This window comes from Pseudomonas sp. S1(2024), assembly GCF_046557535.1.
Genome location: NZ_JBKGFP010000079.1, coordinates 1 through 56,180, shown reverse-complemented (window position 1 = coordinate 56,180; position 56,180 = coordinate 1). Strand labels below are relative to the sequence as shown.

At 62.1% G+C, this 56,180-nt stretch carries 53 protein-coding genes and 2 pseudogenes (1 of these 55 running past the window's edge); 23 read left to right on the top strand and 32 right to left on the bottom strand.

Features of this window, described 5'->3' with window-relative positions; genetic code table 11:
- On the bottom strand, nt 1-17 hold the 5' portion of the coding sequence (locus ACLCGK_RS21895; RefSeq protein WP_013971007.1) for a LysR family transcriptional regulator. Its footprint begins 889 nt before the window's first position; only the first 17 of its 906 coding nucleotides appear in the window; its start codon is at nt 15-17; the stop codon falls past the left edge of the window.
- Nucleotides 18-124: 107 nt separating this feature from the next.
- Between ACLCGK_RS21895 and ACLCGK_RS21890 the strand changes: the two genes are divergently transcribed.
- Genes ACLCGK_RS21890 through ACLCGK_RS21880 form a run of 3 tightly spaced genes read left to right on the top strand, consistent with a single transcriptional unit; the run spans nt 125 to nt 2,673 of the window.
- A complete protein-coding gene (locus ACLCGK_RS21890; protein ID WP_013971006.1) occupies nt 125-1,366 on the top strand; it encodes a D-amino acid dehydrogenase in 1,242 nt (413 codons plus the stop codon).
- Between the two features lie 27 nt (nt 1,367-1,393).
- Nucleotides 1,394-1,744: a RidA family protein gene (locus ACLCGK_RS21885; protein WP_410952902.1), complete on the top strand. Its 351-nt coding sequence runs from the start codon at nt 1,394-1,396 to the stop codon at nt 1,742-1,744.
- 26 nt (nt 1,745-1,770) lie between these two features.
- Entirely contained in the window at nt 1,771-2,673 is a 903-nt protein-coding gene (locus ACLCGK_RS21880) for a transporter substrate-binding domain-containing protein (protein WP_013971004.1), read from the top strand.
- A gap of 121 nt (nt 2,674-2,794) precedes the next feature.
- Here ACLCGK_RS21880 and ACLCGK_RS21875 read toward each other — a convergent pair.
- The 6 genes and pseudogenes from ACLCGK_RS21875 to ACLCGK_RS21850 all read right to left on the bottom strand — a co-directional run.
- Nucleotides 2,795-3,262: pseudogene (locus ACLCGK_RS21875) on the bottom strand (alanine racemase C-terminal domain-containing protein); the annotation flags it as partial.
- A 470-nt stretch (nt 3,263-3,732) separates the two neighbouring features.
- The gene (locus tag ACLCGK_RS21870; protein ID WP_123084941.1) at nt 3,733-5,160 is read right to left on the bottom strand and encodes an amidase; all 1,428 of its coding nucleotides are present in this window, start codon (nt 5,158-5,160) and stop codon (nt 3,733-3,735) included.
- 4 nt (nt 5,161-5,164) lie between these two features.
- The gene (locus ACLCGK_RS21865) at nt 5,165-5,848 is read right to left on the bottom strand and encodes an amino acid ABC transporter permease (protein ID WP_013971002.1); all 684 of its coding nucleotides are present in this window, start codon (nt 5,846-5,848) and stop codon (nt 5,165-5,167) included.
- The gene (locus ACLCGK_RS21860) at nt 5,845-6,501 is read right to left on the bottom strand and encodes an amino acid ABC transporter permease (protein ID WP_013971001.1); all 657 of its coding nucleotides are present in this window, start codon (nt 6,499-6,501) and stop codon (nt 5,845-5,847) included. The genes ACLCGK_RS21865 and ACLCGK_RS21860 overlap by 4 nt, the downstream gene beginning before the upstream one ends.
- Nucleotides 6,501-7,289: an amino acid ABC transporter ATP-binding protein gene (locus tag ACLCGK_RS21855; RefSeq protein WP_410952901.1), complete on the bottom strand. Its 789-nt coding sequence runs from the start codon at nt 7,287-7,289 to the stop codon at nt 6,501-6,503. Before ACLCGK_RS21855 ends, ACLCGK_RS21860 begins: the two co-directional genes overlap by 1 nt.
- A gap of 77 nt (nt 7,290-7,366) precedes the next feature.
- Nucleotides 7,367-8,350, bottom strand: a complete 984-nt coding sequence (locus ACLCGK_RS21850; protein ID WP_410952900.1) for a substrate-binding periplasmic protein — start codon at nt 8,348-8,350, stop codon at nt 7,367-7,369.
- On the opposite strand from ACLCGK_RS21850, the gene ACLCGK_RS21845 reads away from it, so the two are divergent.
- The 3 genes from ACLCGK_RS21845 (at nt 8,339) to ACLCGK_RS21835 (ending at nt 11,060) form a co-directional block, all read left to right on the top strand.
- Nucleotides 8,339-9,448 carry a GlxA family transcriptional regulator gene (locus tag ACLCGK_RS21845; protein WP_410952899.1) on the top strand — a complete coding sequence of 370 codons (1,110 nt, stop codon included), beginning with the start codon at nt 8,339-8,341 and terminating at the stop codon, nt 9,446-9,448. The genes ACLCGK_RS21850 and ACLCGK_RS21845 overlap by 12 nt on opposite strands.
- A gap of 106 nt (nt 9,449-9,554) precedes the next feature.
- Complete coding sequence (locus ACLCGK_RS21840; RefSeq protein WP_023662836.1) at nt 9,555-10,043, top strand: GNAT family N-acetyltransferase; 489 nt, start codon at nt 9,555-9,557, stop codon at nt 10,041-10,043.
- Nucleotides 10,044-10,166: 123 nt separating this feature from the next.
- A complete protein-coding gene (locus ACLCGK_RS21835; protein WP_410952898.1) occupies nt 10,167-11,060 on the top strand; it encodes a bestrophin family protein in 894 nt (297 codons plus the stop codon).
- 139 nt (nt 11,061-11,199) lie between these two features.
- Here the strand turns inward: ACLCGK_RS21835 and phnE are convergent, their stop codons facing one another.
- From phnE to ACLCGK_RS21815, 4 genes are read right to left on the bottom strand one after another with little or no spacing between them, the layout of a single operon-like run.
- Complete coding sequence (phnE, locus tag ACLCGK_RS21830; RefSeq protein WP_410952897.1) at nt 11,200-11,967, bottom strand: phosphonate ABC transporter, permease protein PhnE; 768 nt, start codon at nt 11,965-11,967, stop codon at nt 11,200-11,202.
- On the bottom strand, nt 11,964-12,791 hold the full coding sequence (locus ACLCGK_RS21825) for a PhnE/PtxC family ABC transporter permease (protein ID WP_410952896.1): 828 nt from the start codon (nt 12,789-12,791) through the stop codon (nt 11,964-11,966). The genes phnE and ACLCGK_RS21825 overlap by 4 nt, the downstream gene beginning before the upstream one ends.
- A complete protein-coding gene (locus tag ACLCGK_RS21820; RefSeq protein WP_410952906.1) occupies nt 12,785-13,579 on the bottom strand; it encodes a phosphonate ABC transporter ATP-binding protein in 795 nt (264 codons plus the stop codon). Before ACLCGK_RS21820 ends, ACLCGK_RS21825 begins: the two co-directional genes overlap by 7 nt.
- A 20-nt stretch (nt 13,580-13,599) precedes the next feature.
- Nucleotides 13,600-14,454: a putative selenate ABC transporter substrate-binding protein gene (locus tag ACLCGK_RS21815; protein WP_025337756.1), complete on the bottom strand. Its 855-nt coding sequence runs from the start codon at nt 14,452-14,454 to the stop codon at nt 13,600-13,602.
- Between the two features lie 127 nt (nt 14,455-14,581).
- On the opposite strand from ACLCGK_RS21815, the gene selD reads away from it, so the two are divergent.
- Together selD and mnmH are read left to right on the top strand one after the other, a co-directional pair.
- Nucleotides 14,582-15,616: a selenide, water dikinase SelD gene (gene selD, locus ACLCGK_RS21810; RefSeq protein ID WP_410952895.1), complete on the top strand. Its 1,035-nt coding sequence runs from the start codon at nt 14,582-14,584 to the stop codon at nt 15,614-15,616.
- Complete coding sequence (gene mnmH / locus ACLCGK_RS21805; RefSeq protein WP_410952894.1) at nt 15,616-16,728, top strand: tRNA 2-selenouridine(34) synthase MnmH; 1,113 nt, start codon at nt 15,616-15,618, stop codon at nt 16,726-16,728. Before selD ends, mnmH begins: the two co-directional genes overlap by 1 nt.
- Before the next feature lie 122 nt (nt 16,729-16,850).
- Here the strand turns inward: mnmH and ACLCGK_RS21800 are convergent, their stop codons facing one another.
- The 3 genes from ACLCGK_RS21800 to ACLCGK_RS21790 are packed head-to-tail and all read right to left on the bottom strand — an operon-like array spanning nt 16,851 to nt 18,371.
- Entirely contained in the window at nt 16,851-17,237 is a 387-nt protein-coding gene (locus ACLCGK_RS21800; protein ID WP_023661248.1) for a lysozyme inhibitor LprI family protein, read from the bottom strand.
- A gap of 18 nt (nt 17,238-17,255) precedes the next feature.
- Nucleotides 17,256-17,795, bottom strand: coding sequence for a hypothetical protein (locus ACLCGK_RS21795; RefSeq protein ID WP_371034838.1), 540 nt, complete (start codon nt 17,793-17,795; stop codon nt 17,256-17,258).
- Nucleotides 17,796-17,807: 12 nt separating this feature from the next.
- Nucleotides 17,808-18,371: a GNAT family N-acetyltransferase gene (locus ACLCGK_RS21790; protein WP_410952893.1), complete on the bottom strand. Its 564-nt coding sequence runs from the start codon at nt 18,369-18,371 to the stop codon at nt 17,808-17,810.
- Nucleotides 18,372-18,574: 203 nt separating this feature from the next.
- Here ACLCGK_RS21790 and ACLCGK_RS21785 point away from each other — a divergent pair, with 203 nt between their 5' ends.
- Nucleotides 18,575-19,507: an RHS repeat-associated core domain-containing protein gene (locus ACLCGK_RS21785; protein WP_410952905.1), complete on the top strand. Its 933-nt coding sequence runs from the start codon at nt 18,575-18,577 to the stop codon at nt 19,505-19,507.
- Nucleotides 19,508-19,602: 95 nt separating this feature from the next.
- On the opposite strand, the gene ACLCGK_RS21780 is transcribed toward ACLCGK_RS21785, so the two are convergent.
- The 12 genes from ACLCGK_RS21780 to hmpA form a co-directional block, all read right to left on the bottom strand.
- Nucleotides 19,603-19,854 (bottom strand): DUF3077 domain-containing protein, encoded by a 252-nt coding sequence (locus ACLCGK_RS21780; protein ID WP_410952892.1) that lies wholly within the window; start codon nt 19,852-19,854, stop codon nt 19,603-19,605.
- The gene (locus ACLCGK_RS21775) at nt 19,851-20,105 is read right to left on the bottom strand and encodes a hypothetical protein (protein ID WP_013970985.1); all 255 of its coding nucleotides are present in this window, start codon (nt 20,103-20,105) and stop codon (nt 19,851-19,853) included. The genes ACLCGK_RS21780 and ACLCGK_RS21775 overlap by 4 nt, the downstream gene beginning before the upstream one ends.
- 385 nt (nt 20,106-20,490) lie before the next feature.
- A complete protein-coding gene (locus tag ACLCGK_RS21770; protein ID WP_003259127.1) occupies nt 20,491-20,874 on the bottom strand; it encodes a YkgJ family cysteine cluster protein in 384 nt (127 codons plus the stop codon).
- 159 nt (nt 20,875-21,033) lie between these two features.
- Complete coding sequence (locus ACLCGK_RS21765) at nt 21,034-22,161, bottom strand: hypothetical protein (RefSeq protein ID WP_410952891.1); 1,128 nt, start codon at nt 22,159-22,161, stop codon at nt 21,034-21,036.
- A gap of 132 nt (nt 22,162-22,293) precedes the next feature.
- Nucleotides 22,294-23,502: an alanine transaminase gene (gene alaC, locus ACLCGK_RS21760; protein WP_013970982.1), complete on the bottom strand. Its 1,209-nt coding sequence runs from the start codon at nt 23,500-23,502 to the stop codon at nt 22,294-22,296.
- A gap of 339 nt (nt 23,503-23,841) precedes the next feature.
- On the bottom strand, nt 23,842-24,729 hold the full coding sequence (gene cyoE, locus ACLCGK_RS21755; protein ID WP_013970981.1) for a heme o synthase: 888 nt from the start codon (nt 24,727-24,729) through the stop codon (nt 23,842-23,844).
- Nucleotides 24,730-24,740: 11 nt separating this feature from the next.
- Complete coding sequence (cyoD, locus tag ACLCGK_RS21750) at nt 24,741-25,073, bottom strand: cytochrome o ubiquinol oxidase subunit IV (RefSeq protein WP_003259128.1); 333 nt, start codon at nt 25,071-25,073, stop codon at nt 24,741-24,743.
- Nucleotides 25,073-25,696 carry a cytochrome o ubiquinol oxidase subunit III gene (cyoC, locus tag ACLCGK_RS21745; RefSeq protein WP_023661242.1) on the bottom strand — a complete coding sequence of 208 codons (624 nt, stop codon included), beginning with the start codon at nt 25,694-25,696 and terminating at the stop codon, nt 25,073-25,075. The genes cyoD and cyoC overlap by 1 nt, the downstream gene beginning before the upstream one ends.
- Before the next feature lie 3 nt (nt 25,697-25,699).
- A complete protein-coding gene (cyoB, locus tag ACLCGK_RS21740; protein WP_013970980.1) occupies nt 25,700-27,718 on the bottom strand; it encodes a cytochrome o ubiquinol oxidase subunit I in 2,019 nt (672 codons plus the stop codon).
- Nucleotides 27,719-27,721: 3 nt separating this feature from the next.
- Entirely contained in the window at nt 27,722-28,666 is a 945-nt protein-coding gene (cyoA, locus tag ACLCGK_RS21735) for a ubiquinol oxidase subunit II (RefSeq protein ID WP_015268993.1), read from the bottom strand.
- Between the two features lie 559 nt (nt 28,667-29,225).
- Complete coding sequence (locus ACLCGK_RS21730; protein ID WP_039613829.1) at nt 29,226-29,732, bottom strand: disulfide bond formation protein B; 507 nt, start codon at nt 29,730-29,732, stop codon at nt 29,226-29,228.
- A 632-nt stretch (nt 29,733-30,364) separates the two neighbouring features.
- Nucleotides 30,365-31,543 carry an NO-inducible flavohemoprotein gene (gene hmpA, locus ACLCGK_RS21725; RefSeq protein WP_410952890.1) on the bottom strand — a complete coding sequence of 393 codons (1,179 nt, stop codon included), beginning with the start codon at nt 31,541-31,543 and terminating at the stop codon, nt 30,365-30,367.
- Nucleotides 31,544-31,697: 154 nt separating this feature from the next.
- Between hmpA and norR the strand changes: the two genes are divergently transcribed.
- The 11 genes from norR (at nt 31,698) to ACLCGK_RS21670 (ending at nt 45,870) form a co-directional block, all read left to right on the top strand.
- Complete coding sequence (gene norR, locus ACLCGK_RS21720) at nt 31,698-33,251, top strand: nitric oxide reductase transcriptional regulator NorR (protein WP_410952889.1); 1,554 nt, start codon at nt 31,698-31,700, stop codon at nt 33,249-33,251.
- A gap of 191 nt (nt 33,252-33,442) precedes the next feature.
- A complete protein-coding gene (locus tag ACLCGK_RS21715; RefSeq protein ID WP_410952888.1) occupies nt 33,443-34,342 on the top strand; it encodes a chemotaxis protein in 900 nt (299 codons plus the stop codon).
- Between the two features lie 87 nt (nt 34,343-34,429).
- A complete protein-coding gene (locus ACLCGK_RS21710) occupies nt 34,430-34,741 on the top strand; it encodes a hypothetical protein (protein ID WP_013970974.1) in 312 nt (103 codons plus the stop codon).
- Nucleotides 34,738-35,472 (top strand): YkgJ family cysteine cluster protein, encoded by a 735-nt coding sequence (locus ACLCGK_RS21705; protein ID WP_410952887.1) that lies wholly within the window; start codon nt 34,738-34,740, stop codon nt 35,470-35,472. The genes ACLCGK_RS21710 and ACLCGK_RS21705 overlap by 4 nt, the downstream gene beginning before the upstream one ends.
- Nucleotides 35,473-35,765: 293 nt before the next feature.
- Nucleotides 35,766-36,929: an efflux RND transporter periplasmic adaptor subunit gene (locus ACLCGK_RS21700; RefSeq protein WP_410952886.1), complete on the top strand. Its 1,164-nt coding sequence runs from the start codon at nt 35,766-35,768 to the stop codon at nt 36,927-36,929.
- Nucleotides 36,926-40,018 (top strand): multidrug efflux RND transporter permease subunit, encoded by a 3,093-nt coding sequence (locus ACLCGK_RS21695; RefSeq protein ID WP_410952885.1) that lies wholly within the window; start codon nt 36,926-36,928, stop codon nt 40,016-40,018. Before ACLCGK_RS21700 ends, ACLCGK_RS21695 begins: the two co-directional genes overlap by 4 nt.
- 9 nt (nt 40,019-40,027) lie before the next feature.
- Nucleotides 40,028-40,702, top strand: coding sequence for a heavy metal response regulator transcription factor (locus ACLCGK_RS21690; protein ID WP_015268985.1), 675 nt, complete (start codon nt 40,028-40,030; stop codon nt 40,700-40,702).
- Nucleotides 40,677-42,065 carry a heavy metal sensor histidine kinase gene (locus ACLCGK_RS21685; protein ID WP_410952884.1) on the top strand — a complete coding sequence of 463 codons (1,389 nt, stop codon included), beginning with the start codon at nt 40,677-40,679 and terminating at the stop codon, nt 42,063-42,065. The genes ACLCGK_RS21690 and ACLCGK_RS21685 overlap by 26 nt, the downstream gene beginning before the upstream one ends.
- A gap of 326 nt (nt 42,066-42,391) precedes the next feature.
- Nucleotides 42,392-42,616: a hypothetical protein gene (locus ACLCGK_RS21680; protein WP_023661166.1), complete on the top strand. Its 225-nt coding sequence runs from the start codon at nt 42,392-42,394 to the stop codon at nt 42,614-42,616.
- Between the two features lie 205 nt (nt 42,617-42,821).
- Complete coding sequence (locus tag ACLCGK_RS21675) at nt 42,822-44,156, top strand: OprD family porin (RefSeq protein WP_054572342.1); 1,335 nt, start codon at nt 42,822-42,824, stop codon at nt 44,154-44,156.
- A 223-nt stretch (nt 44,157-44,379) separates the two neighbouring features.
- Nucleotides 44,380-45,870 carry a GGDEF domain-containing protein gene (locus ACLCGK_RS21670; protein ID WP_015268981.1) on the top strand — a complete coding sequence of 497 codons (1,491 nt, stop codon included), beginning with the start codon at nt 44,380-44,382 and terminating at the stop codon, nt 45,868-45,870.
- Here the strand turns inward: ACLCGK_RS21670 and ACLCGK_RS21665 are convergent.
- The gene (locus ACLCGK_RS21665) at nt 45,867-46,343 is read right to left on the bottom strand and encodes a ferritin-like domain-containing protein (protein ID WP_013970965.1); all 477 of its coding nucleotides are present in this window, start codon (nt 46,341-46,343) and stop codon (nt 45,867-45,869) included. The genes ACLCGK_RS21670 and ACLCGK_RS21665 overlap by 4 nt on opposite strands.
- 203 nt (nt 46,344-46,546) lie before the next feature.
- Here ACLCGK_RS21665 and ACLCGK_RS21660 point away from each other — a divergent pair, with 203 nt between their 5' ends.
- A complete protein-coding gene (locus ACLCGK_RS21660) occupies nt 46,547-46,768 on the top strand; it encodes a DUF3820 family protein (RefSeq protein ID WP_015268980.1) in 222 nt (73 codons plus the stop codon).
- A 121-nt stretch (nt 46,769-46,889) separates the two neighbouring features.
- On the opposite strand, the gene ACLCGK_RS21655 is transcribed toward ACLCGK_RS21660, so the two are convergent.
- From ACLCGK_RS21655 to ptsP, 3 genes are read right to left on the bottom strand one after another with little or no spacing between them, the layout of a single operon-like run.
- Complete coding sequence (locus tag ACLCGK_RS21655; RefSeq protein WP_410952883.1) at nt 46,890-48,629, bottom strand: PTS fructose-like transporter subunit IIB; 1,740 nt, start codon at nt 48,627-48,629, stop codon at nt 46,890-46,892.
- Nucleotides 48,626-49,573 (bottom strand): 1-phosphofructokinase, encoded by a 948-nt coding sequence (gene pfkB / locus ACLCGK_RS21650; RefSeq protein ID WP_410952882.1) that lies wholly within the window; start codon nt 49,571-49,573, stop codon nt 48,626-48,628. Before pfkB ends, ACLCGK_RS21655 begins: the two co-directional genes overlap by 4 nt.
- On the bottom strand, nt 49,574-52,426 hold the full coding sequence (ptsP, locus tag ACLCGK_RS21645) for a phosphoenolpyruvate--protein phosphotransferase (protein ID WP_410952881.1): 2,853 nt from the start codon (nt 52,424-52,426) through the stop codon (nt 49,574-49,576).
- 284 nt (nt 52,427-52,710) lie between these two features.
- On the opposite strand from ptsP, the gene cra reads away from it, so the two are divergent.
- Nucleotides 52,711-53,706 (top strand): catabolite repressor/activator, encoded by a 996-nt coding sequence (gene cra, locus ACLCGK_RS21640; protein WP_004376064.1) that lies wholly within the window; start codon nt 52,711-52,713, stop codon nt 53,704-53,706.
- Between the two features lie 2 nt (nt 53,707-53,708).
- Nucleotides 53,709-54,479 (top strand): annotated as a pseudogene (locus ACLCGK_RS21635) (TatD family hydrolase); the annotation flags it as partial.
- A 132-nt stretch (nt 54,480-54,611) separates the two neighbouring features.
- Here ACLCGK_RS21635 and ampE read toward each other — a convergent pair.
- Both ampE and ampD read right to left on the bottom strand, forming a co-directional pair.
- Complete coding sequence (ampE, locus tag ACLCGK_RS21630) at nt 54,612-55,442, bottom strand: regulatory signaling modulator protein AmpE (protein ID WP_096009898.1); 831 nt, start codon at nt 55,440-55,442, stop codon at nt 54,612-54,614.
- Nucleotides 55,439-56,011, bottom strand: coding sequence for a 1,6-anhydro-N-acetylmuramyl-L-alanine amidase AmpD (gene ampD, locus ACLCGK_RS21625; protein WP_096009897.1), 573 nt, complete (start codon nt 56,009-56,011; stop codon nt 55,439-55,441). Before ampD ends, ampE begins: the two co-directional genes overlap by 4 nt.
- Nucleotides 56,012-56,180 lie beyond the last annotated feature (169 nt).

Genomic DNA, 56,180 nt, shown 5'->3' with positions numbered 1-56,180 from the left:
ATATGGCGAAGGCGCATGGCAAGTCCATAACCTTTGTTTATGGCTCAGCGATCTTTATTCATTTTTCGCCACCTGTCACCTGGCCCTAACCTCAGCCTCGTTCCAACCACGACCAAGGACTGACATGGCTCAGCATGTATGCATCATCGGCGGTGGCGTCATTGGCCTGTCAACCGCTTACGCACTGGTACGCGACGGCTTTGACGTGACGCTGATCGAGGCTCGCGATTCGTTGGGCAGTGAAACCAGCTTCGCCAACGGCGGCCAGCTGTCCTATCGGTACGTGGCGCCCCTGGCCGACGCAGGTGTGCCATTGCAGGCCCTTGGCTGGATGCTGCGCGGTGAATCGCCGCTGCGATTGCGCCCGCGCTTCGATCGTGCCCAATGGCGCTGGATGGCAGCATTCCTTGGTGCTTGCCGCTCCTCGGTCAACCGCGCCAACGCAGGCCACCTGTTGCGCCTCGCGCTGTTGAGCCAATCGACCTTGCAAACCTGGCGAGAAGAGGATGGCCTGGACGGTTTCAACTGGCGGCGCAACGGCAAGCTGGTCACCTTCCGCCAGGCCAGCAGCTTCGAACATGCGCGCAAGAACCTTGCCGCGCCCCAGCAACAACAGGTGCTGTCGCACGCCGACTGCACCCGTCTGGACCCGGCACTGGCAGAGGCGCCCTTTGTCGGCGCCATCTATACCCCGGATGAAGAAGTCGGCGATTGCCACAGCTTTTGCCAGCAACTGGCGGCGCGCCTGCAGGCGTCGGGACGCTGCAAGTTCCGCCTGGGCCAGGCGGTGTCCGCAATTCGCCATGCGCATGGCGTGGTGAATGCGATTGAACTGGACGACGAAGTGCTGCCGGTGGAGCACCTGGTGGTTGCGGCCGGCCATCGCAGTGCGTTGCTGGCACTGCCGGGCATCGACCTGCCGCTGTATCCACTCAAGGGCTATAGCCTGACATTACCGATCGGCGCACAGCACAAGGCGCCGGACCTGAGCATCACCGACTACGATCGCAAGATCGTCTACGCCCGGATTGGCGAACAGCTGCGGGTGGCGGCGATGGTCGACATTGTCGGTTTCGATCCGTCGCTGGACCCCAAGCGCCTGGCCCTGCTAAAACGCCAGGCCCGCGAAACCTTCGCCAATGCTGGTGACTACGACTACGCCATCGAATGGGCCGGCATGCGGCCGGCGACCCCCAGCGGCGTACCACTGCTGGGCGCAACGGCGTATAGCAATCTGTGGCTGAACCTCGGCCATGGTGCGCTGGGCTTCACCCTGGCCTGCGCCAGTGCACGATTGCTCAGTGAACTGATCGGCCAGCGCCGCCCCTCCATCGACCTGCAGGGTTTTACGCCCCGCGCAGCTTGAACGCTAACTCCTTAGAAGGACCACCCGATGACCATTAACCGTATCCAGCCCAATCCACGCTTGTCCGGCGCCGTGACCTTCGGCGACCTGGTGTTTCTCTCTGGCCAGGTGCCGGACGACGCCACCGATGCCGGCGGCCAGACTCGCCAAGTGCTGGAAAAGATCGACGCATTATTGGCCGAGGCGGGCAGCGACAAGGATCACTTGCTCAGCGCGACCATCTACCTGAAGGACATCGGTAAAGATTTCGCTGCGATGAATGAAGTGTGGTACGCCTGGTTGTCGCCCGGCCAGGCACCAAGTCGCACCACCTTGCAGGCCGAACTGGCGCGTCCGCAGGTGTTGGTGGAAATAACCGTTATTGCAGCACGTCGCTAACCCCTCACCTACAACGGAGAATAACAATGCGAAAAATCACGTTGATCGGCTGCACCCTTGGCCTGTTGCTAGGCACCCAGGCCCATGCTGACGAAGCAGCGCTGGGGCCTACCCTGAGCAAGATTGCCAGAGCCAACAGCATTACCCTGGGCTATCGCGATGCTTCGGTGCCGTTCTCCTACGTGGGAGATCATTCGGGACAACCCATGGGCTACTCAGTAGACCTGGCGAAAAAGATCGTCGAGCGGGTACAGCAAAAGCTGGCATTGCCCCAGCTCAAGGTGAAGTACAACCTGGTGACATCGCAAACCCGCATTCCGCTGGTACAGAACGGTACCGTTGACCTGGAGTGCGGCTCGACCGGCGTCACCGCAGAGCGCCAGAAGCAGGTGGCGTTTTCCTACGGGTTCATCTATGTCAAAGGTCAATTACTGACAGCCAAAGACAGCGGAATCAAGAGTTTCACCGACCTGCGCGGCAAGAATGTGGTAACCACTGCAGGCACCACGAACGAACGCTATCTGAAAAGCTACAACGTCGATAACAAGATGGACATGTACGTGATCAGTGCCAAGGACCATGGTGAAGCCTTCCAGATGTTGCAGTCCGGCCGGGCGGCGGCGTTCTACATGGACGATGCGCTGCTCTACGGCGAACGCGCCAAGGCTCGCGATCCGCACAACTGGGTGGTGGTCGGGGAAGAGCAGTCGCGGGAAATCTACAGCTGCATGGTGCGCAAGGATGACCCGCAGTTCCTCGCGCTGGTGAACGCGTCGCTGGGCGAACTGTACAGCTCAGGGGAAATCAACGGGATCTACCAGCGCTGGTTCGAACAGCCGATTCCGCCTAAAGGCCTGAACCTGGAGTTCCCGATGACCAGCGAACTCAAGGCCATCTTTGCCAAACCGGTGAGTGATCCGGTGCAGTAGCTTCTGCTCCCCGCTCATACCCATGAAGATTACGGGCCGGCAGTGACCTGCGAGCGCGTTACTGCCAAAAGTCGCTACTGCGTGAGCGTTACCACCACAGTAGCGACCAACCCCTCACTGGTTAGTCGGAAGTTTTATCCGTCACCAAGGTTTGAGGATTGCTACTCCCCCATACGGTAGCAAGGTCCACCAGCAAAGTTCCGCTGAGTTCTTCAAGTTCACTCTGGGTAATTTCGCTGTCTCCTTGTTTACCAAAGAGCACCACTTGATCGCCAGCGCGCATAGCAGGGATATCTGTCTCGTCCACCATGACTGTATTCATGGATACTTTCCCTACCACTGGAGCACGCTGCCCATCGCTTCTGTCAATGCCGGCAGCCATTATCAGCCAAGCCGTTTGTTCATTGAAAGCGCTGAGCCCTTGCCGAACATCATCCTTATCCTGCACTGCGAAATGCGTCATGATGCCGACCAGCTCAAGAGGCGCCAAACGCGTGATTGCCAAGGCTTCTTGCCGACCTTGCTCAGTGCCCATTTCAAGGCCATTACGGCTCATGCCACCTGCGCTCAAGGCCAGGTGGACCTTCAGTCGCTGCCCATGTTTTTCAGCAACAGCGGCCATTTGTCGAGCATCGTCAAACTGCCCTGGAGCATACGAACATTGTTTCAAATACCGCCTGGTTAACTTCAACCCATCCGTTAGTGGTTGTCACGGCCCGTTCAGACCGCGCATTATCCAAAGAAAGCACCGGTGCAGCCTGAACATACCCTTGCCCTATAATCATCGCTAAGGAAAGAGCAATAACAGTCCGTGTTAAAGTCATACAATACAAGTCCTGGCACACTATACAGCTGATGAGGGCGGCGAAGCTTACAGTCATGTATTTCCTGCGCAAGCTACTAACCAAGCAAGAAAATGGCTTGACTTGACGTGCAGCAAGAAGCACTACTGAAAACGACAAAATAAAACTAAGCACAAGGCAAAAGCGTTATTGAAACGCCCCCAACTTGCAATGCTGCCAGGGTGATACCCAGGGATATGTCAAACCGTCACATGGATCACGCAACCGCTTTGTCTGCCAGCGCCCAGCCCTCAGGCCGTAGCGTGTGCCAGTCACTGACCTGTTGATAAGCATGGCCAATGCGCAGAATCAGCGGTTCGGCGAATGCCCGCCCCACAATCTGCATCGAGACCGGCATGCCTTTCTCATCGAACCCGATGGGCACCGCCACCGAACACAGGTTCAGCAAGTTGGCGAACCGTCCCAACAAGGCCAGCGGTGTGCCATATTCATCGACCTCATCCAGCGGCACACTGCCAATAGCGTTGGTCGGGAAAACGCAGGCGTCTATGTTGGTCATGGCCTCCTGCATGGCATGCCGAGCGGCACGGCGCTGATTATGCAACTGGATGTACGACGCTGCGTCGATGTCGCGACCACTGAGTATGCGACGTTGAACATGGGGATCGAAACGCAGATCGTCGCGCTCGAACAAGCTACCCAGGCTGGCATAACCTTCGGCGCTCATCAGTCCACCAGCGATGCGCATGCACTGTTCCAACGTGGTGGGTAGGGGTTGCTCTATCAGTTGCACGCCCAACGCGGCCAGCTGCTCGAGCCCCAAATCGTAAGCCTTCAGCACCCCAGGCGCGACATGCGCTCGTTCGGCCTGTGGCAACACCCAGATGCGCAAACCGGCTACCGGCTTATTGAGACCGTTAGCGGCGCTGAATACAGGCGCCTGGGCCGAAACCGGATCCAGCGGGTCTGGCCCCAGCAATGCATCCAGCATCCACGCCGCATCCTCAACGGTATGAGTGATAGGCCCTACCGAATCCAGCGAAGGACACAGTTCGATCAAGCCATGGCGACTGATAAGCCCACGCGTGGTTTTCAGCCCGACCAGGCCGCACATGCCCGCTGGAATTCGTACCGAACCACCGGTATCGGTGCCCAACGCAGCGCTCGCCAATCCACTGGCCACGGCCACTGCCGAACCGCTGCTTGAGCCCCCCGGAGCGTGATGCACGTTACGGTCCCATGGGTTCCATGGCGTGCCCATCACCGCATTGGTGCCCCAGCCGCCGAAGGCGAATTCGACGGTATGGGTCTTGCCAAGAATTATTGCACCAGCACGTTCCAGGCGTTGCACTGCAGTGGCGGTCACCCTCGAAACACGCGGTTGCTGTGCCACTGACCCGCCCGTGATGGCCTGGCCATCGATCTCGAACAAGTCCTTGATAGCCAGAGGAATGCCATGCAGCGGTCCCAGGTGTATACCGGACGCACGCTGGCGATCAGCGGCGATGGCTGCGCTCAAAGCGCGCGAGGGATAGGTCTCGACATAGGCATTGAGCTGCTCGTCAAAGTGCTCGATGCGCGCCAGTTGCGCACGAACCAGCGCTTCGCTAGTCAGCGATCCCGCCTGCAGTGCCTGCTGCAACTGGGCAATGCTGTGGGAAGTAACTCGATCCATGATGCTCATATGTTCAACCTCGCACGGTTTTGCGCCCGCGTGAAAAGTGCTTTTCAAGCACGCGCGACAGCATTGAAAGAGGGAAGGCGATAACAAAATAGAAGAGTCCTACCAGCAGGAAGACATGCATTGGCAGGAAGGTTTCCGAAGCGATGGCCCGCGCGGCCAGCATCAACTCATCGGTGGCGATCAGAGCGCACAATGAGCTGTCCTTGAGGATCGACACGTAGGCGTTAAGCAGTGGTGGCAGTATGACGCGAATCACTTGCGGCAGGATGACGGTAGTAAACGCTCTGAGCGGCGTCAGTCCGATGGCGATAGCGGCTTCGCGCTGGCCGCGATGCAGCGAATCCAGGCCGCCACGAAGGATTTCCGCAACGTAAGCGGCACCCTGCAACCCCAGACCGATGGCCCCGGCCCAGTAGCCGGACAACGTCAACCCCAGGCTGGGCAATGCGAAATACAGGGCCAGCAGCAACGCCAGAAGAGGCACAGCGCGCATGCTCTGAATAAAGAACGCTGCCAGCCGTTTCAGGATGACACTCGGACTTCTCATCGCCCAGACCAACAACGCCCCCAGCACGACTGCCAGGGCGAACCCCACCAGGGACAATTCGGCAGTGATCCGTGCCCCGAGTAACAGGCGAGCACTCCAGTCGCTCCAGTACTCTGGGTACTGTTGAAAAAAGCTGATCATCGCGCGCTCCCAAAATGACGTTCGAGGCGAATGAATCCCACACCGATCGGTAGAATCATCGCGGCGTAGATGCACATCACAGCCAAATAGATCAGTGAAGTCTGGAAGGTGGATGTCACCAGATTGCGCGCAAGGAACATGATTTCCGGCACGGCGATGGCCGAGGCGATGGACGTGTCCTTGATCAATTGCGTGACGTAGTTGGCGAACGCTGGCAACGTCACGCGCAGGGCCTGGGGCAAGAGAATGCAGCGCAAAATCTGCATCCGGCTCAGCCCCACAGCCAACCCGGCTTCATGCTGACCGACATGCAGCGACTGCAAGCCGCTACGGAAAATATCGGCCAACACCGCGCTGCCCACCAGACTCAATCCAACGATGGCGGCCAGCCACGCGGGCAAGTTGATGCCAAGGTAGGAGAGACCGAAATAGATCAGGAACAAATGAGCCAGCGCAGGAACATTGCGCATCCACTCAATGAAACAGCCGATCACCCCATGCAACACCCGTGATCGACTGAACGTCAGCAACACCGCCAGCACTACCCCTCCGACACTCGCCAGCAGCAAGGTACATAGCGCGATTTCCAGGGCGGTGAGCGCGCCTTTGAACAACAGAGGCAGTAGCCCGACAAAGACCTCGAAGTTCGCCATCAAGCGCCCTCCATGACCATGCGCCCAAGAAAACTGCGGGTGCGCTCATGGCTTGGGTTGTCGATTACATGCGCCGAAGGCCCTTGCTCGATTATGTGTCCGCCATCCATGAAGATCACCCGATCCGCCACATCCCGAGCGAAGCGCACTTCATGGGTCACCATGATCATGGTGCGGCCCTCTTGCGCCAGCTCACGAATCACGGCCAGTACTTCCCCCACCAGTTCGGGGTCCAGTGCCGAGGTCGGCTCGTCGAACAGGATGACCTTCGGTTGTTGGGCCAACGCGCGGGCGATAGCGACTCGCTGTTGTTGTCCACCGGACAACTGCTCGGGGTAGACCTCGGCCTTATGCCGCAGATGGACTTTTTCCAGCATGGCATCGGCCAGCTCATAGGCCAGCTTTCGCGGCATACCCTGTGCCTTGATCGGCCCCAGCGCAACGTTGTCGCGTACGCTCAAATGTGGCCAGAGGTAAAAGAGCTGGAACACCATCGCGATCTCGCGACGCTGCGGAGCCATTTCCCGATCACTCATCAGACGTGTGCGTTTACCGTCCTTGACCTGGCCGATCAACTCATCCCCCAGCCAGATATCACCTCGAGTGGGTTTTTCCAGGTAATTGATGCAACGCAGGCACGTGGACTTTCCCGACCCGCTGGGGCCGATCAACGACAGGGTTTCCCCGGCTTTCAACTCCAGGTTGATCCCTTTGAGTACTTCCAGATCACCATAACTTTTGTGCAGGTCATGCACTCGCAGCAACGCAGGTTCGGACGGGGTCGACATCTTGGTTAACCTCTTTTTTTTATAGACATGGCGATGAACCGGCACCGGCTACCAGGCCGATTGATCCGCTCAAGCGCTTACTTGCAGCCGGGCAGTTTCCAATCCGCCGGACGGTCGACCCCCTGCCTCAGGTCCTTGCCTTCCGGCACATACCAGACATCCTGAGTCAGGCCGTAGCGGGCACCGATCTTGCGCATTTCACAGCTTTTCCAGAGGGTCTGGATCTGTTCGTTCACGGCAGCCACCAGCTGCGGGCTGGCCTCTTTGTTGAAGCCGTAAACCACCTGACCTAGCCCCGTCAGCAGTGGGAAATTCGGATCGTTGTCGGTGAAGGCGTTGAAACGCAGGTGCCACTGCTCGTTGCGAAAAATGGCGTATTGCATGACTGGAGGATCACCGATCACTGCATCGATGCGTCCGGCGAGAAGATCGCGCACCGCAGCATCGGAGGTGTCGTACAACGCAACTTGCAACCCTTCGATCTTGCGCATCTCTGGGATGAACGAGAAACCGGTGATGGTGCCGACCTTCTTGCCCTGCAAATCTTTGAGGCTGCTCCAGTTGGTCTTGTCGGTCTGGGTGATGCCGTTCTTGAAATAGTGAATCGGGTCACTCACGGTCATGATCTTCGCGCGCTGCTCGGTCCAGCCCATGGTGCCGGCCATGACATCCACGCGGTTAGCTTGTACCGAAGCGATGGTGCTGGCCCAGTCCATCAAGGCAGGCTTGACCTTCAAGCCCAGCTTCTCAGATATTTGTTGAAGGATTTCACCGTCATAGCCGACCATCCGGCTGTCTTGATAGCCGGTCCCCGGCATATCGCCAGTGAACGCGATAGTAAGGCTTCCAGGCTCTACCGTTTCCAGTGCGAATGCCGGCACCGAGGCCAGCATGGATACCAGCAAACCCGCGTAGATACCGGCAAAACGTCGAACGTTGGGCTTCTTCATCACGTGCTCCCAGATTGCTTTTTTTATGAACAGCATGGTGTTAGGCAGAAGCTCATCGTATGGTGATGATCGGGATAACTGGTTGGATGCTTTGCAGGAATGATTGAACATTTGCGACATTTCGGAGATGCACTGCCCAACGCCTCCAGCGCAAGCCTCGTGGAAGCGCTTGACAAGGGTCAGGCACGACATCCGCCAAGCCGACGCGGCGCCACCGAGTTGTCTATAGGTATCGTGCTATGGCCGCGCTTCCCCTTGCTGTCACTCTCGGGGCTGACCGATGCGTTGCGACATGCTGCCGATACCGGCGATCAGAGCCGCCCGATACGATGCCAATGGAAAGTCCTCGGTACCCCTGGGCAAAGAGTCATTTCCAGTTGCGGGCTGGATGTACCCATCGACAGTGAACTCACCGACCCTCATCAATTCGATTACATCGTGGTGATTGGTGGGCTACTGGACTACCTGGAGGCAGCGCCGAAGACTTATCCGGCATTCCTGCATCAGGCAGCCGCCGCTGACGTACCTTTGATCGGCCTATGCACAGGCAGCTTCGTGCTCGCGCGACATAACCTGATGGAGGGACGTACTGCCTGTGTGCATGCCTACCATTGCGATGACTGGAAACGTCTGTTCCCACGATTGCGCTTTGTCAGCAACAGTGACTTCCTCATCGACAAGGATCGGATCACCTGCGCAGGTGGTATCTCGGTGATCGAGTTGGCCATCCATCTTATCGGGATGCATTGCGGCCCGGATCGGGCCGGCAAGGTCGTTCACCAGATGACAGTTGCGAAAAGCAGTTCTGGCAGTTTCGTCGATCGGCGCAAGGCACTCGGCTACGCCAGCTCTTCGAACAGGCGCCTGCACGAAGCCGTGATGCTGATGGAAAAGCACATGACCGAGCCTTTGGATATCGACGCGATCGCGAACCTTGTCGGTACCAGTAAACGGCAACTGGAGCGTCTGTTTGTCGCCGAAACCAGTAGTACTCCGGCCCAGTTCTATCGCCAGGTTCGACTCAGGTTTGGCCGCTGGCTGCTCATCAGCTCGGATCGACATATCGGAGAAATCGCTTTCGAATGCGGTTTTGCCGATGCTCCCCATTTCATTCGGCATTTCCAGAACCTGTTCGGCATGTCCCCCGGCAAATTGCGCAAAGAGCTGATGCGAAACGCGACCCCGACCAAGGGGGAAACAGTTTCATGAATAGTGAACATTGACCCATCGCGGGGCAGAATATGACTTCCCCGCCCCTTGTGGGAGCGGGCTTGCCCGAGAAGTGGCCCGACCAGCCAGCACACAAGGACTTGCCATGCACCTGACCCACCGCCCCGTACGGCCCGACGATATCCCTGGAATCTGCAGCTTCCCGCAAAGCCCGGCCGAACTGTTCTACATGTTCCCCAAAGCCAAGTACCCTCTCTCCCCCGCCCAGCTGAACGATGCCATCGCCCAGCGCAGCGGCTCCACGGTGGTGGAGGGCAACGGCACGGTGCTGGCATTCGCCAACTTCTACAAGGCCGAACACGGCGGCGTGTGCGCCCTGGGCAACGTGGTCGTGGCCCACGCCGCACGCGGCCACGGCGTAGCGCGCTACCTGGTAACTACCATGATCGAACTGGCCCGCCAACAGTTCGCAGCCCGGGAGGTCTGGGTGTCGTGCTTCAACCACAACACAGCGGGCCTGCTGCTTTATCCACAGCTGGGCTTCGTGCCGTTCGGCATCGAGGAACGGCAGGCGTGGGATGGCTCGCGGGTGGCGTTAGTGCAGATGAAACAGGTGTTTATCCAACCCGGCTGAGCCAGCGAGGCACTGCATGGGGCTGGACGAGAAGATCCAAAATCCCTTGCAACAATCACACACAGAACCTTCGCCCTACCTCGACGTCGGATCCTGCATCTGCCAATTTTCGAGGTAGCCCGCGTGAAAGACATCATTGTCCGCAAGTACCGCCTGGCGGTGAAGACCATCGGCTATATCGGCTGGTCGCTGTTCTGGCTGCTGATCTGGGATGTGCTGGTCACCATCGATTTCATGCTGTTCTTCAACAGCAAGTTCACCCTGCCGTTGATCCCGCTGACCTTGCTTGGCTCGGCGCTGGTGGTGCTGGTGAGCTTTCGCAACAGCAGCGCCTACAACCGCTGGTGGGAAGCTCGCACATTGTGGGGGGCGTTGGTGAATAGTTCACGCAGTTTCGCGCGGCAGGCGCTGACGCTGATCGATGACCCGGATGATGGCCTGAACCCGATCAAGGCTACCCTGCTGCGCCGGCATATCGCCTATGTGAACTGCCTGGCGGCGCACCTGAAGGGCGAGCGCTGCCCGGATGAACTGATGGCATTCATTCCGCCAGCGGAATTCGAGCGGCGCAACCGCTCGAACAATTTCGCCAACGACATTTTGAGTGGTTCGGCGGCGTTGCTGGCGCGGGAGTACCAGGCCGGGCGGCTGGACAGCATTCGCCTGGCAAGGCTGGAATCGACGCTGGTGGACCTGTCCAATGCCCAAGGTGGCATGGAACGGATCGCCAATACGCCACTGCCCTACCCTTACGTGTATTTTCCGCGGCTGTTCATCACCCTGTTCTGCCTGATCGTACCGGTGGGGCTGGTGGAGTCGCTGGGCTGGTTCACGCCGCTGGCTTCGACGGTGGTGGGCTTCATGCTGCTGGCCATCGAGCGGATCGGGACGGATTTGCAGAGCCCGTTCAGGTTCAGTGAGCATCAGATCCAGATGGACAGCATTTGCGAGACGATCGAGCGGAATCTGGAGTCGATGCAGCGGGAGGCGCAGTGTGCCGGAGTTGTGGGTGCCTGAGGGATTTTGGGGCTGCGTTGCAGCCCATCGCGACACAAGGCCGCTCCTACAAGGGGCCGCGCAAGCATCAAAGGCGGCACTTTGCCTGTAGGAGCGGCCTTGTGTCGCGATAGGGCCGCAACGCGGCCCCGGCTATCTGTCAGGCCCGCACATAGCGCTGGCGCAACACATCACTCAACGCATCCACCAGCAACACCAGCACCAGCATCCCCATGATCACCGTGCTGGCCTGGGCCTCCTGGAACAGGCTCAAGGTGGTGTACAGCATCTGCCCCAACCCACCCGCACCGACAAACCCCAGAACGCTGGCCATGCGGATATTGTTCTCCCACCGATACAGGCTATAAGCCAGCAACTGCGGCCACAGATTGGGCAAGGTGCCAAAGCAGAATGCCGCCACCTGGCTACCGCCCTGCAAGCGGATGGCCGCCGCCGGCTCCGGCGGTGCGTTCTCCAGCGCCTCGGCAAACAGCCGCCCCAACACGCCAGCGGTGTGCAGCGCCAACGCCAGCGTACCGGCATTCGGCCCAAGCCCGGCAGCCAGCACCGTCAGCGCGGCCCACACCAGTTCCGGGATGGCCCGCAGGGCATTCAGCAACAACCGCGCACAGGCCTGCAGCGGCCAACCGAACCGGCCAGCGGCCGGCAGCGCCAACAGCATGCCCAGCAGCATGGCCAACAAGGTGCCCAGGCCGGACATGGCCAAGGTTTCCAGCGCCCCATGCGCTACCGCGCGCAGGTGCCCGGCAGACAGGTCCGGGTGCAGAAAACGCCCGGCATAATCGCCCATCTGCCCCAGCCCGCCGTTGCCGACCAGCGCTTGCAGGTCCAGCTCCAGGTATGCGAACGAGGCCATCACTGCAGCCACGATAGCGCCGAGCACCAGCCAGTTGATGACCCGGTTCATGCAAGCCTCCAGCGCAGGAAGCGGCTAAGCAGGTCGGCCAGCATCACCAGGACCAGGAACGTCAGCAGCATGCTTGCCACTTCCGCTCCAGCGAACATGCGCATCGACAGGTCGATCTGCTGCCCCAGCCCGCCAGCACCGACAAAGCCCATCACCACCGAGGCGCGTACCGCGCACTCCCAACGGTACACGGTGTAGGACACCACTTCGGACACCGCACTGGGCAGGATGCCGTAGAAAAACGCAGCCAGGCGGCCACTGCCCGCTTGCAGCAAGGCATGCGCCGGGCGCTGGTCGACCGACTCGAAGATCTCGGCATAGACCTTGCCGAGCATGCCACTGTAGGTGATGGCAATGGCCAGTACGCCCGCCGTAGGCCCCAGCCCCACGGCCCGCACGAACAGCAACGCCCAGACGATTTCCGGCACACTGCGCAGGAAAATCAGCAACCAGCGCACCGGCAGGCGCAGCAACCGCGACCATAACCCGGCGCGACCGCCACGGGAGGCTGCGCGCAGCGACAGGGCACGGCTGGCCAGCAACCCGGCAGGGACCGCCAGCAGCAACGCCAACGCCATGCCGGCCGTGGCCACGGCCAGGGTCTGCAGGGTGGCTTCATACAGCAGCGAAAGGAAATCGGTATCGTGTGCCGGTGGCCAGAAGGCACTGGTGAAACTTGCGATCTGCTGGCGGTTCTCTGCCTGCAGCAGCACCCCGGGGTTCAGTTCGCTCAACCGGATGCCAGGCCATAGCACCGCCACCGCCAGCAGGGTCAGCAGCAACCGCGGCAGCAGCGCCGGGTCGCGGGCATCAAGCTTCAGCATCGCGGAATCTGCACGGTCAGGGTCGGCCCCTGGCTTGGCGGTGAAGCCAGTTGTTCGTTGGCGTACAGCGCATCCAGCAACTGCTCGGTCACCGCTCGCGCCGGGCAGTCGAACGCCACCTGCCCTTCGCGGATACCAATCACCCGCGGGAAGTGCGCCAGCGCCAGGTCCACGGCATGCAGGCTCGCCACCAGGGTGACGCCATTGGCCTGTGCGTGGCGGTTGAGCAAGGCCAGACTGTGGTCAGCCAGCACCGGGTCCATGGCCGACACCGGCTCGTCGGTCAACAAGACCTGCGGCCGCTGGTACAGCGCCCGGGCAATGCCCACACGCTGCAACTGGCCACCGGACAATTGCCCGCACTGTACGAAGAGTTTGTCGGCCAATCCCAGCTCGGCCAGTGCCTGGCGCGCCCCCGGCACATCGCAGGGGTACAGCAGGTTGAACAGGCCACGCAGCATGCCCCACTGCCCCAGTCGGCCAGCCAGCACTGCCGTCACCACCCGCTGGCGCGGCGGCAAGGGCGGTGCCTGATGCACCAGGCCTACCCGCGCACGCAGGCGCTGGCGGGCTCTGGAGGACAACGCCCATGGCTGCTCGCCGAGCAGTTCCAGGCGCCCGCTGCTGGGCTGGACGGCGGTCGCCATCAGGTGCAGCAAGCTGGACTTGCCCGCCCCCGACGGGCCTATGATGGCGACGCGCTCGCCCTGGCCGATGCTCAGGCTCACGGCATCGAGCGCACGCACCTGGCCATGGCGCAGCCCGGCCTCGTGCAGATGGATCGCCACATTGGAAGCCACTGTCGATATCACTTGAGCAGGCCGGCCTCGCGCGCAGCCTGCTCGGTGCCCACGTAGTTCTCAGGTTTGGTCTCGATGAAGCGGCTGGCCGCCTGCAGGTCGAGGATCGCCTTGTGCTCCGGGTTGGCCGGGTCGAGGCCGAGGAAGGCTTTCTTGATCTTCTCTTTCAGCGCCGGGTCCATGTTGCCGCGCACGGTCCAGTTGTAGTCGAAGTAGGTCGGGGTGGTGGCGAACACCTTCACCTTGGCGGTATCGACCTTGCCGGCATCCACCAGCTTCTGCCAAACGCTGGCATTGAGCACGCCGCCATCGACCTTGCCGGCCTGCACCCAGGCCACGGTGGCATCGTGGGCGCCGGAGTAGGCAACGCGACCGAAGTAGTCTTCAGGCTTGATGTTGTCCTGCTTGAGCATGAAGTAACGCGGCATCAGGCTGCCCGAAGTGGAGGAAATGGAACCGAAGGCAAACGACTTGCCCTTGAGGTCGGCCAGGCTCTTCACATCAGGGTTGGCGGTGATGAATTTGGAAGTGAACTGCGCATCCTGTTCACGCTGCACCAGCGGCGTGGCGGCAGGGTCCTTCAAGTGCACCTGTACGAAGGTGAAGCCCCCCAGCCAGGCCAGGTCCAGGCGGTTGGAAGCCAGCGATTCGACTACCGCCGGGTAATCGGCCACCGGCACGAACTTCACCTCCATGCCCAATTGCTTGGCCAGGTACTCGCCCAACGGTTTGAACTTGCGCTGCAGTTCGGTCGGTGCTTCGTCAGGGATGGCGCTGACCCGCAGAGTGTCGGCGGCCTGGGCGACAACGGCACAGCAAGACAGCACGAGGCCGGCGGCGAGCGCCAGAGGGCGTTTGAGCATGGGGTGTTCTCCGGTTCAATAGCGGGGAAATGTCGGCCTATACGCCGACGACGGGAATTATAAGAGGCGCAGGCGCAAAGGCCAGCTTTGCTACAATCGCGCATCAAATTGACCTCCTGAGGTGAACATGAGCGAGCCGATTCGCCTGACCCAGTACAGCCATGGTGCCGGCTGTGGCTGCAAGATATCCCCCAAGGTGCTGGATGTGATCCTCGCAGAAAGCGGCACCCAGGCTCTGGACCCGAAACTGTGGGTAGGCAACGCCTCGCGCGACGACGCTGCCGTGTACGCGCTGGATGACGAGCGCGGCGTGGTCTCGACCACCGACTTCTTCATGCCGATCGTCGATGACCCGTACGACTTCGGCCGTATCGCCGCCACCAACGCCATCAGCGACATCTACGCCATGGGCGGCGACCCGCTGATGGCCATTGCCATTCTCGGCTGGCCGGTCAACGCGCTGCCACCGGAAGTGGCCCGCGAAGTGATCCGCGGCGGCCGTGCGGTATGCGCCGAAGCCGGTATCCCGCTGGCCGGCGGCCACTCCATCGACGCCCCCGAGCCGATCTTCGGCCTGGCCGTCACCGGCGTGGTCAGCAAGCGTCACCTCAAGCGCAACGACACCGCCAGCGCAGGCTGCCGCTTGTACCTGACCAAGCCACTGGGTATCGGCATCCTCACCACCGCCGAGAAAAAGGCCAAGCTGCGCCCCCAAGACCAGGGCCTTGCCCGCGACTGGATGTGCACCCTCAACACCCCCGGCAGCCGCTTCGGCAAGCTTGACGGGGTCAAGGCCATGACCGACGTCACCGGTTTCGGCCTGCTCGGCCACCTTGTGGAACTGGCCGAGGGCAGTGGCGTTACCGCGCACCTGGACTATGCTGCCGTCCCGCGCCTGCCCAGCGTCGACCACTACCTGGCCGAGGGCTGCATCCCCGGCGGTACCCTGCGCAACTTCGACAGCTACGGCCACAAGATCGGCGCCCTGAGCGACGACCAGAAGCATCTGCTGTGCGACCCCCAGACCAGTGGCGGCTTGCTGGTGGCGGTTACCCCGGAAGGTGAAGCCGAGTTCCTGGCGGTGGCCGCCGAACTGGGCCTGCAACTGGCGCCAATCGGCAAGCTGGTCGAGCGACAGAGCCACGCGGTCGAGGTGATCTGATGCGCCCCGACTGCACCGACTTCCGCCGGTTGTTCCTCGACAACGTGCCGATGATGGACATGCGTGCACCTGTCGAATTTGCCAAGGGTGCCTTCCCGGGTGCCGTCAACCTGCCGCTGATGAATGACCAGGAGCGGCAGAAGGTCGGCACCTGCTACAAGCAGAAGGGCCAGGATGAAGCCATCGCTCTGGGCCATAAGCTGGTCAGCGGTGAAATCAAGCAGGAACGTCTGGAGGCCTGGGCAAAGTTCACCAAGGATCACCCGGAAGGCTACCTGTACTGCTTCCGTGGCGGCCTGCGCTCCCATCTTGTGCAGAAAGTGCTGCGCGATGAGAAGGGCATCCACTACCCCCTCGTCAAGGGCGGCTACAAGGCCATGCGCCACTTCCTGCTGGAGACTACCCAACAGGCGGTCGCACAATGTGATTTCGTGCTCGTGGGCGGCCTGACCGGCACCGGCAAGACCGATGTGCTGCACCTGCTGGACAACGCGCTGGACCTGGAGGGCTACGCCAACCATCGCGGTTCCAGCTTTGGCAAGCGCGCCACTGCACAGCCAGCGCAGATCGACTTCGAGAACAGGCTGGCCATAGACGTGTTGAAAAAACGCGCCCGGGATATCGAGCAGTTCGTGCTGGAAGACGAAGGCCGAATCGTGGGCAGCTGCACCGTACCGCTGGAGTTGTACCAGGGCATGCAGCAATACCCGCTGGTGTGGCTGGAAGACAGTTTGGCCAACCGCGTGGAGCGTATCCTGCGCGACTACGTGATCGACCTGAGCGCCGAGTTCGTCACCCTGCATGGTGAAGAAGATGGCCGGCGGCTATTTGCCGAGACACTTCTGCAGAGCATGGGCAGGATTCACAAGCGCCTCGGAGGTGAGCGCCATCAGCGGCTGTCGGAAATCCTGCGCCAGGCGCTGGAGGAACAGCAGCGCAGCGGTTCGGTGGACTTGCACCGGCGCTTCATCAAAAGCTTGCTGAACGAGTATTACGACCCGATGTATGCCTACCAGCGTGCAGCGAAGGCAGAGCGTATCGAGTTTGCCGGGGATGCGGTGGAAGTGCGCGAGTACCTCAAGGCCCGGGCGCTGCGCGAACCGCGCAAGTAAAAACGGGGCCGCTTCGCGCCCCATCGCCGGCAAGCAGGCTCCAAAGGGGATTGAACTGCAGGAGGGGGAGGGAGTTCGAGGTGGGAGCTGGCTTGCCGGCGATAGGGCCAGTACAGACAACCTCACTGCCCAGGGCTGAGCACCCGCTCCAGCTCCGCCGCCCGGTCGCGGGTCATGTCCATCACACAGGACCCACCTTCCAGCTGTGCCATGGTCCCGCCACTGGCCTGCACATGGAACCCGCAATTGCCATCGCGGTAGGCAAGCCACTTGCGCTGCACATCACGCAGGCTCTTCTGCTGCCCGGCATCCAGCTTGCCCATCAATTGCTTGTACACCCGGTTCAAACGCTGGTCCTGCAACTGCGTCTCGGCCCGAATGCACTCGCTCATGGCAACGGTACTGGACGCCTTGTCCATGCACTGCCCGTATCCCGGCGTGTAGTCATCCGCCTGGGCCAGCGGCAGCACACAGGCCAATGCCAGGCCCGTCAGGTAATGCTTGGTCATAAACTCTCCTTGTGGGCATCACAGCGTCTGCGGCTGTTCCGGCGGCATCAGCACCTTGCCCGGCTCGAAGCGCAGCGACGGCATCTGCGTTGCCGCATAAAACATCACGCCAAGCGCCGCGATCAACACCACATCCAGCCAGCTCCAGCCCGGCATGTCGTCGGCGCTGCGTGCCCTCCAGCAATGCCAGGCCTGGCCCATGCAAAACACCACCATCGCCGCCAGCCACAGGTAGAAACCGGCACCAAAACCGGTCAGGTCATGGAACTCATAGCTCTGATTGTCCGGCAGGCGGTCAATTCCAAAGCTGCTGGCCGCCAGATACACAGCCACCAGCCCGACCAGCAATGCCAGCCGGCGAAAGCGTCGATGGGCAAGGACCGCCAGGGCCAGCAGCGGGTTGGCAAACCACTGGTACAACCCGAAGGGCATACCCCAAGGCCCGTACAACAGCATCTGCAGGGCCGGCATGTGGCGGTCACCACTCATCAGCGCGCCGTCGAAGAACAGTGCGAGCAGGTAAAGCAGCAGGCTGGCGCTCAGGTAGAAAACTGGCAAGAGATTTACTTCCTATGCAACCGGGGGCTCTAGCAGAAGGCCATAAATACCCGAATCGGACAACTCGCCGGCAACGCACCAACGCGCACGCAATGTGCCTTCCAGCACAAAGCCCTGGCGCTCCAGAGTGCGTGCCGAACCTTGGTTGCGCGGGTCGATCTCGCCTTCCAGGCGGCGCATGTGCAGGGTGTGGGCGAGGTAATCGATGAAGCAGGTCAGTGCTTCGTCCATGTAACCCCTGCCCTGCACCGCGCTGGCCAGGCAGTAGCCGATTTCACCACGGCGAGAGACATCGTCGATATTGAACAGCTGGACCATACCGATCAGTTCGCCGTTATCACGGCGGTACATGCCAAGCTTGAGCTGGTCACCATTGGCATAGGCTTCGCGGTCGGCGGCCAGGGCGCTTTCGGCTTCGGTCAGGTCTTGCCAAGGTGCATGGTGCCAATAGCGCATGACCTCAGGGTCGGCCATGATCGCCAGCCATTGCGCGGCATCGGCATGGCGCATGGGGCGCAATTGCAGACGCGGGCTGTCGAGGCAGAGGTCACTGGGGAAACTGCGGGGTGGGGTCACGCCGGATCTCCTGTCCATTGCTGAGGAGATGACAGTTTAACGTCAAGCGATCGGTTCAAGCATCCCGGGGCTGCTGCGCAGCCCTATCGCCGGCAAGCCAGGCTCCAAAGAATGAACCGTCTCCTGATAAAAATGCCAGTTGCACCCTATCAGCGGTCAAGCAATCTTTGACTTCACCACCACGAGAACGCGGCTTGCCTATCATGAAGGCTAGACTTTTCTACCAGATGAACCATCTGCAGCATGTTCTGCTTGACGGTCAGAGTTGCTGCATCTTGCGGATCAAAAATTCTGCCATTGCAGAATTACACAAGACTACGGCTACAACCATACAATTGCTCCTCGCAATCGACTCAATGAAATCGATTCTACAAACTCACGATGCAAGCATCAAACATGTTTTTAGTTACAGCCCCTACGGCTATCTTCCTCATTCCGGACAAGAGAAACCCATCCTTGCTTTTAACGGAGAAAAATTGGATAAATTGCTTTGGCGATATTTCCTTGGCATTGGCCACCGAACCTATAGCCCCAACATCGGGAGATTTTGCTCTCCCGATGCACTTAGCCCATTTTTGCACGGTGGGTTGAACAGTTACAGTTACTGCTCGGGAGATCCGATAAACTATCAAGATCCTTCCGCTCAATACCGGGTTCCTTTGAAAAGCATCGCCCCGCATCAACCGCCTCGTTACTCAGGCAACCCGACGCTGAACCAGTCTCGTAGACTCACTCACCGTGCCCAAATTCGCAATTTTAGAGCAGAACAAGCCAGAGCGCTTGCTACAGATGCCTATGAGGCTTCGTTAAGATTCGAAGAAAGTGGTGAACAGTTCCAGCTTAGAGCCGCAGCATCAACAAACCCACAAATTCAAAGGAGACTACTGGCCTCAGCGAGGCGTGAAACAAACCTGAGCGTGCATTACCTTGACGTAGCGAAACGTCATTTAATCCAGGAAAGAGAGGAGCTTCGTCATGTACACCTGCTGAATAATGAAAATCATGAGTTACTGAGTAGCCATGCAGAAAATATTCCGCCAGTATCTGCTCCCCCCCCACAACCTCAACCATTCCAAACGAATAACACTCCGCCTTTACAAGCTCGAATCCTCCAAATTCGTGAGCCCCGTATTTGATTCATAAGAAATGATCAAACCTATACCAGGAGATTGCCGTTATCACTGTCTTCCGGCCATGAAGCAGAGGGCCGCATCACGGCCCCCCCAACGGCTCAGGCGCCGCGGTTCAGGCCCACTTCCATATCATTGATCAGCGCCTTGGCCATGGCACTGAGAATCCGTGCCGCGCTGCCGGCGATCTTGTCGCCCTCCATCTCGGCCTCTTCGTTCAGGTGCTTGATGCAGCCGATCAGGACCGACAATTCATCGAATGCCAGATCGAGCGGTACACCCGGCTCTATCCGGTACAGCTCAAGGAATTTCTCCGCACCTACGGTGGTGCGGGATTTGAGGTGGTCGCTCATGCCTGGGCCTCCTGCGCCTTTATGTGGGCTAACAAGGCGTGCAACAGGGCAGTTTGCGTCGACATGTTTTCGAGAAGGGTGGAACGCAGGTCCGGGGCTTCTGCGTCGAGGTATTGGAGGATGGTGTTGGAGAGAATGTCCATGACCTGGGTAGCCTGGGACTTCGCGGCTTGGTAAGTAAGGTCTGTAACGGGTGGATCAGGTACAAGTTTTTTCATAGTCATCTCGGAAATATTTTCAGAGGCAACCACTCGCATCCTTCTCACAGATAAGGTGGCAGCCGTACGCGAGGTGAGAAGACCAGTGTCCGAGGCACCGGCCAGACCGAAGTCTGCACGCGCACGGCTGCCATAACTGGCAAGCCATCTCGAAACACCGGGCTTCTCACACCCGATCGCCAATTGTGACGACGCCGAAACGTTATCTCTGAGGTAGCTACTTGCCTATCAGACGGCATCCGACTTAGGCCGTAGGATAATTCCTAATCCCTGGCAACCTGAAGCATTTGGTTGCAGGTTCAGAATCTTCTTACAGCTGATGGCCCTTTCGCGGGTAAACCCGCTCCTACAGGGTACGGTGATACCTGTAGGAGCGGGTTTACCCGCGAAAGGGCCGGTACAGGCTAACGAAATACGATCAGGCCACCTCAGCCCCATCATCCGGCCAATGCGGTTCGTTGGCCCCGGGCGGGGTCAGTGGTGGCAGGCCATACGCCGCCCGCGCATCGTCGCAGCTGGGGTTATGCACCCCACCCTCCCACGACGCCTCGAACTCGCGGCAGGGGCTGGAACGGTTGGCGTAGATGGTGCAAGCCACTTCCTGGCCGATCTCGCCCTGCAGGCTGATGCAGCGGCAGGGTTTGGCATCGGTGCCGATCATGGCAACACGGGTGGGGTTGATCTGTACCACCAGGTCGTCCGGCACAAGGCCCCCGGCGGACTGGCATTCGCCCCAGAAAAAGGACACACGGAAGTACCCGCAGCAGGCGCCGCAGTCAAGGCAAGGGTTGTATTCGGACATGATGGCACGGAGGGAAGGTTGTTGTTATCGGGGCTGGCCCGCGGCGCCATTTTCAATCCAAGCCGGGGCGGCTGGATAGAGGGGAATGCAAAAAATATTTGCCGCTGATCCGGCAATTGAACACGGGCGACCAACGACTTCCCCGGCCGCCCGTTCAAGTCAGCGTAATGCCTTGTAGGTGGCGACATCCCAGCGCTGCAGGCCAAGGCCCTCAGTCGGCTCATAGCCATCACCACACACCTTGCTGAAGTGAATGCAGGTCTCGCCGCAATACACCAAGCGGTCGTCATCTTCGCCCTCGGTAAGTACGGTATACGACTCGCTACGCATGGCCTTGTAACGCCCTTCGGCAGCGGCCATGACCATGTGATATCGCATCAACTGCTCGTCGCTCAGGAACAGGCGCCTGTCCAGTTGCACACCCCAGCGGGTCAGGCAGACCTCGGCAAAATGACGTACGATCAATCCCGGCTCCGCCAGTACCTTGCCATCACTCGCACCGTCGATGGAGGCGTTGCCCACCAGCGTGGCGTGGCGGCCTGGTATCGGGTAGATGCATATCCGTGTACCCGGTTTGACCGAAGGGATCACACAGGCAAAGCCTTTGGATCGCTCGTCCCGCGAATAGAAACCCACATACTCGCAGACATTGCCCGCCAAGGTTACCCGCTGGCTTTGCAGGTTACCGATGCCCGGCACCGGGTCGATGGCGAAGATATTCACAGGTATGTCCCGCAATACAGGGTCCTGCGCCATGGCGTTGGCCAGCATGTGGCAACTGATCCCTCCCCTGCTCCAACCCACCAGGTTCACCTGGGTCGGCAAGCGCGGCTTGCGGAACAGGTTGATGATGCGCTCTTGCAGCTCCTGTGGCGTCGGGTGGCGTTCGCCGTAGTCATAGGTGCGCCAGAACCAGGAAGCTGTAGAGGTGGCATCCGGAATCGGAACACCGGCCTCCTTCAGCCGCTCGTATTCTTCCTCGCTCAGCTTGGTGCGCTGCCAACTGCTTTCGCCCTTGATCACCTTCAGCACATGGTTGACGTTCTCTTCCCAGCCGCTGCCGAACAACTGGCCGCTCCAGTTGAAATAACCACCGGGCTCGACGAACAGATTGTCATCCTGCAGGTTGCCGCTGCCGGGGCCGTCAACGGCAATCCAGTGAGCGAACTCGCGGCCCTGGTCATTGCTGGCCAGGGTCGAGACCAGCTCACCATTCCAGAAGTTGGGGTTGGCATCGTCGAAGCGGTGGGAGCCGGTGCCGCAGAAATAGGCGGTGAAGACACTCATCTTTCGGGTCTCTGATGTGAGAAATGAGTGCAGAAAAATAGTTATCTGGGTAGCTGTAGAGCAGTAGGAAAGCTGCTCCTACAGGTACGGCGCAGGCCGTGCGGCATGTGCCGTACCTGTAGACATGGGGGCTTACTTACGAGTCAGGCCATCAGCCCGGAACATCTGCCGGATCCCGCGAATCGCCTGGCGAATACGATCCTGGTTCTCGATCAGGGCAAAACGCACATGGTCATCACCATAATCACCAAAACCGATCCCCGGCGACACACAAACCTTGGCTTCGGCCAGCAGTTTCTTGGAAAACTCCAGCGAGCCCAGGTGCGCATACTCCGGCGGGATCTTCGCCCATACGTACATCGAAGCCTTGGGGTTCTCGACCATCCAGCCCAGCTCGTGCAGCCCTTTCACCAGCAGGTTGCGGCGCTGGCGGTACTGCTCGGCAATGTCTCGTACGCACTGCTGGTCGCCTTCCAGTGCTGCAATGGCAGCCACCTGCAGCGGGGTGAACGTGCCGTAGTCGTGGTAGCTCTTAATCCGCGCCAAGGCACTGACCAACTCGGGGTTGCCGACCATGAAGCCGATCCGCCAGCCGGCCATGTTGTAGCTCTTGGACAGGGTGAAGAACTCCACCGCGATGTCCTTGGCCCCCGGCACCTGCATGATCGACGGGGCCTTCCAGCCATCGTAGACGATGTCGGCATAGGCCAGGTCATGGACCACCAGCACGCCATACTGCTTGGCCAGGGCCACCACGCGCTCGAAGAAGTCCAGCTCCACGCACTGAGCGGTGGGGTTGGACGGGAAGCCGAGGATCATCATCTTCGGCTTGGGGATCGACTCGCGGATGGCCCGCTCAAGTTCGTTGAAAAAGTCCACGCCCGGCACCAGCGGTACCGAACGCACCTGGGCACCGGCGATCACCGCCCCGTAGATATGGATCGGGTAGCTGGGGTTGGGCACCAGCACCGTGTCGCCCTGGTCGAGGGTAGCCAGCATCAGGTGCGCCAGGCCTTCCTTCGAGCCGATGGTGACGATGGCTTCGCTTTCCGGGTCGATGTCGACCTCGTAGCGTTCCTTGTACCAGTTGGAGATGGCCCGACGCAGGCGCGGGATGCCGCGAGAGGTGGAGTAGCCGTGGGTATCTTCACGCTGGGCGACCTGCACCAGCTTCTCGACGATGTGCGGCGGGGTGGCGCCATCGGGGTTGCCCATGCTCAGGTCGATGATGTCCTCGCCACGGCGGCGGGCGGCCATCTTGAGCTCGGCAGTGATGTTGAAGACGTAAGGGGGCAGACGATCGATGCGCGCAAAGCGGCGCGGCGAACCTGGGTTGGCCATGGCTTCCTCTGAGTACGTAAGCGCCCGGAACCGTCCGAGCGACGCTGGCCGATATGGCGGCCTGGATCAGAAGATAATGCCGATACAGGATGTCTGTAAAGGACAATTTCCTGTTTTTATAGATCTTTTCAGATGTATTTTTTGAAAATAAGAAATTTATATTCTGCGGTGCCGGCCTCGTTCGCGGGCTTGCCCGCTCCCACAGGATTACTCACTTGTCCCGAGACCTGCGCCGTACCTGTGGGAGCGGGCGAGCCCGCGAACGAGGCCGGCACAGAAAAACGCCCATAAAAAAACCCGGCACAGTGGCCGGGCTTTTTCGTGAAACAGGCAGCAGTATCAGCGTGCGTATGTCATCAGCACGTCCGCAGCGGTCTGGCTGTCCACACCCATCATCACGCTCAGGGCAGTGACGGTGAGGATGGAGAAGCCGAACACCTTGCGCGCCCACTTGCTGTCGTCCTCGGCCTTGTAGCCAGCCCAGGCCATGTACAGCCAGTACAGGCCCATGGCTGCTGCCACGGCCAGATAGCCGAGGCCGGCGTAACCGCCGAGGGTAAGCATCAGGGTTGCGAGCACGAAAGCCAGCACGTACAGCACGATCTGCTTCTTCGCCGCGAGGATGCCACGTGCCACCGGCAGGACCGGAATGTTGGCAGCGCTGTAATCCTTGAAGCGGAAGATCGCGATTGCGAAGCTGTGCGGCATCTGCCACAGGCTGAACATCACCAGCAGGGTAAATGCAGCCAGGTCGAAGCTGTTGCTCACGGCGCAATAGCCGATCACCGGAGGCATGGCACCAGACAGGCTGCCGACCAAGGTGCCGTGCACCGATTTACGCTTCAGCCACAGGCTGTAGAAACCGACGTAGACGATGAAGCCGATCAGCGCACAGAACGCCGACAGCGGGTTGGCCTGGACATACAGCAGGCTGAAACCCGCCACCCCGAGCAGGGTGGCGTAGATCAGCGCGAGGGGCAGCGACATGCCGCCCTGGACCATGACGCGGTTCTTGGTGCGCTCCATCTTGTGGTCGATGTCACGGTCGATGCAGTTGTTGAACACGCATCCGGACGCAACCACCAGCGAAGTACCGATCACCACCGCCAGGAACAGGGCGAAATCCACATGGCCCTTCGAGGCAAGGAAGAAACCGCCTGCCACGGAAAGCACGTTACCGAAAATGATCCCCGGTTTGGTGATTTGGATAAAGTGCTTAACGGACATGCAGTCTTACCTCACTTGGCCAACATTTCGAAGTGGATGCTGAACATGATCCACAGCGACAGGCCGACAAGCAGAGCGATCACCAGGGTGGTGAACAGGAACGTCGAAACGTTGTTGCGTTGCTCTTTCGAGCGGTCCATGTGCAGGAAGTACACGAGGTGCACTACTACCTGGATCACGGCCATGGCAACAATGATCAGAACGGTCAGGTTCTTCGGCAGGCTTGGCGACATGGCCAGGCCGAACGGGATCGCAGTCAGGATGATCGACAGGATGAAGCCGATCATGTACGACTTGACGCTGCCGTGGTTACCTTCGTGATGAGTGTCGTGTGCGTTAGCCATTACAGAACTCCCAGCAGGTAGACGACGGTGAATACGCAGATCCAGACCACGTCCAGGAAGTGCCAGAACAGGCTCAGGCAGCTCATGCGGGTCTTGGCGGTCGGCGTGATGCCGTGCTTGTTGATCTGGTACATCATGATTGCCATCCAGATCAGGCCGGCGGTCACGTGCAGACCGTGGGTACCTACCAGGGCGAAGAAGCCCGACAGGAAACCACTGCGGTTCGGGCCGTAGCCCTCGGCGATCAGGTGATGGAATTCGTAGATTTCCATCGCGATGAAGCCTGCACCGAACAGGAAGGTCACAGCCAACCAGCCCAGTACGCCAGCTTTCTTGCCGTCGAACATCTTCAGCATGGCGAAGCCGAAGGTGATCGAGGACAGCAGCAGGAACAGCGTTTCAACAGCTACGAAATCGAGCTGGAAGATGTCATGACCCGACGGGCCGCCGGCAAAACTGCCGGACAGCACCGCGTAGGTGGCGAAGAGCGACGCAAACAGGATGCAGTCGGTCATCAGGTACAGCCAGAAACCGAGTACGGTCATCTGGCCCGAGTCGTGGTGGTGGTCGTCATGCCCATGGTCGTGACCATGAGCAGCACCGTGCATTACTTGACTGGACATTGATTACACCCGCTCAAACGATTCGACACGTGCGCCGGCAGGCAGAGCACCTGCTTTGGCCAGCGCTTTCATGCGCTCGCCTTCGATGCGCGCCACTTCTTCGGCCGGAACCATGTAGCCCTGGTCGTCACGCGCAGCGTGGCGAACGAAGACAGCGATGGTTGCAACCAGGCTCGCGCCAACCAGCCACCAGATGTGCCAGATGAAGGCGAAGCCGAAGACGGTCAGGAACAGGCCCATGAACAAACCGGTGGAGGTGTTGCTCGGCATGTGGATCGCTTCGTACTTGGCCGCAGGCTTGTAGGCAACACCGGCTTCCTTGGCTTCGTGCCAGGCGTCCAGGCCAACCTTCTCAGGCATGTGGGCGAAGTTGTAGAACGGAGGTGGCGACGAAGTCGACCATTCCAGGGTACGACCGCCCCATGGGTCGCCGGTCACGTCCAGGTTCTGGTTGCGGTCGCGAACCGATACGTACAGCTGGATCAGCTGGCAGGCGATACCGAACAGGATCAGCACGGCGCCGACAACGGCTACGTACAGGTAGGGTTCCCACAGTGGGTTGTCGGAGTGGTTCAGACGACGAGTCATGCCCATGAAGCCCAGGGCATACAGCGGCATGAACGCTACGTAGAAGCCCGAGATCCAGAACCAGAAGGCAGCCTTGCCCCACTTCTCGTTCAGGGTGAAACCAAAGGCTTTCGGGAACCAGTAGGCGAAGCCGGCGATGTAGCCGAATACCGCACCACCGATGATCACGTTGTGGAAGTGAGCAATTACGAACAGGCTGTTGTGCAGCACGAAGTCAGCACCTGGAACAGCCAGCAGAACACCAGTCATGCCACCGATGGAGAAGGTGATCATGAAGCCCAGGGTCCACATGATCGGCGCGGTGAAGCGCAGACGGCCCTGGTAGATGGTGAACAGCCAGTTGAACAGCTTCACACCGGTCGGAATGGAGATCAGCATCGTCGCCAGGCCGAAGAAGGTGTTGACGCTGGCGCCGGCACCCATGGTGAAGAAGTGGTGCAGCCATACAGCGAAGCCCAGCACGGCGATGGCGCCCGATGCGTAGATCATCGAGTGGTGGCCGAACAGACGCTTGCCTGCGAAGGTGGAGGTAACTTCCGAGAACACACCGAAGGCCGGCAGGATCAGGATGTAAACCTCAGGGTGACCCCATGCCCAGAACAGGTTGACGTACATCATCGGGTTCCCACCAAGCTCGTTGGTGAAGATGTGGAAGTCCAGATAACGGTCAACAGTCAGCAGAGCGAGTGCAGCGGTCAGGATCGGGAAGGAAGCCACGATCAGCACGTTGGCCCAGGTGCAGGTCCAGGTGAAGATCGGCATGTCCATCAGTTTCATGCCAGGTGCGCGCATCTTCATCACGGTGACGAGGAAGTTCACGCCGGTAAGCGTCGTACCCAGGCCTGAGAGCTGTAGCGCCCAGATGTAGTAGTCGACACCCACCCCAGGGCTGTACTGAATGCCCGCGAGCGGCGGATAGGCAACCCAGCCGGTCTTGGCGAATTCACCAACGCCCAGCGAGATGTTGACCAGCAGCACGCCTGCCAGCAGCAGGTAGAAGCTCAGGGAGTTCAGGAACGGGAAGGCAACGTCACGTGCACCGATCTGCAGAGGAACCGCCAGGTTCATCAGGCCGGTGAAGAACGGCATCGCCATGAAGATGATCATGATCACACCGTGAGCGGTGAAGATCTGGTCATAGTGTTCAGGCGGCAGGTAGCCTTCGGAGCCACCGGTAGCGGCAGCCAGCTGGGTACGCATCATGATGGCGTCGGCAAAGCCGCGCAGCAGCATGACCATCGCGACGATGATGTACATCACCCCGATTTTCTTGTGGTCGACAGTCGTCAACCACTCGCTCCACAAGTAGGTCCACTTGCGGAAGTAGGTGATAGCACCGACGACAGCGATACCACCGAGCGCGATCATGGCAAGCGTCACCATGACTATCGGCTCGTGATAGGGTATCGCCTCCAGGCTTAGTTTACCGAACATCTCTTACTCCTCTGCACCGGCAGCTGGTTGCATACTCGATTCCACACCCTTGGTAGTGGCCAGATCTTTGCTGCCTGCTTCTTCGTGGCTCGGACGACCGCGGTTCATGCCTTCGTACTTGTCGACGATCAGCTGGAACTGGTCAGGCGAAGCCTCGCTATACAGCGCGACTGGGTTGTTTTCGCTTGGTTTGGCCAAGGCGTCGTATTCGGCCTTGTCCAGCTTCTTCGGCGACTGCTTGACCTCGGCGACCCACTTGTCGAAGTCTTCCTGAGAGGTGGCAGTAGCCTTGAATTTCATGCCGGTGAAGCCAGCACCGCTGTAGTTGGCGCTGATACCGTCGAACTCGCCGTTTTCGTTGGCGATCAGGTGCAGCTTGGTGGTCATGCCGGCCATGGCGTAGATCTGGCCGCCCAGGCCCGGGATGAAGAACGAGTTCATCACGGCGTCGGAAGTGACGCGGAAGTTGACCGGAGTGTTAGCCGGGAAGACGATCTTGTTGACCGTGGCAATGCCCTGCTCCGGGTAGATGAACAGCCATTTCCAGTCCAGTGCGACCACGTCGATCTGCACCGGCTTCACATCGGAATCCAGCGGACGGTACGGGTCCAGCTTGTGGGTGGAGTGGTAGGTGAAGTAGCCCAGGGCGATGATGATCAGGATCGGGATGATCCACACCGCGGCTTCGATCTTGGTCGAGTGCGACCAGTCGGGGGTGTAGGTGGCAGCCTTGTTGGAAGCACGGTACTTCCAGGCGAAAACCACGGTCATGATAATGACAGGAATCACCACCAGCAGCATCAGACCGGTAGCGATCAGGATCAGGTTCTTTTGCTCAATGCCGACCTGACCTTTCGGGTCGAGCAGGGTCCAGTTGCACCCACTGAGTAAAAGCATGCCTAAAAAGGGCAATATGCCAAACAGTCTGGGGTAACGCTTTTTACTCATCTCACGACCTCTAGATCAGCTTGCTTCAATGCAATTTGTGTTTTGGTAGCCAGCACTTCGTCCTGCCAAGTGAGGCATTTCGCGCCCGTACTCGCTCCTGCCCGGGGTCCGACTGCAGGACCTTGGCGTCAAGCGGGTTAGCGGTGCTTATGGTTTCGTAGGCAACAGGCCTGTACTTCAGACCAAGTCCATTTGGTGCGGGAAAACGCGGAGGGGGATCCGCCCGGTATCGCCGTTGGGCGAAACTTGACGAAGTCAGCAAAAAGGAGCGCTGAGGCTTCCTTCAATCCTGCGACTCGCAAGCAGTGCCGAACGGAAATTGGGGGCGATTGTAGATAGGTCGCCAACCCTTGACTATGACTTATTGAGCAACAGTCCTTTACAGAATCTGCAACAATACCGCTCAAAAATTCAACTTCGCGACAGTTTGTCGCACCCCGCTTGATAGGCCCCAAAGCCGCATTCTGCAAGGCCTCCGGGTTGATCTGGATCAAGCGGTGAGCGAATTTTCCCTCTTCTCATGCGGCGTAAAAGACCACATGCCATTCGGTACTTTTGTCTAAGCCTGGCGTCGGTTGCGATAGATCCCGAGCGGAACCAGTACAGCCGTAAGGACGAACGCCACCAGTGCCCATTGCGCCAGCGACAGACCGAGGATCGGCGGGTACGGCGTGCTGCAGAAGCCATCGACCTGGAACACCAGCGGCCAGAGCTTGGCCAGCGGCAGGTCGTCCACGATCGGCTGCAAGGTGTCGATGCCGCAACTGACCATGGGGTTGGCGAGTATATACACATGGTTGCCGGCCGCAACGATTCCGCCGATGGCGCTGAGCACCACCAGTGCCTCGAAGAAGGTGAGGCTACGGCGCCCGGGCATGGCCGCAGCAATGAAGGCGAACACGGCGATGAACAACAGCGCATAACGTTGCAGGATGCACAGCGGGCATGGTGCCTCGCCCAGGACTATCTGCATGTAGAGGGCGCCACCAATCAGCGAAATGCAGATCAGGCCCAACAGTACCAGAAAGCGCCGTTCCCGATTCAGGCGCGATGTTTGTTCGTTCATTGCCGGTTCCTTCGATGGATAGTGGCAGCGTGATCTGCCTGCCTGGCGCAATTCTACACGCTGGGCAGGGCCTTTGACGTGCCGAGGAAGCGGCGTGATAACGCTGCGCGGGGCTATCCGGTGTGGCTGAGACCGGCCGCAACGACGTCGGTTCAACGCCGGGCGGCAAAAAAGCGGCTGACCGGGTGCCGCGCAGGAGCAAGCCCCTCGACACCCGGGAGTGAAGGATACCGTGATTAAAGGAGGATTAAAGATGAAAGCTGCGCAGCCGCTTTCATCTCTCCTTTATATATAGGCAGGAAGGTGAGGTGCGGCCCAGCCGCTGGCAAGCCAGCCCCCAGGCGACGAATGCGATCGACCGTTTCGTTCTCGATTACCCACGGGCGGGAGCAATGCTGCAAGGGAGCTGGCTTGCCAGCGGCTGGGATGAATACTCTGTGAGCCTGTACCGGCCTCTTCGCGGGTAAACCCGCTCCCACAGGGATCGCGCAGGCTTTGAAATCTGCGCGATCCCTGTGGGGGCTGGTTTGTTGAAAACCACAAAATTTCCCACAGGCCCCCACAAGGTTTGAAACCTGTGCGGTCCCTGTGGGAGCGGGTTTACCCGCGAAGAGGCCAGTACAGGCGCTACATCACTCCAGCGCAGCCGCCGGCCCGAAGAACTCGTAGCGGCTCTGCTGCTCTGGCACACCCAGGCCCTTCAGCTGGCGCTTGACCGCCGCCATGAAACCCTTGGGCCCGAGGAAGTATGCATCCACGTCTCGCTCTTGCGGCAGCCACTCGGCCAGCAAGTCCTCGCTCAGCAGGCCCACGGCATCAGCCGCGGCATCATCATGCGGTTCGGCATAGCAGTAGAAGCGCTTGAGCTGTGGGTGACGCTCGGCCAGCTCGTCGATCCAGTCGCGGAACGCATGCACGGCGCCGTTACGGGCGCAGTGAATGAAATGCACCTCACGCTGGGTTTGCAACGCCGCCTGCAACATTGGCAGGGTCGGAGTAATACCCACGCCACCGCTGATCAGCACCAGCGGCTTGTCGCTCGCCGCCAGGGTGAAATCGCCAGCCGGCGGGAACAGCTGCAGGGTATCGCCCACCGCCAGCACATCGTGCAGGTAGTTGGAGACCTTGCCACCCGCCTCGCGCTTGACGCTGATGCGGTATTCCTTGCCGTCGCACAGTGCCGACAGGGAGTAGTTGCGGCGCTGCTCGGCGCCGTCGATGTCCAGCTTCAGGCCGATGTACTGGCCAGGCTCGGCCTTGAGCACCGGTTTGCCATCCACCGGGGCAAAGTAGAACGAAACGATTTCGCTGCTTTCCTGCTCACGGCGCACCAGGCGGAATTCGCGGGTGCCGCGCCAGCCGCCTTCGGCCTCTTCCTTCTGTTTATAGAGGTTCTCTTCCGCGCCGATCAGGATGTCGGCCAACTGGCCATAGGCCGCGCCCCAGGCGTCGATCACGGCGGGTGTGGCGATTTCCTTGCCCAGCACTTCTTCGATGGCGCGCAGCAGGCAGCTACCGACGATCGGGTAGTGCTCCGGCAGAATCTGCAGGGCAACGTGCTTGTTGATGATCTGGCCGACCAGGCCGCCAAGCTGCTCCAGCTGGTCGATATGGCGGGCATACATCAGCACGCCGTTGGCCAGGGCGCGCGGTTGGTCACCGCTGGCCTGGTGGGCCTGGTTGAACAGCGGGCGCACTTGCGGGTACTCGCTGAGCATCATCTTGTAGAAGTGGGTGGTCAGCGCTTCGCCGCCGCTTTCCAGCAGGGGGACAGTGGCCTTGATGATTGCACGTTGTTCGGCATTGAGCATTGCAACAACTCCTGAGCCTGTGGCTTCAAATGACTGCCCGAGCTATTACATCAATCATGCCAACTCTTATCTCCAGCAAAATCAGGGGCTTGACGCAGGTCATGTCAAAACGACCCACCTCGACGTATAGTCATATCGACCCACAGGAGTCCATATGACCACGAAGCCCCTGCTCACCACCCTGCTGCCCCTGGTCAGCGACCTTTCCCGCGACCTGCCCGACCAGGAACGCTATCGCCGCCTGCTGCAGGCCATGCGGGGGTTGCTGCCCTGTGATGCCGCCGCGCTGCTGCGCCTGGACGGCGAGTGGCTGGTGCCGCTGGCAGTGGACGGCCTGAGCCCCGATACCTTGGGCCGGCGCTTCCGAGTCAGCGAGCACCCACGCTTCCAGATCCTGCTCAGCAGCCGGGAACCCACCCGCTTCGCCAGCGACTCCGAGCTACCCGACCCTTACGACGGCCTGGTCAACGCCCCTGATGCCAACCTGGAAGTACATGACTGCATGGGTTGCCCGTTGATGGTCGACGAGCGCCCCTGGGGCCTGGTTACCCTCGATGCCCTGACCCCCGGGCAGTTCCAGAGCCTGGAGCTGGGCGCTCTGCAGGCCTTCGCCAGCCTTGCCGCCGCCACGGTAACCGTGGCCGAGCGCATCGAGCACCTGGCCCTGCGCGCGGAAGACGAACACCACCGCGCGGAAATCTACCGCCAGGCCAGCGGCCAGGACAAAGAGCTGATTGGCCAGAGCCCCGCGCACAAGCGCCTGGTCGAGGAAATTCGCCTGGTCGGTGGCAGTGACCTGACCGTACTGATAACCGGTGAGACCGGCGTCGGCAAGGAGTTGGTGGCCCAGGCCCTGCACCAGGCCAGCAACCGCGCCGACAAGCCGTTGGTCAGCCTCAACTGCGCCGCCCTGCCTGACACCCTGGTGGAAAGCGAACTGTTCGGCCATGTACGCGGAGCCTTCACCGGCGCCCATGGCGAGCGCCGCGGCAAGTTCGAGCTCGCCAATGGCGGCACATTGTTCCTCGACGAAGTCGGTGAACTGCCACTGACGGTGCAGGCCAAATTGTTGCGCGTACTGCAGAGCGGCCAGTTACAACGCCTGGGCTCGGATCGCGAACACCGGGTGGATGTGCGCCTGATCGCAGCCACCAATCGCGACCTTGCAGCAGAGGTGCGTATTGGCAACTTCCGCGCCGACTTCTACCACCGCCTCAGCGTATACCCGCTGCACGTTCCGCCGTTGCGCGAACGTGGGCGTGATGTGCTGCTATTGGCTGGCTACTTCCTCGAACAGAACCGTTCGCGCCTAGGCCTGAACAGCCTGCGCCTGAGCAGCGAAGCCCAGGCCGCGCTGCTGGCCTACGACTGGCCAGGCAACGTACGTGAACTGGAACATCTGATCGGCCGCTCGGCGCTCAAGGCGCTGGGCCAACATTCCGACAGGCCACGCATCCTCACCCTGGAAGCCATCGACCTGGACCTGCGCGCAACCGCAACGCCCGGCACCCCGCCCTCCCCTGCTGTGCCCTTGCCGGCGGCACCGCTACCCGAAGGGGGCTTGCGCGAAGCCGTCGACGACTACCAGCGCCAGCTGATCGAGGCCTGCCTGCAGCGGCACGAAGAAAACTGGGCAGCGGCTGCCCGGGAACTCGGCCTGGACCGCGCCAACCTTAGCCGCCTGGCCCGTCGGCTGGGGCTGCGCTGAGTTGGAATCCTGGGGGCGCTTTGCGCCCCATCGCGACACAAGGCCGCTCCTACAAGGGACCGCGCCCCCCCCTGTAGGAGCGGCCTTGTGTCGCGATGGGCTGCAAAGCAGCCCCACAATCCCCACACCCGCTAAAGCCCGACCAAACCAGGCCGATAACCGGTTATCCCCTGTTCCCCACGAAGGTCACCATGGCCACGCAAAATGCCCGCGCGGACTCGCTGTCCCTGCTGCTGTTCACCCTGCGCAGCGGCAAGTTGATGGCAATCAACCTGCTCAAGGTCAGCGAGATAATCCCCTGCCCGCCGCTGACCAAGCTGCCCGAATCGCACCCCCACGTGAAAGGCGTGGCAACCCTGCGCGGCAATTCGCTGTCGGTCATCGACCTGTCCCGCGCCATTGGCGAACGGCCGCTGGCCGACCCTGACGGCGGCTGCCTGATCGTCACCGAGATCAGCCGCTCGCGCCAGGGCCTGCATGTGCAGGCGGTCAGCCGCATCGTGCATTGCCTGAGCACCGACATCAAACCACCCCCTTATGGCTCGGGCAGCCGCTCGTTCATCACCGGCGTGACCAGGGTCGACAACACTCTGGTGCAGGTGCTGGACATCGAAAAAGTCATCCACGCCATCGCCCCGCCGCTGCCCGAACCGCATCACGCCACCCTGAGCGAGGAAGACGCCAGCCTGCTGGCCGCCGCCAATATCCTGGTGGTGGACGACAGCCAGGTAGCCCTGCAACAGTCGGTGCACACCCTGCGCAACCTCGGCGTCGAATGCCATACCGCGCGCAGCGCCAAGGACGCCATCAACGTGTTGCTGGAGCTGCAGGGCACCGCGCAGGAAATCAACGTGATCGTCTCCGACATCGAAATGAGCGAAATGGACGGCTACGCTTTCACACGCACCCTGCGCGAAACCCCCGACTTCCAGCACCTGTACATACTGCTGCACACCTCGCTGGACAGCGCGATGAGCAGTGAAAAGGCGACCCAGGCCGGGGCCAATGCCATCCTCACCAAGTTTTCCTCGCCAGAGCTGACCGATTGTCTGGTGGTGGCGGCGCGCGCCGTGGTGTTCGCCGAGCGCTGATATATTCGGAGACAAACTCCCCGGCTTGCCGTCGGGGTCGAGTCGGGCATAATTCGCCCCCCTCGCAAGTAACTTGCCGGAATCCGTATGAAGTTTTTCAGCTCTATCCTGATCAGTTTCGCCCTCTTCAGCGGTATCGCCCAGGCCTCCAGCAGCCAGGCCTGGAACGAGCAGCGCCAGCAGATGCTCAAGGCTTGCCTGGCCGCCAGCCAGTTCAAGGATGCTCACGCCCGCAGCAAGCCCGCCGAGTTCGATGATCAGGTCGGCATGAGCGCCCTGCTGATCGAAGGCGTCTACCCCCAGAAGCACATGCAGCAGCGCACCGGCACCGAGCTTTGCTTGTACGACCGCCAGCACCAGCGCGCCTTCGTCAGCGAGTGGAGCCCGGAAGCCAAGTGACCGACAGCCTGCGTTTCGCCTGTACCGGCTGCGGCAAGTGCTGTACCGGCCACCACGTGCCCTTGACCCTGGAGGAAGCGCGCCGCTGGGCGGACGACGGTGGCCAGGTGGTGGTGCTGATCGAAGCCTTCGTGGCAGACGGCCCTGGCATGCCGGTAGAACAGCGTGATCATGTGCTGCGTCGGTCCCATCCCGTGCCCTGTGGCGACGGCGAGGCACGAGTATCGGTGACCTTTGCCGCCTTCAACCCCGGGCGCTGCCGCAACCTCGACGACAACGACCTGTGCACCATCTATGACCAGCGGCCGCTGGTCTGTCGCATCTACCCGGTGGAAATCAACCCGCATATCCCGCTGCGACCATGCAGCAAGGACTGCCCGCCGGAAGCCTGGCAACAGGGGCCGGAGCTGATTCACGGCAGGCAACTGGTCGATGCCGGGCTGGAGGAGCTGGTGCAGGCCTCGCGCCAGGCCGACCGCGATGACATCGCCGCCAAGGTGGCGGTGTGCCAGGCGCTGGGCATGACCACCAGCGCGCTCAAGGGCAACGGGTTTACTGCCTACTTGCCTGACATGGGCGCGTTCAGCGCGGCCCTGGCCCAGGTACCGGAGGTTGGCCGGGCACAGTGGACCCTGCATGTGGAGGACGCGGCGCTGGTGGCGAGCTTGCAGGAACATGGTTTGCGCACCACCAACGAGCCCCCGGTGTATTACGCCTTCATCAGCTTCTAGCTATGCCTTTGCAGGGCAACTGCCTTGCTCAAGAACCAAAGCCTGCCGCGGTCCCTGTGGGAGCGGGCGTGCCCGCGAACACCGGCGCAGCCGGTGCCATCCACCGCGTTGTATTCTTCGCGGGCATGCCCGCTCCCACAGGGGTCGCAGTTCGCATGCCAGGTGCGTGGTGGCGCGGCAGGCGAAACTGACAGCGCTGTCAGCCAGCGGTCACGCTGCCGACCCGGTTCGGGGGCTATAAGCTTGAATACAGACAACCATTCCCCTCCCCTCTGGCCAAGGTGCCCGCACCGATGCGACGTCCGTCCCGCCCTGTCATCCTCGCCGCCCTGGCGCTCCTGGTCCTGGCGGTAGCGGGTATCTGGTTCGGCCAGCGCCAGCCAGCACCTGCCACCCGCGCGCAAACCGCCATCCCGGTGCGCGTAGTCAGTGTCGTCCAGCAGGACGTGCCGCGCTATGCCAGCGCCATCGGCTCGGTGCTGTCGCTGCACAGCGTCGAGGTGCGCCCGCAAGTGGAGGGGGTACTGACCCAGGTGCTGGTCAAGGAAGGCCAGTGGGTGAAGGAAGGCGACCTGCTGGCCTCCCTCGACGACCGCGCCATCCGCGCCAACCTCGATCAGGCCCGTGCCGAACTTGGCCAGAGCCAGGCGCAGATCCAGGTAGCCAACGTCGACCTGCAGCGCTACCGCCTGCTGAGTACCGACAACGGCGTTTCGAAGCAGACCCTCGACCAGCAGCAGGCCCTGGTCAACCGCCTGCAAGCCACGGTCAGGGGCAACCAGGCGGCCATCGCCAATGCCGAGGTGCAGCTGTCGTACACGCAGATCCGCTCGCCAGTGACCGGCAGGGTGGGTATTCGCAACGTCGACCCCGGCAACCTGGTACGCACCAGCGATACCCGCAGCCTGTTCAGCGTCACCCAGATCGACCCGATCGCCGTCGAATTCGCCCTGCCGCAGCAAATGCTGTCGACCCTGCAAAGCCTGCTGAAGGCGCCCACCCCGGCACTGGTGCAGGCCTATATGGATGCCGACGGCGAACGCAGCCTGCTCGGTGAAGGCCACCTGGCACTGATCGACAACCAGATCTCCGCCACCACCGGCACCGTGCGGGTAAAAGCCGAGTTCGACAACAAGGACGGCCGCCTGTGGCCGGGCCAGCTGGTCACCATCCGCCTGCGCACCGCCGTGGAAGAAAACGCCCTGGTAGTGCCGCCTCCGGTGGTACAGCGCGGCGTCGACGGGCACTTCGTCTACCGCCTGGACGGTGACAAGGTCACCAGCGTGCCGGTCAAGGTGCTGTATCAGGACAGCGGGCTGAACATCATTGCCGGGGTCAAGCCGGGCGAGCGCCTGGTGCTCGATGGCCAATCGCGGCTCAAGCCAGGTTCGCGGGTCGAGGTGGCCCCCGATGCCCCCGCGCCGTCGGAAATGGCCGACCGGCGGAGCCAGCCATGAACACGCGCAACGGTGTTTCGGCCTGGTGCATCGACCACCCTATCGCCACCCTGCTGCTGACCTTCGCCCTTATGCTGCTGGGGGCCATCGCCTTCCCGCGCCTGCCGGTGGCACCACTGCCGGAAGCCGACTTCCCGACCATCCAGGTCACCGCCCAGCTGCCCGGCGCCAGCCCGGAAACCATGGCCTCGTCGGTGGCCACGCCGCTGGAAGTGCAGTTCAGCGCCATCCCCGGCATGACCCAGATGACCAGCAGCAGCGCACTGGGCTCGACCAACCTGATCCTGCAGTTCACGCTCGACAAGAACATCGACACCGCCGCCCAGGAAGTGCAGGCGGCCATCAACACCGCCACCGCGCGCCTGCCGCAAGACCTGCCCAACCCGCCGACCTGGCGCAAGGTCAACCCGGCCGACAGCCCGGTGCTGGTGCTGACGGTCAGCTCCAGCCAGATGCCTGGCAACGACCTCAGCGACTACGCCGAAACCCTGCTCGCGCGCCAGCTGAGCCAGATCGACGGGGTCGGCCTGATCAACATCACCGGGCAGCTGCGCCCGGCGATCCGCGTGCAGGCGCAACCCGAGAAACTGGCCGCCATCGGCCTGACACTGGCCGACTTGCGCCAGGCCATCCAGCAGACCAGCCTGAACCTGGCCAAGGGGGCGCTGTACGGCGAGCACAGCGTTTCGACCATCGCCGCCAACGACCAGTTGTTCCATCCCGACGACTACGCCCAGCTGATCGTCTCCTACCGTGACGGTGCACCAGTGCTCCTGAGGGACGTGGCAAAGGTGATCAATGGCGCCGAGAACGCCTACGTCAAAGCCTGGTCCGGCGACCAGCCCGGGTTGAACCTGGTGATTTTCCGCCAGCCTGGCGCCAACATCGTCGATACCGTGGACCGGGTACTGGCTGCCCTGCCCAAGCTGCAGGAGATGCTGCCAGCCTCGGTCGAAGTGTCGGTGCTGCAGGACCGCACCCAGACCATCCGTGCCTCGCTGCATGAAGTGGAGCTGACCCTGATGATCGCCGTGGCCTTGGTGATCGGGGTGATGGCGCTGTTCCTGCGCCAGTGGTCGGCGACCATGGTGGTGTCCAGCGTGCTTGGCGTATCGCTGATCGCCAGTTGCGCGCTGATGTACATCTTCGGCTTCAGCCTGAACAACCTGACCCTGGTGGCCATCGTCATCTCGGTGGGCTTCGTGGTCGACGATGCCATCGTCGTGGTGGAGAACATCCACCGTCACCTGGAGGCCGGCGACGACAGCCGCACGGCAGCGCTCAAGGGCGCCGGGGAAATCGGCTTCACCGTGGTGTCGATCAGTTTCTCGCTGATCGCCGCGTTCATCCCGCTGCTGTTCATGGGCGGCGTGGTCGGCCGGCTGTTCAAGGAGTTCGCCCTTACCGCCACTGCCACCATCCTGATTTCGGTGGTGGTTTCGCTGACCCTGGCGCCAACCCTGTGCGCACTGTTCATGCGCCGCCCGCCCGGAGAGCACAAGGGCGGCTTCGGCGAGCGGCTGGTCAGGTGGTACGAAAAGGGCCTGGACCGCGCCCTCACCCACCAGCGTCTGACGCTCGGCGTGTTTGGCCTGACCCTGGCCCTGGCGGTGGCCGGTTACGTGGGTATTCCAAAGGGCTATTTCCCACTGCAGGACACCGGCTTCATCCTTGGCACCAGCGAGGCGGCGGCGGATGTGTCGTACCCGTCGATGATCGAGAAGCACCAGGCGCTGGCCAAAATCATCGAGGCCGACCCGGCGGTGCGCGCGTTCTCCCACTCGGTGGGTGTCACCGGCAGCAACCAGACCATCGCCAACGGCCGCTTCTGGATCGCCCTCAAGCCCCGTGGCGAACGCGATGTGTCGGCCAGCGAACTGATCGATCGGCTGCGGCCCAAGCTGGCCCAGGTGCCAGGCATCGTCCTGTACATGCGTGCCGGCCAGGACATCAACCTAAGCTCCGGCCCGTCGCGCACCCAGTACCAGTACGTGCTCAAGAGCAACGACGGCATGGCGCTGAACCTGTGGACCCAGCGCCTGACCGAGCGCCTGCGGGAAAACCCGGCGTTCCGCGACCTGTCCAACGACCTGCAACTGGGTGCCAGCGTCACCCGCATCGATATCGACCGCCAGGCCGCGGCACGTTTCGGCCTGACCACCACCGACGTCGACCAGGCGTTGTACGACGCCTTCGGCCAACGGCAGATCAGTGAATTCCAGACCGAGACCAACCAGTACAAGGTGATCCTCGAACTGGATGCCCGCCAGCGCGGCAAGGCCGAAAGCCTCAACTACTTCTACCTGCGCTCGCCGCTGACCAACGAGATGGTACCGCTGTCGGCAGTAGCCCATGTACCGGCGCCCAGCACCGGGCCGCTGTCGATCAGCCACGATGGCCTGTTCCCGGCGGCCAACCTGTCGTTCAACCTGGCCCCGGGCGTGGCCCTGGGCGATGCGGTGACCATCCTCGAGCGCACCCAGCGCGAGCTGGGCATGCCCGACTCCATCAGCGGCAACTTCCAGGGCGCGGCCCAGGCCTTCCAGAGTTCGCTGTCGAGCCAGCCTTGGCTGATCCTGGCTGCGCTGGTGGCGGTGTACATCATCCTCGGCGTGCTGTACGAAAGCTTCGTCCACCCGCTGACGATCATTTCCACCCTGCCCTCGGCCGGCCTCGGCGCGCTGATCCTGCTGTGGGCCTTGGGCCAGGACTTCAGCATCATGGGGCTGATCGGCGTGGTGCTTCTGATCGGTATCGTCAAGAAAAACGGCATCCTGCTGATCGACTTCGCCCTGGAGGCCCAACGCCGCCAGGGCTTGACCCCGGAGCAGGCGATCCACCAGGCCTGCCTGACGCGCTTCCGGCCGATCATCATGACCACCCTGGCCGCCTTGCTCGGCGCGGTGCCGCTTATGTTCGGCTTCGGCACCGGTTCCGAACTGCGCCAGCCACTGGGCATCGCCGTGGTTGGTGGCCTGCTGGTGAGCCAGGCGCTGACGCTGTTCACCACCCCGGTCATATACTTGGCCCTAGAGCGCCTGTTCCACCGCCGCCAGGCCGCCCGTGCGGCGGCGCCCAGTGCCAGTTAGGACAAGACCATGCGTGTGCTGATCATCGAAGACGAAGAAAAAACCGCCGACTACCTGCATCGCGGCCTCAGCGAGCAGGGGTTTACCGTGGACCTGGCGCGGGACGGCATCGAGGGCCTGCACCTGGCCCTGGAGGGTGACTACGCGGTGATCGTGCTGGACGTGATGCTGCCGGGCATGGACGGCTATGGCGTGCTGCGCGCCCTGCGCGCGCGCAAGCAGACGCCGGTCATCATGCTGACCGCCCGTGAACGGGTCGAAGACCGTATCCATGGCCTGCGCGAGGGCGCCGACGATTACTTGGGCAAGCCGTTTTCCTTCCTCGAACTGGTCGCCCGCCTGCAAGCCCTGACACGCCGTAGCAGCAACCATGAACCGCTGCAGGTGCAGGTGGGTGACCTGTGGATCGACCTGATGGCGCGCAAGGCCACGCGCGCCGGCCAACGCCTTGAGCTGACGGCCAAGGAGTTCTCGCTGCTCAGCGTGCTGGCCCGCCGGCAGGGCGAAATTCTGTCAAAGACAGCGATTGCAGAGCTGGTCTGGGACATCAATTTCGACAGCGATGCCAACGTCGTCGAAGTGGCGATCAAGCGCCTGCGCGCCAAGCTCGACGGGCCTTTCGACAACAAGTTGCTGCACACCATCCGAGGCATGGGCTATGTCCTGGAAAGCCGTGCGGGGTAATTCCATCGCGCTGCGCCTGTCGGCGCTGTTCATCCTGGTGGCGCTGGGCGTGTTCCTGCTGATCGGTTCGGCGCTGTACCGCCAGGTAGACCGCAGCCTCGACCTGCTGCCGCAAGCCGAGCTGGACGCGCGCTTCAGTGTGCTCGAGTCCACCCTCAACCGCTTCGGCACACCGGAGCACTGGGTCAAGATCAACAACAAGCTCAACCTGCTCAGTGAAGAGGACAAGCGCATTCGCTTCTGGGTGGTCAGCAGCAACCCGGCCTACGAATACGGCCACCCTAGCGAGCTGGTCCGCGCCTTCGCCGAAGGCGTGCAGGGCATGCGCGACCTGCGCCTGCCCGACCGGCCCTACCCTTACAAGGTGCTGGTCAGCGAACTGCCGGCCCTGGGCGAGCGGCCGCCGCTGCGCTTTCTGATCGGCATCGACACCGAAACATTCTGGCAGGCGCAGCACAGCCTGCTGGTGGCGATTGTCGGGCTGGCGGTGCTCGGCGTGCTACTGGCCTCGCTGCTGGGCTACTGGGTGGCGCGTATCGGCCTGCGCCCACTGTTGGCGTTGTCCGTTGAGGCCCAGGCCCTGGCCCCACCGCGCCTGGACGGGCGCCTGCAGACCCACGCCCTGGCCCCGGAGCTTGCACAGTTTGCAGGTGCCTTCAATGCCGCACTGGACCGGGTAAGCCAGGCCTACTCGCGGCTGGAGGCGTTCAATGCCGACGTCGCCCACGAACTGCGCTCGCCGCTGACCAACCTGATCGGCCAGACCCAGGTTGCACTGACCCGAGGGCGCAGCGCCGAGCATTATTTCGAAGTGCTGCAATCGAACCTTGAGGAGCTGGAGCGCCTGCGCAGCATCATCAACGACATGCTGTTCCTGGCCAGTGCCGACCAGGGCAGCAAGGCCACTGCCCTGACCCAGGCCTCGCTGGCCCAGGAAGTGGCGACCACCCTGGACTACCTGGACTACATTCTCGAAGATGCGCAAGTCAGCGTGAGTGTGAGCGGTGACGCCCAGGCGCCCATCGAAAAGGCCCAGCTGCGCCGGGCGCTGATCAACCTGCTGAACAACGCCGTGCAGCACACCGCACCGCACCAGGTGATCGAGGTGCAGATCGCTGCCGGGCCGGAGCAGGTCAGCATCGCCGTGAGCAACCCGGGGCCGGCGATCGACGATGAGCACCTGCCGTTGTTGTTCGAACGCTTCTACCGGGTGGATGCGGCACGTAGCAACAGTGGTGGGGGTAACCATGGGTTGGGGTTGGCGATCGTCAAGGCGATTGCGCTGATGCATGGTGGGGAGGTGTTCGTGCGTAGTGCCGCTGGGGCCAATACCTTTGGGATCAGGCTACCGGCCCATATCTGACCAGCCAACGCCGTCCTTGTGGGAACAATTGCCTTGCTCAGAGTCTGAAAACAGCCGCAATCTTTGTGGGAGCGGGCAAGCCCGCGAACACGGGCGAAGCCCGTGCCATCCACCGCGGTGCCTGCTTCGCGGGCTCGCCCGCTCCCACAATGAACGCGTAGCGCGTCTAGCATGGGGGTTTGCGGCGAAAGTCCAATTGCTTTTACTGCGATAGTTACCTTTTGCGCAACAGTGCTTATCGCTCTTCGCTCTGTTTCAAGTGCATTGAAAGGACTAACTTTACCCCCGTCCTCATTAGCACTTGCATCGCAAGAAGGTAGTTTCAAATGTCCAACAGTATGGGTATTGCCAGCGTCTTCGTCCTGTCTTCCCTGTTGTTGTCGCCCCTGGCCATGGCTGAAGAATCCAAGGCTTTCGTCACCCGTAATGCTGAGTTCGCCGCAGTCCACCAAGAGGCCCGCGAAGCCGTAGCCGCACAGCAGGTAGACACCGCAAAAGACGCTAACCAGACAGCTTCCAAGGTCTCTGTCGATGCCAATGCCGACAGCTGATCAAGTGCTGTCGCTGCTCCCGTTTTCCCTTGGCTACGCCATGGGCACTACCAGTGCCGATATGTTAGCCTTTTAAAGCCGCTGCCGATCAGCGGCTTTTTTTATGTGCTTCAACTATCAGCCAAGCTGTAACGTTCACCTATAAAAAAGACGCACATTCGAAAATAAAAACTGCCCCACCGCCAGACCCAAGGAGCTAGTACCGGTGCCTTCCGCGTTTCGTTTTACCCCGCTGTTCATTGCGTTGACTGCAACGATCCCTTTCGCCGCCCAGGCAGATGAAGACAAGGCTGATGGCTTCATCGAAGGCTCGTCCTTCAACCTGCATTTCCGTAATGCCTACTTCAACCGCGACAACCACAACGCCGGAGTGCGCGACACCCGCGAGTGGGGCCAAGGTGCGGTTGCACGTTTCGAGTCGGGCTACACCCCGGGTGTGGTCGGCTTTGGCCTGGACGCCCATGCCATGCTGGGCCTGAAGCTCGATGGGGGCGGCGGCCATGCTGGCACCAGCATCCTGCCGACCCACCAGAAGAACGAAGACGAACTGGGTGCTGCCCCGCACTCGTTCTCCACCGCCGGTGCCGCGGTCAAGCTCAAGGCGTTCGACACCGAGCTGAAAGCCGGTGACCTGTTCCTCACCAACCCGGTGATTGCTGGCGGCGAAACCCGCATGCTGCCGCAGACCTTCCGTGGTGTGAGCCTGACCAACACCAGCATCGACGGCCTGCTGCTCGAAGGCGGCCAGGTGAGTTTCACCAAGCCGTACAACCAGAGCGGCCACCGCCGCATCGACACCTACTACGGTTCGCTGGGCGAGCATGACAAAAGCAAGCACCTGAACTGGGCCGGCGCGTCGTGGAGTGGCACCCCGAACATCACTGCCAACCTGTATGCAGCCGAACTGAAGGACATCTGGAACCAGTACTACGCCGATTTCGACTACACCTATGTGGTCAACGATCTGGTCAGCCTGAACCCGGGCGTGCACTTCTATCACACCCAGGACACCGGCCAGGCACTGCTGGGCAAGATCGACAACAACACCTACAGCGTGCATTTCACCGTCAACGCCGGGTTCCACAGCGTCACCGCCGCCTATCAGCGGGTCAATGGCAACACGCCGTTCGACTACATCAACCTGGGCGACAGCGTCTACCTGGACAACTCGCGCATGTACTCGGACTTCAACGCACCGAACGAGCGCTCGTGGAAGCTGCAGTACAACTATGACTTCGCTGGTGTGGGCATCCCTGGCCTGAGTACGGTGCTGTCGTACTCGCGCGGTGAAGCCGACCTGACCAAGGCCACCCAGGACACTACCCACTACGACTACTACCGTGCCGATGGCAAGAACGCCATGCACTGGGAACGCGACGTAGACGTGAAGTACGTGTTCCAGGAAGGAGACCTCAAGGACCTGTCGGTGCTGGTGCGCTATGCCACCCACCGTGGCAGCCAGGGTTATGCGTCGATCGACAGCAACAGCGACAACGATGAACTGCGGGTGATCGTGGATTACCCGTTGAACGTGTTCTGATCCAGACCCGGGTGCGAGGGCTTCGCCCTCGTTTCGCCGGCAAGCCAGCTCCCACCTTGACCGCATTCACCTCAAGCCTTGTGCGGTACTTGTGGGAGCTGGCTTGCCGGCGATGGGCTGCGCAGCAGCCCCTGCGTGATTCCGTCGGAGAAATCTTGTCCGACAATCCCCGCTTCCCTAGAATGTCGCCGCCGCGAATGGCCCTGCCCACGCAGTAGCGAGCATGACCTCCCGATCACCGCGTTTCGCACTCTACAGGTCACACCCCGAGCTGCTCCTCAACCTGGGCAGTTGCCTTGCCGTGCTCGCCATCGTGGCCATCGTCAGCTACCTGCTGGCGCGGGAGCGCGACAATATCGAGCTGTCGGCGATCCGCTCGTCCAACAATATTGTCCAGCTGATCGAAAGCGACATCCTGCGCAACGTCGAACTCTACGACCAGTCGCTGCAGGGCCTGATCTGGGCGGTCGGGCGCAAGGAGCTGCCGGAAATACCCGGCCCGGTGCGCCAACGCCTGCTATTCAATGAAGCCTTCGTCGACCGCAAGCGCGGTGACGTGCTGTGGCTGGACAAGCAAGGCAACGTGGTGGGCGATTCCACCAGTAGCGTGCCACGCAAGGCCAACTTCAGCGGTACAGGGGTATTCCAGGCCCATCTGCACAACGCCAACCTCGGCCTGCTGGTCGGCCCGCCGTTCAAGGCCAGGCTCGGCGACCTGGACTGGTGCATCAGTTTCAGCCGGCGCATTTCCGGGCCCAATGGCGAGTTCGTCGGCCTGGCCGCGGGGGCACTGCGCCTGTCGTACTTCAGTGACCTGTTCCAGCGCCTGGACATCGGCGACGATAGCAGCATCAACCTGCTCAACACAGACGGCCAACTGTTGGCCCGCCAGCCCAGCCGCGCGCAAGACCCGGCGATTGGCAGCAATTATGCCGAACGACCCAATTTCAAACGCATTCTCAGCGAGCAGAACGGCAGCTTTACCGCACGCTCCAGCCGCAACGGCACCCCGCGCATGTACACCTTTGCCCGGGTCGCTCAGTTGCCGCTGATCGTGCTGGTCGTGCGTTCGGCCGATGAAGTTTTCGAGTCGTGGCGCCGCACTGCGATCGTGGTCGGCGTCGCCACAGGGGTACTGTGTGTGGGTATCCTCTGGCTGACCCTGCTGCTGGGCCGCGAGTTGCGCCGCCGGCAAGAGGCCGAACAGGGTCTGGCCAACCTGGCCGCCACCGACAGCCTGACCGGCTTGCCCAACCGCCGCCACCTGGACCAGGTACTCCGTCAGGAATGGGCCCGCGCCCAGCGCAATCGCAAGTCATTGGCAGTGCTGATGGTGGATGTGGATCACTTCAAGGCATTCAACCAGCGCCACGGCCACGCCGGTGGCGACCATGCCTTGCGCGAAGTGGCCAGGACCATCGAGGCGTGCATCCGGCGCCCGGCCGATCTGGCGGCGCGCTATGGGGGTGAAGAATTCCAGGTGGTGTTGCCGGAAACTGACCTGGCCGGTGCGCAATTGCTGGCGGAGCGCATCCGTGCCAGCGTCGAGGCACTGGCACCGTTTGCCGACGATGCCCACTCTGTCACGGTGAGCATCGGCATTGGCCTGTCAGGCACCCAGCACGACCTGGCGAGGGTGCTGGGTGCTGCCGATGAAGCGCTCTACCGAGCCAAGGCCAAAGGCCGCAACCGGGTAGAGGGGCCTGCGGACTAGCTGCGGGCGCGCGCGGCGTTGCGCAAGGCTCTGACCTGATCATGGTTACGCTGCACACCTTGCAGCTGTTTTTCCACCAAGGTGTAGGTCTGGTCGCTGGCGGTGCGGCCCAGCTTGACCAGTTTCTCGCGAGCTTCCTTGTAGGCCTTGAGGGCATGGTCCTCGCCCCGCTCCACCTCGTTCAGCACCGCTTCCTCATCCTTGCCGGTGACCATCGCCTTGAGGTTTACCCAACCCCGATGCAGGTCACCGCTGATGCTGGTGGAGGTTTCCGGGTCGCCACCCAGGCGACGCACCTCGCTCTGCAGTTCGCCAGCCGCATTGGCGCACTCACCGGCACGCTGAACGAAGAACGCTTTAAGTTCGGGGTTCTTCACATCATCGGCCGAGGCCTTGAAACCTTTCTCACCATCCTTGCTGTACTCGATCAGGTCGTTGAGCACGTCGATCACGTCTTTGTTGGGATTGCTCATGGCACAAACTCCTTGGCAGGTGATAGTCATCTGTATGGGAGCAGCGTTCGTGCCAAGCGAGGATTATCTATAAAGTCCTTAAAAATCAATAACATAAAAACAGAAGGTCTGAGCTTGATCACGGCGTTCTGCATGATTGCCGCTTGGGCCTTCGTGCAGATTGCAGTATGGTCGGCGCTTTTCAACAGCCAGGTGCGCCGATGATGAAGCCGGAAACGCTCGAACTGCTGGTCACCCGCACCATGCCGTTTGGCAAGTACCAGGGACGAATCATTGCCGACCTGCCAGGGGATTACCTGGCCTGGTTTGCGCGCAAGGGTTTCCCGGCGGGGGAATTGGGTGGGTTGCTGGCGCTGATGCACGAGATCGATCACAACGGGCTGGGCGATCTGCTTGTGCCGTTGCGGCAGAAGCACGGGCGTTGAGCTGTTCCGGCCTCTTCGCGGGCACGCCCGCTCCCACAGTTACTGCATGATCCTGAAGCTTGCAGTGACCCTGTGGGAGCGGGCGTGCCCGCGAAGAGGCCAGTAAAGCCAGCTCAAATCTCTAACCCTTCACCGGCGCTACCGCCAACTCCACCCGCTCGCTCTTCTTGATCACCGCATACACCACCGCCGTCAGCAGGCTGCCCGCCACGATCGCCAACAAGTACAGCAGCGCATGGTTGATCGCATTGGGTATCAGCAACACGAACAGGCCGCCGTGCGGCGCCATCAGCTTGCAGCCGAAGTACATCGACAATGCCCCGGTCAATGCCCCACCGGCCACGCTGGCCGGGATTACCCGCAGCGGGTCCTTGGCGGCAAACGGGATCGCCCCTTCGGAGATGAAGCACAGCCCCAGCGCCAGGGCCGCCTTGCCCGCTTCACGCTCGCTCTGGGCAAACTTGCGTCGGGCCAGGAAGCTGGCGATACCCAGGCCAATCGGCGGCACCATGCCGGCGGCCATGGTCGCCGCCATCGGTGCATAGCTCGATGAGGCCAACAGCCCCACCGAGAAGGCATAGGCGGCCTTGTTGATCGGCCCTCCCAGGTCGACGCACATCATGCCGCCCAGCAACAGGCCCAAGAGGATGGCATTGGTGGTGCCCATGCTGTCGAGAAAATGCGTGAGCCCTTCCAGCATCGCCGCCACCGGCTGGCCGACCACGTAGATCATCACCAGGCCGGTGAACAGGCTGGCCAGCAGCGGAATGATCAGGATCGGCTTGAGTGCCTCCAGGCTGCTGGGCAGGCGCGCCCAGCGGGCAATGGCCTTGGCGCTGTAGCCGGCGAGGAAGCCGGCGACGATACCACCGATGAAACCGGCGCCCAGGGTGCTGGCCAGCAGGCCGCCGATCATGCCGGGCGCCAACCCCGGGCGGTCGGCGATGGACCAGGCGATGTAGCCCGCCAGCAGCGGAACCATCAACTTGAACGCAGCCTCGCCACCGATCTGCATCAACGCCGCCGGCAATGTGCCCGCTTCTTTGTAAGCCTCGATACCGAATACGAACGACAGGGCAATCAGCAGGCCGCCAGCCACCACCATCGGCAGCATGAACGACACGCCGGTGAGCAGGTGCTTGTATACCCCGCTCTTCTCGCCCTTGGCTGGCGTGCTCGCCGCTGCGGCATCGCCGCTGTTTTCCACCTTGGCATCAGCCAGGGCCTTGTCGAGGGTCGCGCGGGCCTGCTTGAGGGCGATACCGGTGCCACAACGGTAAATGCGCTTGCCAGCGAAACGCGCGGTGGGCACTTCGATGTCGGCGGCCAGCAGCACTACATCCGCTGCAGCGATGGCTTCGGCAGACAAGGGGTTGCGCGCACCGACCGAGCCCTGGGTCTCGACGGTGAGCTCGTAGCCCAGTTGCTGCGCAGCCTGCTGCAAGGCTTCCGCGGCCATGAATGTATGCGCGACGCCAGTCGGGCAAGCCGTGACGGCGACGATGCGTGCGCCAGCGCTGCCAGTTTCAGCCGGAAGGCCTGGCACCGTGGCCAGCAGACGGGCGTTGGAAGCCGCCTCATCGAGGAAGCCTTCGCGGTCGGCCAAAGCCTGGGATGGCGTGCTCTGGTACACGCGCTTGCCGACGAAACGCTCCAGGTCCACCGGGCCGGTGCTGACCACCAGCACCCAGTCGGCCTCGGCGATCTGCGTGGTGCTCAGTTGCCGCTCGGGGTGGCCGGCATCCTGCACTTCGACGCTGGTACTCCAGCCCCGCCGCTGGGCTGCGGCGGACAGCAAGCGCGCGCTCAGCACGCTCGACACCTGACCGTTGGGGCAGGCAGTGACAATGGCAATGTTCATCGGCAACCCTCTTTTTGTTCTGTCAGTTGCACGGCAGCTTCCAGACGCGCCAGTTGCTCGCGGTCACGGATGCCGAAACCAACCTGGGTAACAGCCTGTGCAGCGATGGCGGTGGCACGGGTCAAGGTCTGCGCCGGGGCTTCGCCCTGCAGCAGGCCGTGGACCATGCCGGCCACCAGCGAATCACCTGCACCCACTGTGCTGGCAACCTGCACCTTGGGCGGGCAAGCATGTACGGCATGGCCGTGGGTGAACCAGCTGACGCCCTGCTCTCCCGCCGAAACCACCACGTGTTCGACGCCACTGGCCAGCAGGCGCTCGGCAGCAGCGCGCTGCTGCGCCGGGTTATCCACAGCCAGGCCGAGCACCTCGCCCAACTCTTCGGTATTGGGCTTGACCAGCCAGGGCGAGCTCTGCAGGCCGGCACGCAGGGCTTCGCCGCTGCTGTCCAGGGCCACCTTCAGGCCTTGCGCCTTGAGCTGTTCGAGCAACTGTCGGAACCAGTCGGCGCTGATCCCACGCGGCAGGCTACCAGCCACCACCACCGCATCGTGGCCCGGGGCAACCTGCGCCAGGCAGCGCAGCAATGCACTGCGCGCCGCTTCGTCGACGTCCGGGCCTTGGCCGTTGATGTCGGTGACACGGCCATCGGCTTCGACCAGCTTGATATTACTGCGGGTTTCGCCCGGCACGCGGACAAAGCAGTCGACGAAGCCGCGCCAGTCGATCAGCGCCTCGAAAGGCTGCAGGTTGTCACGCCCGAGGAAGCCGCCAACAGTGACGGTGTGGCCCAGGTCTGCCAGTACCTGGGCAACGTTCAGCCCCTTGCCTGCGGCGTGGCTGTGCTGCTCCTGGCTGCGATTGACCTGCCCTGGGCGCAGGGTACCCAGGCCGATGGTGATATCCAGCGCAGGGTTCAGGGTGAGGGTGAGGATCTTGGCCATTCAGTAACGCTCCACCAGCGCGCGAACCGCTGCGGCGCTGTCCTGTTGCAGGGCCTCGCGCGCCAGGGCGCGGGCCGTCTGGTGATCGGCCTGGCGAACCAGGGCCTTGACTTCGGCAATGCTGCGCGCGGCGACGCTGAGTTCGTCCACGTCCAGGCCCAGCAGCACGGCCACTGCCTGCGGGTCGGCCGCCAGCTCGCCGCACACGCCCACCCACTTGCCATGGGCATGGGCGGCGCGCACGGTCATGTCGATCAGGCTGAGCACCGCCGGGTGCAGGCCGTCGGCCTGGGCCGAGAGGCTGGGGTGACCACGGTCGATGGCCAAGGTGTACTGGGTCAGGTCGTTGGTGCCGATGCTGAAAAAGTCCACTTCGCGCGCAAGTTGTGGTGCCAACAGCGCTGCCGAGGGCACTTCGACCATGATACCCAGTTGCAGGTCGGCTACCGGGATCTCGGCGCGCAGGCGCTCGACCATGGCGCGCGCCTCGCGCCATTCATGCACCTGCCCGACCATCGGGAACATGATGCGCAGCGGGCGCTGGTCGGCAGCGCGCAGCAGGGCGCGCAACTGGTCTTCCATCACCTGCGGGCGCTGCAGGGTAAGGCGTACGCCGCGCACACCGAGGAACGGGTTTTCCTCGGCAGCGATCGGCCAGTACGGCAGCGGCTTGTCGCCACCGACATCGAGGGTGCGCACCACCAGCGGGCGCCCGTCGAGGCCATCGAGCACGCGACGGTACTCGGCTTCCTGGGTCGCCACGTCCGGGGCCTGGGTGTGGGCCATGAAAATCAACTCGGTGCGCAGCAGGCCAACGCCTTCGGCGCCCTGCTCCACTACCTTGGCGATGCCGTTGCTCTCGCCGATGTTGGCAAACACCTCGACAGCGTGACCATCGCGAGTGACCGCCGGCTCGAAGCGGTTGGCCCAGGCGGCCTGCAAGCGTTGCTCGCGCAGGTCGCGCTCGGCCAGGGCCTTTTGCAGTTCATCCGCCGGCGGCGCCACGCTGACCACGCCACGCTGGCCATCGAGCAGCAACGGCGTGCCGCTGTCCAACAGCAGTATCGACGCCCCCGCGCCCACCACCGCCGGAATGCCCAAGGCACGGGCGACGATGGCACTGTGGGCGGTGGCGCCACCCTGGGCGGTGACGATACCGGCGACGCGGCTCGGGTCCAGCCGGGCGACATCGGACGGGCCGACTTCGGTCATTACCAGCACGTAGGGTTGCTCGGGTTCAGCCTGGGCCTGCACGCCACACAACTGCGCCAGCACGCGGCGGCCGATGTCACGCAGGTCGGCAGCACGTTCGGCGAGCAAGGCATCGTGCAGCGACTCCTGTTGACGCGCCGCCGCTTCGATCACTGCCATCCATGCTGCCGCGGCGCTTTCGCCCTGGCCCAGGCGCTGCTCGACATCGTCGCTCAGGGCCGGGTCTGCGAGCATTTCCTGATGGGTGACGAAGATTTCGCCAATGGCCTTGTCGCTGCGCTGGACCAAAGCCTGCAGCTCGCCATTCACGGTCGCCACAGCTTCACGCAGCTTCTGCCGCTCCTGGGCGCAGGACTCACCGCGCAGGGGGTAGTCGAACTCACGCTCGACACACACATGGGCCGGGCCACTGGCAATGCCGGGCGCAGCACCCACGCCGTGGATACGGCTACCGGCCGCGGGCGCTTGCAGCACTTCGGCCGCTGCGCCAGCTACAACCTCAGCACTCTGCGGCAGTGGCTCCACCTCTTCACCCAGGCCTTGTTCGATGGCGGCCAGCAGCACCGGCAAGGCATCGGGGGCGATGCCGGGCTCAGCCACCAGTTCCAGTGTCTGGCCACGTCGGGCGCCGAGACTGAGCAGCTTGCTCAGGCTCTTTACGGACACCGCCGGCTGCGCGCTATCCGCCAGCCGCACACGGATTTCCCCCTCGAAACCTTTGGCCAGTTGCGCCAATACCTTTGCCGGGCGGGCATGCAAACCGTGCGGGTTGGCCAGCACCACGCGCGCACTGGGCCAGTCTGTCGGCGCCTCACCGCCTAGCACCTCCAGCACCGCGCGGCTGCTGGTGGCCTGGTAGAGCATCTGCCCGCGGCCTTCGATCAGCACTTCGCACAGGCGTTCGAGCAAGGCCTGGTGGGCTGCACCGAGGCTGGCCAGGCAGAACAAGCCGTTGAGCGGTTGGTCGCGGTAACGCAGCGGCTGCTGCGGGGTGATGAAGGCCAGCCCCGGCTGGCGCACCTGGCGCTCGCTGTGCAGCCACCACAGGCCCTCGCCCAGCGGCAGCGGTTCGGCCTGCTGCAGGACGGCGGCAAAACCGCTATCGACGCAGTCGGCGCGCTGCAACAGGCGGGCACCGCGCCAGGCCAGCTCATCGAAGTCTTCGGCCGGCAGGTTCAGGCCGACCAACTGCGCATCCAGCGCCAGTTCCTGAGGCGCGCCCTGCAACAGCTTCAGTAACGCCTCCGCGGAACCGGCGCGGCGCAGAGCTTCGGCCAGGTCGGTCTCGCCCAGGGCGCGGGTCAGCAGTTGCAACAGGCGCAGGTGCTCATCGGAACGGGCAGCGATGCCGATAGCCAGATAGACCATCTGGCCATCGCCCCAGTCCACGCCCTCGGGAAACTGCAACAGCCGCACGCCGGTGGCGTACACCAGGTCACGGGTCTGCGGCGTGCCATGGGGGATGGCAATGCCCTGCCCAAGGAAGGTGGAGCCTTGTGCCTCTCGGGCCTGCAGCCCTTGCAGGTATCCCTCGGCGACCAGGCCGTCAGCGACCAGCCGGTCGGCCAGCAGGCGCAATGCCTCGGCCTTGTCGGCGGCCTTCTGGCCCATGGCTATCTGCTCCTTGGCGAGCTCGAGCATGACCTTCTCCTTTTGCAGTTCCCGGTCGGGTACTGGAGTATTGTTGTGAAATTCACATGAACGGCCAGTTCAACAGCCTTGCACGGATGGCAGCCGAGGCAGAAAATTCGGCAGCTGAAACGATTAATCTGACCAGGCGGCCACGTTACTCGATAATCTGCCGATGAAAAAGCCCCATCCTGTCGGACAATTGCGACAATGGTCGTCTGCGCGTGGCGCCCTCGCCGGGTCAAACTACCCGGTCAGGGCTCACAGCCAGCCCCGGTAATAACAAGGAAAATTCGGTGAAACTCAGCGATATCGCCCGTCTGGCCGGTGTGTCCGTGACCACTGCCAGCTACGTCATCAATGGCAAGGCCGAACAGCAGCGCATCAGCAACAGCACTGTCGAGCGGGTACGCGCGGTGGTCGAGGCCCACGGCTTCACCCCCAACCCGCAGGCCGCTGGCCTGCGCAGCCGGCATACCCGCACTCTGGGCTTCATTCTCCCGGATCTGGAGAACCCCAGCTACGCCCGCATCGCCAAGCAGCTCGAACAAGGTGCCCGCGCCCGTGGCTACCAGTTGCTGATTGCCAGCAGCGACGACCAGCCCGACAGCGAGCGCCAGTTGCAACAGCTGTTCCGCGCCCGCCGTTGCGATGCATTGTTCGTCGCCAGCTGCCTGCCGCCAGAAGACGACAGCTACCGCGAGCTGCAGGACAAAGGCCTGCCGGTAATCGCCATCGACCGCCGCCTGGACCCTGCGCACTTCTGCTCGGTGATCAGCGACGACCGCGACGCCAGCCGCCAGCTGGCCGCCAGCTTGCTGAGCGCCGCCCCGCGCAGTATCGCCTTGATCGGCGCCCGCCCCGAGCTGTCGGTCAGCCAGGCACGCGCCGGTGGCTTCGACGAAGCCCTGCAAGGCTATGCCGGCGAGGTTCGCCGCTATCAGGGCGAAGCGTTCAGCCGAGAGTGCGGCCAGCGCCTGATGCAGCAACTGATCGATGACCTTGGCGGCCTGCCGGATGCCCTGGTGACGACCTCCTACGTGCTGCTGCAAGGGGTGTTCGACACCCTGCAGGCGCGCACTGCCGACTCACGCCAGCTGCAGCTGGGTACCTTTGGCGACAACCAGTTGCTCGACTTCCTGCCGCTGCCAGTCAATGCCATGGCCCAGCAGCATGGCCTGATTGCCGCCACCGCGCTGGAACTGGCACTGGCCGCGATCGAGGACAAACGCTACGAACCTGGCGTGCATGCCGTCGGTCGAACGTTCAAGCAACGTATTACAGCGGCCTGAACATGCGCCTGATCGACACCCACACCCACCTGGACTTCCCCGACTTCGACGCCGACCGCCCACAACTGCTGGCCAACGCGGCGTCGCGCGGGGTGGAGAGGATGGTGGTGCTGGGGGTGTACCAGGCAAATTTCCAGCGGGTATGGGACCTGGCCTGTGCTGATCAGCGCCTGTTCGCCGCACTCGGCCTGCATCCGGTCTACCTTGACCAGCATCGCCCGGAGCACCTGGCGCAGCTGCGCGAGTGGCTGGAGCGCCTGCGCGGCGACCCACGGCTATGTGCCGTGGGCGAGTTTGGCCTGGACTATTACCTCGAAGACCTGGACAAGGCCCGCCAGCAGGCGCTGTTCGAAGCGCAACTGCAGATGGCCTGCGACTTCGAACTGCCCGCACTGCTGCACGTGCGTCGTAGTCACGCCCAGGTGATCGCTACGCTCAAGCGCTACAAGCCGGCGCGGGCGGGGGTGATTCATGCGTTTGCCGGCAGTTACGAAGAGGCCCGCGAGTACATCAAGCTGGGCTTCCGGCTTGGGCTTGGCGGTGCAGGTACCTGGCCACAGGCCTTAAGGCTGCGCAAGACCCTGGCGCGGTTGCCGCTGGACAGCGTGGTGCTGGAGACCGATGCGCCGGACATGGCGCCGGTTATGTTCCCCGGGGTAAGGAACAGCCCGGAACACCTGCCGGAGATTGCCGGGGCGCTGGCGCAGGTGATGGGTGTGGAAGTTGGCGAACTGGCTCAAGCCAGCACCCGCAATGCTTGCGAGTTGTTGGGTGGGGAGGGAAAGGGCGGCACTGGTGTGAGCCTCTTCGTGGTCTTGCCCGCTCCTACAGGGACCGCTCAAATCTCGAGGCCGGCGCAGTACCTGTGGGAGCGGGCAAGCCCGCGAAGAAGCCAGCGTGTCAGTTCAGACAAGCACCGTCCACAGCGCAAACCCGGCATACCACAGCACCGCACAGCGCAGCAGCAGTTCCCACAGGCTGTCGAGCCGGCCCAGCCCGCGCTGGCTGTCTTCTTGTTCGGGAATGTCATCGGCAATGCGCCCGACCCTGGCAACCAGGTGGGCGGCGCTGATGTGCCAGTTGAGCACCTCGTGCAGCATTACCCGGGTAACCGCGAGAAAGTTGCCGACCAGGGCGAAACTCAAGGCCAGCACCCGTACCGGCAGCCAGTCCATGATATGCCTGAGCTGCTCGGCACGGGCCTTCAACGTCGGTTGCTTGCTGTGTTCGCCACACAGAGCCAGCAAGCGATAGGCCAGGGCTGCACCCGGGCCCAGCACGAAGTACCAGAAGATCACCGCGAAAAAGCCCTGGTACACCTGCCACAGCAGGTTGCCCTGCACCTGCACCAACAGGCTTTGCGGCTCGTCGGCCGCCAGACCCAGGTCGCGCTCGGCCACGTGCAGCGCGGCCTGGTCATCACCGCGCCGCCAGGCATCACGGAACGGCCCCATCGATGCCTTGGCATCGCCGCGGCCCAGGCTGTAGATCAGCACCAGCAGGTGCACCGGCAACGCCAGCAAGCCATACGCCACCGGGTCCAGAACATGCAGCAGCAAAACCAGCAGCGCTACCGGTGCCAACACCAGAATGGCCAGCGTCCACCATGGGTGCACCTTGCCGCTGCGCTCCAGGCGCACCAGTTCGCCAAGGAAGAACCCATCGCGCTGCACCTGATGGCGCAGGGCCGAGAACTTCTCGACCCAAAGCGCCAGCAACAACACCAGAAAACTCATGCCTTTTCCTCGTTTTGCTGCAGCGCCTTTCGGTAGCGCGGCCAGTCGAAGGCCGGGCCGGGGTCGGTCTTGCGCTGCGGGGCAATATCGCTATGGCCCTGGATGCGGTCCAGCCCGATGGCCGGCCAGGCACCGCGGATGTGCCGGGTAAGTTGCTCCAGCACCGCGTACTGGGCATCGGTATAGGGCAGGTCGTCGGTGCCTTCCAGTTCTATGCCGATGGAGAAATCGTTACAGCCTTCACGCCCGTCGAAGCACGACACACCAGCATGCCAGGCGCGGTCGAGCAATGACACGAACTGGGTCACCGCACCGTCACGCTCGACGAACAGGTGCGCCGATACGGTCAGGTGGTTGATGCTGGCGAAGTACGAGTGCTCATTGGGGTCCAGGCGGTTCTGGAAGAATTGCTGGACCTTGCCGGTACCGAAGCAGGCCGGCGGCAGGCTGATGTTGTGAATAACCAGCAGGGAAATCGATTCGCCTTCGGGGCGAGCATTGAAGTTCGGCGAGGGGCAATGGGTGATTCCGATTCCGTGGAACCAGCCAGTGGCACGGTCCAATTGCATGGGGCAGATCCTGAGAGCGCCGTGAACAGGTCAACAGTATGCCCTGCGGCCAACGGCGTTTGCATGTGAATCATTGTAATGCTGTGGGAGCGGGCGTGCCCGCGAACACCGGCGCAGCCGGTGCCATCCACCGCGGCGCTTGTTTCGCGGGCACGCCCGCTCCCACAGA

Bases quoted from the DNA above. Each gene is read 5' to 3' on its own strand.
- ACLCGK_RS21890 (WP_013971006.1), top strand. From the start codon at position 125: ATGGCTCAGCATGTATGCATCATCGGCGGTGGCGTCATTGGCCTGTCA.
- ACLCGK_RS21885 (WP_410952902.1), top strand. From the start codon at position 1,394: ATGACCATTAACCGTATCCAGCCCAATCCACGCTTGTCCGGCGCCGTG.
- ACLCGK_RS21880 (WP_013971004.1), top strand. From the start codon at position 1,771: ATGCGAAAAATCACGTTGATCGGCTGCACCCTTGGCCTGTTGCTAGGC.
- ACLCGK_RS21870 (WP_123084941.1), bottom strand. From the start codon at position 5,160: ATGAGCATCATGGATCGAGTTACTTCCCACAGCATTGCCCAGTTGCAG.
- ACLCGK_RS21865 (WP_013971002.1), bottom strand. From the start codon at position 5,848: ATGATCAGCTTTTTTCAACAGTACCCAGAGTACTGGAGCGACTGGAGT.
- ACLCGK_RS21860 (WP_013971001.1), bottom strand. From the start codon at position 6,501: ATGGCGAACTTCGAGGTCTTTGTCGGGCTACTGCCTCTGTTGTTCAAA.
- ACLCGK_RS21855 (WP_410952901.1), bottom strand. From the start codon at position 7,289: ATGTCGACCCCGTCCGAACCTGCGTTGCTGCGAGTGCATGACCTGCAC.
- ACLCGK_RS21845 (WP_410952899.1), top strand. From the start codon at position 8,339: ATGATTGAACATTTGCGACATTTCGGAGATGCACTGCCCAACGCCTCC.
- ACLCGK_RS21850 (WP_410952900.1), bottom strand. From the start codon at position 8,350: ATGTTCAATCATTCCTGCAAAGCATCCAACCAGTTATCCCGATCATCA.
- ACLCGK_RS21840 (WP_023662836.1), top strand. From the start codon at position 9,555: ATGCACCTGACCCACCGCCCCGTACGGCCCGACGATATCCCTGGAATC.
- phnE (WP_410952897.1), bottom strand. From the start codon at position 11,967: ATGAACCGGGTCATCAACTGGCTGGTGCTCGGCGCTATCGTGGCTGCA.
- ACLCGK_RS21825 (WP_410952896.1), bottom strand. From the start codon at position 12,791: ATGCTGAAGCTTGATGCCCGCGACCCGGCGCTGCTGCCGCGGTTGCTG.
- ACLCGK_RS21815 (WP_025337756.1), bottom strand. From the start codon at position 14,454: ATGCTCAAACGCCCTCTGGCGCTCGCCGCCGGCCTCGTGCTGTCTTGC.
- selD (WP_410952895.1), top strand. From the start codon at position 14,582: ATGAGCGAGCCGATTCGCCTGACCCAGTACAGCCATGGTGCCGGCTGT.
- mnmH (WP_410952894.1), top strand. From the start codon at position 15,616: ATGCGCCCCGACTGCACCGACTTCCGCCGGTTGTTCCTCGACAACGTG.
- ACLCGK_RS21800 (WP_023661248.1), bottom strand. From the start codon at position 17,237: ATGACCAAGCATTACCTGACGGGCCTGGCATTGGCCTGTGTGCTGCCG.
- ACLCGK_RS21785 (WP_410952905.1), top strand. From the start codon at position 18,575: ATGAAGGCTAGACTTTTCTACCAGATGAACCATCTGCAGCATGTTCTG.
- ACLCGK_RS21780 (WP_410952892.1), bottom strand. From the start codon at position 19,854: ATGAGCGACCACCTCAAATCCCGCACCACCGTAGGTGCGGAGAAATTC.
- ACLCGK_RS21770 (WP_003259127.1), bottom strand. From the start codon at position 20,874: ATGTCCGAATACAACCCTTGCCTTGACTGCGGCGCCTGCTGCGGGTAC.
- ACLCGK_RS21765 (WP_410952891.1), bottom strand. From the start codon at position 22,161: ATGAGTGTCTTCACCGCCTATTTCTGCGGCACCGGCTCCCACCGCTTC.
- alaC (WP_013970982.1), bottom strand. From the start codon at position 23,502: ATGGCCAACCCAGGTTCGCCGCGCCGCTTTGCGCGCATCGATCGTCTG.
- cyoE (WP_013970981.1), bottom strand. From the start codon at position 24,729: ATGTCCGTTAAGCACTTTATCCAAATCACCAAACCGGGGATCATTTTC.
- cyoD (WP_003259128.1), bottom strand. From the start codon at position 25,073: ATGGCTAACGCACACGACACTCATCACGAAGGTAACCACGGCAGCGTC.
- cyoC (WP_023661242.1), bottom strand. From the start codon at position 25,696: ATGTCCAGTCAAGTAATGCACGGTGCTGCTCATGGTCACGACCATGGG.
- cyoB (WP_013970980.1), bottom strand. From the start codon at position 27,718: ATGTTCGGTAAACTAAGCCTGGAGGCGATACCCTATCACGAGCCGATA.
- cyoA (WP_015268993.1), bottom strand. From the start codon at position 28,666: ATGAGTAAAAAGCGTTACCCCAGACTGTTTGGCATATTGCCCTTTTTA.
- ACLCGK_RS21730 (WP_039613829.1), bottom strand. From the start codon at position 29,732: ATGAACGAACAAACATCGCGCCTGAATCGGGAACGGCGCTTTCTGGTA.
- hmpA (WP_410952890.1), bottom strand. From the start codon at position 31,543: ATGCTCAATGCCGAACAACGTGCAATCATCAAGGCCACTGTCCCCCTG.
- norR (WP_410952889.1), top strand. From the start codon at position 31,698: ATGACCACGAAGCCCCTGCTCACCACCCTGCTGCCCCTGGTCAGCGAC.
- ACLCGK_RS21715 (WP_410952888.1), top strand. From the start codon at position 33,443: ATGGCCACGCAAAATGCCCGCGCGGACTCGCTGTCCCTGCTGCTGTTC.
- ACLCGK_RS21710 (WP_013970974.1), top strand. From the start codon at position 34,430: ATGAAGTTTTTCAGCTCTATCCTGATCAGTTTCGCCCTCTTCAGCGGT.
- ACLCGK_RS21700 (WP_410952886.1), top strand. From the start codon at position 35,766: ATGCGACGTCCGTCCCGCCCTGTCATCCTCGCCGCCCTGGCGCTCCTG.
- ACLCGK_RS21695 (WP_410952885.1), top strand. From the start codon at position 36,926: ATGAACACGCGCAACGGTGTTTCGGCCTGGTGCATCGACCACCCTATC.
- ACLCGK_RS21690 (WP_015268985.1), top strand. From the start codon at position 40,028: ATGCGTGTGCTGATCATCGAAGACGAAGAAAAAACCGCCGACTACCTG.
- ACLCGK_RS21685 (WP_410952884.1), top strand. From the start codon at position 40,677: ATGTCCTGGAAAGCCGTGCGGGGTAATTCCATCGCGCTGCGCCTGTCG.
- ACLCGK_RS21680 (WP_023661166.1), top strand. From the start codon at position 42,392: ATGTCCAACAGTATGGGTATTGCCAGCGTCTTCGTCCTGTCTTCCCTG.
- ACLCGK_RS21670 (WP_015268981.1), top strand. From the start codon at position 44,380: ATGACCTCCCGATCACCGCGTTTCGCACTCTACAGGTCACACCCCGAG.
- ACLCGK_RS21665 (WP_013970965.1), bottom strand. From the start codon at position 46,343: ATGAGCAATCCCAACAAAGACGTGATCGACGTGCTCAACGACCTGATC.
- ACLCGK_RS21660 (WP_015268980.1), top strand. From the start codon at position 46,547: ATGAAGCCGGAAACGCTCGAACTGCTGGTCACCCGCACCATGCCGTTT.
- ACLCGK_RS21655 (WP_410952883.1), bottom strand. From the start codon at position 48,629: ATGAACATTGCCATTGTCACTGCCTGCCCCAACGGTCAGGTGTCGAGC.
- pfkB (WP_410952882.1), bottom strand. From the start codon at position 49,573: ATGGCCAAGATCCTCACCCTCACCCTGAACCCTGCGCTGGATATCACC.
- ptsP (WP_410952881.1), bottom strand. From the start codon at position 52,426: ATGCTCGAGCTCGCCAAGGAGCAGATAGCCATGGGCCAGAAGGCCGCC.
- ampE (WP_096009898.1), bottom strand. From the start codon at position 55,442: ATGAGTTTTCTGGTGTTGTTGCTGGCGCTTTGGGTCGAGAAGTTCTCG.
- ampD (WP_096009897.1), bottom strand. From the start codon at position 56,011: ATGCAATTGGACCGTGCCACTGGCTGGTTCCACGGAATCGGAATCACC.